42 protein-coding genes, 1 other RNA gene and 2 pseudogenes (1 of these 45 running past the window's edge) are annotated in these 57,671 nt (G+C 52.3%); 19 read left to right on the top strand and 26 right to left on the bottom strand.

The features are described 5' to 3' along the window. The 3 genes from KOR42_RS18495 to hisF all read right to left on the bottom strand — a co-directional run. A protein-coding gene (locus KOR42_RS18495) for a calcineurin-like phosphoesterase C-terminal domain-containing protein (protein ID WP_231741003.1) crosses the window boundary here: on the bottom strand, positions 1–999 show its 5' portion. The gene continues 600 nt to the left of window position 1, outside the view; the window shows 999 of its 1,599 coding nt (coding positions 1–999); its start codon is at positions 997–999; its stop codon lies off the left edge, out of view. Positions 1,000–1,152: 153 nt separating this feature from the next. Then, a complete protein-coding gene (locus tag KOR42_RS18490; RefSeq protein WP_146511326.1) occupies positions 1,153–1,401 on the bottom strand; it encodes a hypothetical protein in 249 nt (82 codons plus the stop codon). 72 nt (positions 1,402–1,473) lie between these two features. After that, positions 1,474–2,334 (bottom strand): imidazole glycerol phosphate synthase subunit HisF, encoded by an 861-nt coding sequence (gene hisF / locus KOR42_RS18485; RefSeq protein ID WP_146511325.1) that lies wholly within the window; start codon positions 2,332–2,334, stop codon positions 1,474–1,476. A 151-nt stretch (positions 2,335–2,485) separates the two neighbouring features. On the opposite strand from hisF, the gene KOR42_RS18480 reads away from it, so the two are divergent. Continuing rightward, positions 2,486–4,072 carry a hypothetical protein gene (locus tag KOR42_RS18480; protein WP_146511324.1) on the top strand — a complete coding sequence of 529 codons (1,587 nt, stop codon included), beginning with the start codon at positions 2,486–2,488 and terminating at the stop codon, positions 4,070–4,072. Positions 4,073–4,468: 396 nt separating this feature from the next. Here KOR42_RS18480 and rpsT read toward each other — a convergent pair whose 3' ends face one another. Then, positions 4,469–4,732 carry a 30S ribosomal protein S20 gene (gene rpsT, locus KOR42_RS18475; protein WP_146511323.1) on the bottom strand — a complete coding sequence of 88 codons (264 nt, stop codon included), beginning with the start codon at positions 4,730–4,732 and terminating at the stop codon, positions 4,469–4,471. 247 nt (positions 4,733–4,979) lie between these two features. Here rpsT and KOR42_RS18470 point away from each other — a divergent pair, with 247 nt between their 5' ends. The 4 genes from KOR42_RS18470 (at position 4,980) to ubiE (ending at position 9,709) form a co-directional block, all read left to right on the top strand. Next, complete coding sequence (locus KOR42_RS18470) at positions 4,980–5,903, top strand: alpha/beta fold hydrolase (protein ID WP_146511322.1); 924 nt, start codon at positions 4,980–4,982, stop codon at positions 5,901–5,903. Further along, positions 5,887–6,672, top strand: coding sequence for a PIG-L family deacetylase (locus KOR42_RS18465; protein WP_146511321.1), 786 nt, complete (start codon positions 5,887–5,889; stop codon positions 6,670–6,672). The genes KOR42_RS18470 and KOR42_RS18465 overlap by 17 nt, the downstream gene beginning before the upstream one ends. 138 nt (positions 6,673–6,810) lie before the next feature. Then, positions 6,811–8,808 carry a redoxin domain-containing protein gene (locus KOR42_RS18460; RefSeq protein WP_231741002.1) on the top strand — a complete coding sequence of 666 codons (1,998 nt, stop codon included), beginning with the start codon at positions 6,811–6,813 and terminating at the stop codon, positions 8,806–8,808. A 154-nt stretch (positions 8,809–8,962) separates the two neighbouring features. Beyond that, positions 8,963–9,709 (top strand): bifunctional demethylmenaquinone methyltransferase/2-methoxy-6-polyprenyl-1,4-benzoquinol methylase UbiE, encoded by a 747-nt coding sequence (gene ubiE, locus KOR42_RS18455; RefSeq protein ID WP_146511320.1) that lies wholly within the window; start codon positions 8,963–8,965, stop codon positions 9,707–9,709. Positions 9,710–9,927: 218 nt separating this feature from the next. On the opposite strand, the gene KOR42_RS18450 is transcribed toward ubiE, so the two are convergent. From KOR42_RS18450 to KOR42_RS26820, 8 genes are all read right to left on the bottom strand, one after another. Beyond that, positions 9,928–11,415, bottom strand: a complete 1,488-nt coding sequence (locus tag KOR42_RS18450) for a terminase large subunit domain-containing protein (RefSeq protein ID WP_231741001.1) — start codon at positions 11,413–11,415, stop codon at positions 9,928–9,930. Beyond that, positions 11,345–11,941 carry a hypothetical protein gene (locus KOR42_RS18445; RefSeq protein WP_146511319.1) on the bottom strand — a complete coding sequence of 199 codons (597 nt, stop codon included), beginning with the start codon at positions 11,939–11,941 and terminating at the stop codon, positions 11,345–11,347. Before KOR42_RS18445 ends, KOR42_RS18450 begins: the two co-directional genes overlap by 71 nt. A 492-nt stretch (positions 11,942–12,433) precedes the next feature. Next, positions 12,434–13,069, bottom strand: a complete 636-nt coding sequence (locus KOR42_RS18435; RefSeq protein WP_146511317.1) for an ATP-binding cassette domain-containing protein — start codon at positions 13,067–13,069, stop codon at positions 12,434–12,436. A 178-nt stretch (positions 13,070–13,247) separates the two neighbouring features. Beyond that, the gene (locus KOR42_RS18430) at positions 13,248–13,823 is read right to left on the bottom strand and encodes a ParB N-terminal domain-containing protein (RefSeq protein WP_146511316.1); all 576 of its coding nucleotides are present in this window, start codon (positions 13,821–13,823) and stop codon (positions 13,248–13,250) included. Between the two features lie 181 nt (positions 13,824–14,004). Beyond that, the gene (locus tag KOR42_RS18425; RefSeq protein WP_146511315.1) at positions 14,005–14,310 is read right to left on the bottom strand and encodes a hypothetical protein; all 306 of its coding nucleotides are present in this window, start codon (positions 14,308–14,310) and stop codon (positions 14,005–14,007) included. A 128-nt stretch (positions 14,311–14,438) separates the two neighbouring features. Beyond that, positions 14,439–16,259: a GTPase gene (locus KOR42_RS18420; protein WP_197441333.1), complete on the bottom strand. Its 1,821-nt coding sequence runs from the start codon at positions 16,257–16,259 to the stop codon at positions 14,439–14,441. A gap of 42 nt (positions 16,260–16,301) precedes the next feature. Next, a complete protein-coding gene (locus tag KOR42_RS18415; RefSeq protein WP_146511332.1) occupies positions 16,302–17,729 on the bottom strand; it encodes a phytoene desaturase family protein in 1,428 nt (475 codons plus the stop codon). 457 nt (positions 17,730–18,186) lie between these two features. Continuing rightward, positions 18,187–18,351 (bottom strand): hypothetical protein, encoded by a 165-nt coding sequence (locus KOR42_RS26820; RefSeq protein ID WP_197441332.1) that lies wholly within the window; start codon positions 18,349–18,351, stop codon positions 18,187–18,189. Between the two features lie 492 nt (positions 18,352–18,843). On the opposite strand from KOR42_RS26820, the gene KOR42_RS18410 reads away from it, so the two are divergent. After that, a complete protein-coding gene (locus KOR42_RS18410) occupies positions 18,844–19,440 on the top strand; it encodes an RNA polymerase sigma factor (RefSeq protein ID WP_197441331.1) in 597 nt (198 codons plus the stop codon). After that, on the top strand, positions 19,415–21,184 hold the full coding sequence (locus tag KOR42_RS18405) for a serine/threonine protein kinase (RefSeq protein ID WP_146511312.1): 1,770 nt from the start codon (positions 19,415–19,417) through the stop codon (positions 21,182–21,184). The genes KOR42_RS18410 and KOR42_RS18405 overlap by 26 nt, the downstream gene beginning before the upstream one ends. A gap of 126 nt (positions 21,185–21,310) precedes the next feature. On the opposite strand, the gene KOR42_RS18400 is transcribed toward KOR42_RS18405, so the two are convergent. After that, the gene (locus tag KOR42_RS18400; protein WP_146511311.1) at positions 21,311–22,732 is read right to left on the bottom strand and encodes a sulfatase; all 1,422 of its coding nucleotides are present in this window, start codon (positions 22,730–22,732) and stop codon (positions 21,311–21,313) included. A 188-nt stretch (positions 22,733–22,920) separates the two neighbouring features. Here KOR42_RS18400 and KOR42_RS18395 point away from each other — a divergent pair, with 188 nt between their 5' ends. Next, positions 22,921–23,985, top strand: coding sequence for an Ldh family oxidoreductase (locus KOR42_RS18395; protein WP_197441330.1), 1,065 nt, complete (start codon positions 22,921–22,923; stop codon positions 23,983–23,985). A gap of 120 nt (positions 23,986–24,105) precedes the next feature. Here KOR42_RS18395 and fbp read toward each other — a convergent pair whose 3' ends face one another. Beyond that, positions 24,106–25,107 (bottom strand): class 1 fructose-bisphosphatase, encoded by a 1,002-nt coding sequence (gene fbp, locus KOR42_RS18390; protein ID WP_390620894.1) that lies wholly within the window; start codon positions 25,105–25,107, stop codon positions 24,106–24,108. A 469-nt stretch (positions 25,108–25,576) separates the two neighbouring features. On the opposite strand from fbp, the gene KOR42_RS18385 reads away from it, so the two are divergent. After that, complete coding sequence (locus KOR42_RS18385) at positions 25,577–26,374, top strand: tetratricopeptide repeat protein (protein WP_146511308.1); 798 nt, start codon at positions 25,577–25,579, stop codon at positions 26,372–26,374. A 79-nt stretch (positions 26,375–26,453) separates the two neighbouring features. Here the strand turns inward: KOR42_RS18385 and KOR42_RS18380 are convergent, their stop codons facing one another. Then, on the bottom strand, positions 26,454–27,431 hold the full coding sequence (locus KOR42_RS18380) for a hypothetical protein (protein WP_146511307.1): 978 nt from the start codon (positions 27,429–27,431) through the stop codon (positions 26,454–26,456). A 478-nt stretch (positions 27,432–27,909) separates the two neighbouring features. Here KOR42_RS18380 and KOR42_RS18375 point away from each other — a divergent pair, with 478 nt between their 5' ends. From KOR42_RS18375 to KOR42_RS18350, 6 genes are all read left to right on the top strand, one after another. After that, positions 27,910–29,136 (top strand): RimK family alpha-L-glutamate ligase, encoded by a 1,227-nt coding sequence (locus KOR42_RS18375; RefSeq protein ID WP_146511306.1) that lies wholly within the window; start codon positions 27,910–27,912, stop codon positions 29,134–29,136. A 252-nt stretch (positions 29,137–29,388) separates the two neighbouring features. After that, positions 29,389–30,615: a 3-dehydroquinate synthase gene (locus KOR42_RS18370; RefSeq protein ID WP_146511305.1), complete on the top strand. Its 1,227-nt coding sequence runs from the start codon at positions 29,389–29,391 to the stop codon at positions 30,613–30,615. 159 nt (positions 30,616–30,774) lie between these two features. Next, positions 30,775–31,680, top strand: coding sequence for a radical SAM protein (locus KOR42_RS18365; protein ID WP_146511304.1), 906 nt, complete (start codon positions 30,775–30,777; stop codon positions 31,678–31,680). Positions 31,681–31,834: 154 nt separating this feature from the next. Further along, entirely contained in the window at positions 31,835–32,623 is a 789-nt protein-coding gene (locus KOR42_RS18360) for a metallophosphoesterase family protein (RefSeq protein WP_146511303.1), read from the top strand. 328 nt (positions 32,624–32,951) lie between these two features. Further along, positions 32,952–34,061, top strand: a complete 1,110-nt coding sequence (locus tag KOR42_RS18355; RefSeq protein WP_146511302.1) for a Gfo/Idh/MocA family protein — start codon at positions 32,952–32,954, stop codon at positions 34,059–34,061. Positions 34,062–34,068: 7 nt separating this feature from the next. After that, a complete protein-coding gene (locus KOR42_RS18350) occupies positions 34,069–35,580 on the top strand; it encodes a hypothetical protein (protein WP_146511301.1) in 1,512 nt (503 codons plus the stop codon). Here the strand turns inward: KOR42_RS18350 and KOR42_RS18345 are convergent. Then, entirely contained in the window at positions 35,566–37,827 is a 2,262-nt protein-coding gene (locus KOR42_RS18345; RefSeq protein ID WP_146511300.1) for a transglutaminase family protein, read from the bottom strand. The genes KOR42_RS18350 and KOR42_RS18345 overlap by 15 nt on opposite strands. A gap of 480 nt (positions 37,828–38,307) precedes the next feature. On the opposite strand from KOR42_RS18345, the gene KOR42_RS18340 reads away from it, so the two are divergent. Beyond that, complete coding sequence (locus KOR42_RS18340) at positions 38,308–39,192, top strand: LysM peptidoglycan-binding domain-containing protein (RefSeq protein ID WP_197441329.1); 885 nt, start codon at positions 38,308–38,310, stop codon at positions 39,190–39,192. Positions 39,193–39,288: 96 nt separating this feature from the next. On the opposite strand, the gene ffs is transcribed toward KOR42_RS18340, so the two are convergent. Beyond that, positions 39,289–39,384: signal recognition particle sRNA small type (ffs, locus tag KOR42_RS18335), an RNA gene on the bottom strand. Positions 39,385–39,682: 298 nt separating this feature from the next. On the opposite strand from ffs, the gene KOR42_RS18330 reads away from it, so the two are divergent. Both KOR42_RS18330 and nadD read left to right on the top strand, forming a co-directional pair. Beyond that, on the top strand, positions 39,683–40,156 hold the full coding sequence (locus KOR42_RS18330) for a CBS domain-containing protein (RefSeq protein WP_146511298.1): 474 nt from the start codon (positions 39,683–39,685) through the stop codon (positions 40,154–40,156). A gap of 305 nt (positions 40,157–40,461) precedes the next feature. Further along, positions 40,462–41,061, top strand: a complete 600-nt coding sequence (nadD, locus tag KOR42_RS18325) for a nicotinate-nucleotide adenylyltransferase (RefSeq protein WP_146511297.1) — start codon at positions 40,462–40,464, stop codon at positions 41,059–41,061. 128 nt (positions 41,062–41,189) lie between these two features. Here nadD and KOR42_RS18320 read toward each other — a convergent pair whose 3' ends face one another. The 9 genes and pseudogenes from KOR42_RS18320 to KOR42_RS18280 form a co-directional block, all read right to left on the bottom strand. Then, positions 41,190–42,623, bottom strand: coding sequence for a 3-keto-disaccharide hydrolase (locus KOR42_RS18320; protein ID WP_231740999.1), 1,434 nt, complete (start codon positions 42,621–42,623; stop codon positions 41,190–41,192). Between the two features lie 221 nt (positions 42,624–42,844). Beyond that, complete coding sequence (locus tag KOR42_RS18315; protein ID WP_146511295.1) at positions 42,845–43,309, bottom strand: ArsR/SmtB family transcription factor; 465 nt, start codon at positions 43,307–43,309, stop codon at positions 42,845–42,847. A 670-nt stretch (positions 43,310–43,979) separates the two neighbouring features. Beyond that, entirely contained in the window at positions 43,980–44,972 is a 993-nt protein-coding gene (locus KOR42_RS18310; protein ID WP_146511294.1) for a hypothetical protein, read from the bottom strand. Between the two features lie 133 nt (positions 44,973–45,105). Next, positions 45,106–47,430, bottom strand: coding sequence for a tetratricopeptide repeat protein (locus KOR42_RS18305; RefSeq protein WP_197441327.1), 2,325 nt, complete (start codon positions 47,428–47,430; stop codon positions 45,106–45,108). Between the two features lie 451 nt (positions 47,431–47,881). Further along, the gene (gene miaA / locus KOR42_RS18300) at positions 47,882–48,820 is read right to left on the bottom strand and encodes a tRNA (adenosine(37)-N6)-dimethylallyltransferase MiaA (protein ID WP_146511292.1); all 939 of its coding nucleotides are present in this window, start codon (positions 48,818–48,820) and stop codon (positions 47,882–47,884) included. 151 nt (positions 48,821–48,971) lie between these two features. Further along, entirely contained in the window at positions 48,972–50,690 is a 1,719-nt protein-coding gene (locus tag KOR42_RS18295) for an arylsulfatase (protein ID WP_231740998.1), read from the bottom strand. Between the two features lie 343 nt (positions 50,691–51,033). Next, a complete protein-coding gene (locus KOR42_RS18290; RefSeq protein ID WP_146511291.1) occupies positions 51,034–51,369 on the bottom strand; it encodes a hypothetical protein in 336 nt (111 codons plus the stop codon). A gap of 198 nt (positions 51,370–51,567) precedes the next feature. After that, positions 51,568–52,644 (bottom strand): annotated as a pseudogene (locus KOR42_RS18285) (DUF1559 domain-containing protein). A gap of 275 nt (positions 52,645–52,919) precedes the next feature. After that, complete coding sequence (locus tag KOR42_RS18280) at positions 52,920–53,975, bottom strand: reverse transcriptase family protein (protein ID WP_197441326.1); 1,056 nt, start codon at positions 53,973–53,975, stop codon at positions 52,920–52,922. A 402-nt stretch (positions 53,976–54,377) separates the two neighbouring features. On the opposite strand from KOR42_RS18280, the pseudogene KOR42_RS18275 reads away from it, so the two are divergent. Next, positions 54,378–57,245: pseudogene (locus KOR42_RS18275) on the top strand (serine hydrolase). Positions 57,246–57,671: the final 426 nt, after the last annotated feature.

Below are 57,671 nucleotides of genomic sequence, written 5' to 3'. Positions count from 1 at the left end.
GTGATGGGTGTGTCCGGAGATTGAGATGCAAAGTGGCCGCTGTTCAATGAGTCGATAGAGATCATGCCGATCGTGGACTCCGATGATCGGGATGTGCATCATGAGCACCACCATCTGATCTTCAGGAATCTGAGCGAGATCAGTCTCGATGAATTTCAGCTGTTCCGGTCCGAGTCCGCCGCGATAGGTGGAGCGTCCATCACCTTGTGGGACAATCCATTCGATGTCGTCAACGACAATAAAGTGCACAGGACCATAATCGAACGAGTAATACGATGGGCCGTAAAAGTGCTCGAATGTTTCGTTCGCGAGTTTCCGGTTGGGGGCATCCATGTTGATGTCATGGTTTCCGACGACGTTGTACCACGGAATCCCAAGCAGCGCGACGGTTTTGTTCATCGCGGGCATCACACCAAGATCATTAAAGACGATGTCTCCGAGTGTCACTCCGAACGCTGCATCTGTTCCGATCAGTTCTTCGATGACATCGTGGGCGATGTAATCGACTTCTTTCTGATTTCGCGGTTGAGGGTCGCCGAACAGAATCGCGCGGAAGTTTTCCGGCTCTTCCTGCGGCGTCATCGCAAAGTCGACCGATTCCGGCAATGGGCCGGTCGGCTCCACTCCCGGGTACTTGGATTTGGGCGATCCAATCGGTTTGTGGTGGTAATAGAACTGAGGCAAGTTCAGTTCGTTGAGCGGAGTGCGCCAGTTTCTGGGCTTAATGACGAAGAGAGTCGTGTCGCTGGAAACTGGCAGCTCATAGCGACCGTCGGCATTTGTTGCGACTATATCAGTCCCATTCGAAACCCGAATACCTTCCAGCCCCGGTTCACCGGGATCCGCAACGCCGTTTCCATTCTTGTCGTGGAAGACGAGTCCATTCGCAGTCGAAGGTGTACCTTCCGCAGAGTCTGAAGTTGCTCCCGGCAGACTCATCAGCATGAGACTGAGGAACAGAACTCCAGATACAATCATAATTAGAAGCAGTCGGGCCATCGTCGGGCTTTCTCCAGATCAGAAATCTACAGTATTAAACAACACTTGCTTCAGAAGTTTTTCAGCAGAGTCATCAGGTGTCGACCCTCACGAGCACTTCTTCACGGTGAATTCGCAGAATGGACGCCGCGACGATCCATTCAGAGATCGAACTCAGCGATTCCAGCCTTCCACGTATTCGTCGCTGAAGAGCAATTGCAGGCGTTCCGCACGTTGTCCTTCTGAGTCTGCGACGACTTCGAGGCCCTTGGCGAGAAGCTGCATTTGCTCATCGTTGGCAATTTCCGAGAAGCCTTCCGCTCGGGAAATTCGATCGAATGCTGCGGCGAGATCGAGGAGCCCACAGCGCATTTCCAAAAACTGACGTTCGAGAATCTGCTTGGCGGTCATTGGTTGGGACATGATGAGCCTCTTGGAATGGTTCGGTCTTGAAACCGAAATACTGTGAAATTCTCGCGAAGCGAGTCTTCGGTGTCATTCGCTCTTCGCTGGAAGCGGAATGCGGCGAACGGGAACGTTGCGTTCCTGGAGATATTGTTTGGTTTCGTCGATCGAAAATTCTCCATAATGGAAGATGCTGGCAGCCAGAGCTGCGCTCGCACCACCTGAAGTGACCGCTTCGTAAAGATGCGAGGGATGCCCCGCTCCTCCACTGGCGATCACCGGAATCCCGACGGCGTCCGAAACAGCTTTGGTGATCTCAATATCGAATCCATCTTTCGTGCCATCTGCATCCATGCTTGTCAGGACGATTTCCCCGGCACCGAGTTGTTCGACTTCACGCGCCCATTTGACTGCATCGAGACCGGTCGGTTTTCGGCCTCCGTTGATATGAACATCCCAGTAAACTTCTTCGGAACCATCTCTTCCCGGTCGAGGAATCACAGCGAGATCTTCGCGGACTCCAGGAATGGCTTCTGCCCCGGCAACAGGGACTCGCTTGGGATCGATATTGACGACGATGCACTGGCTTCCAAATCGGAGAGCAGCCTCTCTCACGAATTCGGGATCTTTGACAGCGGCACTATTGATCGACACTTTGTCACAGCCCGCACTGAGAAGTCTTCGAATGTCTTCGAGTGTTCGAATTCCTCCGCCGACCGTCAGCGGCATGAAAATCACTTCACTCGTGCGCTGCACGACGTCGAGAATGATATCGCGTTCTTCATGACTGGCCGTGATATCGAGGAAAACGAGTTCATCTGCGCCTTCCGATTCGTAGCGGGAGGCCACATCCACCGGATCACCGGCGTCGCGGAGATTCAGGAAGTTGACTCCTTTCACGACACGACCCGCGTGGACGTCGAGGCAGGGAATGATTCGTTTCGCTAGCATTTTCTTCAGTTCGTTGATGTCGGCAGTTTGACGAAACACAAAGTGTAGCGATTCTCTTCGGGAGAGCAAAATTGACGGATCGAGTATCAACTCTCATACTGCCACTTCCAATCGTTCCATCATTTCATTTCAGCTCAGAAAGTTATGTGTCATGTTCGACCCCGCCATGTTCGAGCGAAAAGCTGATGTCCGCGGAGTTTACCCGAATCAGATCAACGAAGAACTGGCATGGCTCGCCGGAAAGTACCTCACTCAGAGCTTGAAGAAGGAAATCGGAGGCGAAGCTCCAAAGGTCATGGTGGGCCGCGACGGACGAACGTCGTCCCCAGCGATTTACAGCTCGCTGATTCAGGGAATTGCGAGCGAAGGAGGCCAACCGATCGCTTGCGGTCTGTCAACGACCGACATGATTCAGTGGGGAGTGGGCGAGGGAATCTGTGGTGCTATCGCCGGTGTGATGATTACCGCTTCGCATAATCCGGCCGAGTACAACGGCATCAAGTCGGTCATGAAGAGCCCCGAAACGGGAGGAATCGACATTCTGAGACCTCTTGATCACATGGCTCCTCGTTACGAAGAAGACACCGACAACGGAGCAACTCCCGCGGCAACCTGTTCACCATTTCCGTCAAACGGGAAAATGAATCTTCAGTCTCGCTTCGTCGACGCCGCGTTGAGCCGATCGGAGCGACTCAAAGATGCCAAGGGAAAAGTCGTTCTCGATCCCGGTAACGGGGTTGGAGGGCTCTTCCGTCCATTGTTAAGCCGTGCCCTCAAAGCCATCGGTGCCGAAGCCGAACTTCTGGCAGTTGCCGAACAGATTGACGGAACTTTTCCAACTCGACCCTCGAATCCGGGGTTGCCGGGAGCTGTGAAGCTTCTTCAGGAAACGGTTGTTACAGAAGGGGCCGAGTTCGGAGCGGCCTTCGACGGCGACGCGGATCGCGTGTTTCTCGTTGATGAATGGGGACAGTTTGTTCCCGGATCCGTGCTGCTCGCCGCTCTCGCGAAAGCCATGGTCGAAAAGAATGGCGGCGATGGATCGGTCGTTTACTCTGCCGTTTCGTCGTGGCTCGTTCCGGAAACCGTCCGTGCTGCGGGAGGAAAGGCGATTCTCTGTCGTGTGGGGCAGGACGCCGCGAAGGTCGCACTCACGAAAACAGACGCTGTCTTCGGTGGTGAATCTTCCGCTCATTACAACTTCCCCGATACCTACTGTCTCGATTCCGGTCTGTTTGCATTGGTCACCTTCTGGGACATGCTTCTTGAAACTGGCCTCAAGTGCTCGCAGCTGCTTGGTCAGCTGAAACCCTGGCCAGCCAGCGGCGAAGTCAATCTTCGCGTGGAGTGCAGCGACTGGAAAGCAATGAGTTCAGAAGTGATCTCGACGATCAAAAAGGAATACGGAACCGACGAGAAGAACAGCTATGTCCTCGACATTGACGGCGTCAGTGTTTTCCATCCGAAGAAGCCAGAATTCGCGACGGTTGACGATGTCTTCACGATCGACAAGTCGGGAGATCCGACGGGCACGATTTATCGCGAAGTCCAGAACTACACACCCGACTGGTGGTTCAATATCCGTGCTTCCAACAACGAACCGTTGCTGCGAGTGAATTTTGAGTCGCGAGATGCTGCGGAAGTGACCGGTCAGACCTATTCCCTGATCTCTCGAATTCGGGAGATTTGTGGCGATCGTGCACGCGTCGATGTCCAGGACTGGGGAAATCTCAAGTAACGAATTCTTAAGCGGATGATGCGGCGTTCTCCTCACTGGAGTTCATTCAGTGAGGAGATTCGCTCTTTTTACGTATCGGGCTTCGCGAAAGTGGCCTCGGCTGTAAAATAGGCGTAATCAAAGAGTCGACGTGTGATCAGAGAAATCACTGGCGGATCAACGAAAAAAGGAACCCGCACAACGATGGGGTTCCTTGATTCAAATCATGTCAGCTTTATCCTTCGGAAATCGCCGAGGCTTCGACCAGTCGACTTCTGAAGAAGGAAACGCTCCAACGAATTGCCTTCAGCTTCGGTGTCGAAATTGACTTCGAAGCTCAGCGCTTGCGATTTGTCCGCTCGCATTTGAAGCGAGACTTGCCGCGAGTTCAGCGTAGAGCGTTATTACAAAAGCCGCTTAGCTTGCGGACTTTTTCTTAAGTGTGACGAGTCGGGACTTCGTTCGCGATGCGGTATTCTTATGGATCAAACCTTTGGCGGCAGCCTGATCGAGACGCTTGACCGCGATGCGAACGGCTTCATCAGCAGCTGCACCGCCTTCTGCGGCAGCCGACCGAGCTTTCTTGATGACTGTTCTGAGAGCAGAACGAAGATTTCGGTTGTGCAACCGACGTTTTTCGCTTTGACGAAGGGCTTTTTGAGCGTTAGGTGAGTTTGGCATTTGCTTTCAGGGTTCCAATAATTGGACGGCTGCCGGAGACACTCACAAAATACGGTGTGGATGGCAGCATGTTGAATCGCGTAGTCTAACGGTCGATTTCGATGGTTTCTAGAGAAATCGAAGTGCGAACAATGAATTTTTCGTGTCCGTTCTGACATCGGGGACGCGATTGGCTAGAATTCGGCAAGAAACGAAACAACACCCGAAAATGGGGTGCAGATTCATCGGTGACGCATAAGCGGGAATCATGACGGAAACGAGTCATACGAAAACATCCCCCGAGTCGACGGATTCAGAACCCTGTCCAACTCCCCTGGACTGGCAGGATGTCGTTCGTGCGTTCCTCGAAGAACGCCGTGAAGGTGAAATTCCTCTTGGTCAATCCAAGCTGACCGCAACGCAGATTGGTCAAGGGCCGCCTCTCGTTTTGCTTCCCGCTTCGGGATGCTCAGCAAAAATCTACGCGTTGCTGGCCTGGTTGTTGAGAGAAGAACGTCAGTTGTGGATTCTGAGCGAGCCCGAATTCGAACGAACTCCCTCGGCGAAAAAACTCATTCCGGAAACTGCAACTTCGTATTGTGAGGCAATCCGCGAATTGTTCGGCGGACCCGTTGACGTTTACGCCCCAACACTTTCGTCGCAAATCGCTCTACAGATGATGATTGACGGTTCCGATTTCCTGAAGAATGTCGTCCTTCAAAGTGCCTGGGCGCATCGCCGTCTCAACTGGACCGAAACCGCACTCGCTCAGGCCGGATTGCTGCTTCCATTTTCAATTCGTCGGCTTCCTCTCTGGCTGTCGTCTCAAGTTGCGAATCATCGACCGTGGTTTCCGCCCTATGACGAAACTCGGTTCGGGTTCCTTCTCAGCGAAACCTATCGAGTCTCCGTCAGGCAAAACTGTCGAAAATTGCTCGCCGCCGATCGCACGAATCTGAGTGCTGAAGTCTCTCAGGTGAACAATCGAGTCTTGCTGCTGAGGACTGAAGGTGACGGAGCGAGTATCGATCGGGAAGAAGATCGATTAGAAAAGAACCTTCCAAACTGTGAAGTGGAGTGGATGCATACTTCCGGACATTTTCCGTTTCTGACCCATCCGCACCGTCTTGTCAAAATTTTGCGGGCATTTCTTGAACGCGCTTCTGAGGAGTCGCATGAACAACGTCGTTAGCTCGCAAAGGCTGGATGTCATCGCTGTCGGTGCGCATCCAGATGATGTGGAAATTGCCATCGGAGGGACTCTCGCGCGTCTTGTGACGCAGGGATATCGTGTCGGCATCGTTGATTTGACCGATGGAGAACCGACTCCCAACAGCCCGGGGCCGGAAGTCCGTTTGGCGGAAGCAGAACGAGCTGCGGAAATTCTGGGTGTCCATGTTCGGATCAATCTCGAACTTCCGAATCGCAAACTCTTCGACAATTACGAGTCGCGCGTTGCACTTGGAAAAGTCTTTCGCCAGTACCGGCCTTCGATTGTGTTCGGAATCGCCGAAAAAACGCCGATGGCCTCTCCCGACCATTGGCAGGCGATGCAAATCACTGATGCTGGCGTGTTTTACTCCCGGCTCACCAAGTGGGATCCGGAATTTGACAATTTGCCGGTTCATACAGTTAAACAGCAAATCTGGTATCCGCTCGGCTTCGGTTCGATGAAGTCGACGGAACAGCCCGGAGCTTTTGTCAGTGACATTTCCGGGTGTCTGGAACAAAAGATTGAAGCTGTCAAAGCCTATCAGACGCAATTTCCTCCCGGAAAAGAGCGAGTTTTTCATCTGGTGGAGAGTCAGGCAAGGCTTCTCGGTCAGACGCACGGTGTCGAAGCGGGCGAGCTGTTGGTGTCACCAAAACCGATCATGGTGAACGATGTTGTCGAGATGTTCGGCGAACCGGGACGGGATACCGGCGAAGAGTTTCAGCAGCAGGCAGCCCCAAAACCTTAAGTTTTTTGAAACTTTCGAGCTGCAAGTCAGGTTCAGTTCAAAAAACGTCTCCACAGACGATGCGGTTTTCGCTTACGATAAATCCATCAAAATCGTTTGTTCCAATCGTATCGATTCTTGTTTGAATTGAGAAATCTTATGCCGAGTCGTCCCTTGCGATCGCCGTTTGAACTGCAGAAACAATCCTCGACCGCAATTCTGCGAGGGATGATGGTCATCGCCGTGATCTTCTCTCTGCTGTCATGTGCGACCGCTGAGGAGTCGTCGCTGGGAAAACGAATCGACAACTTTTCTTTGAAGGACCATCGTGGGAAAAACTATTCCCTTGACGACTTCAACGATTCGAAGCTGGTCCTCGTCGCGTTTCTCGGGACAGAATGTCCTCTCGCCAAACTGTACGTTCATCGACTCAATCAGCTGAAAGAAGAATTTCGCGAGTCGGATCTTTCGATTATCGCTGTGAATTCCAACGTACAGGACTCGCTGAGCGATCTCTCAAACTCGATTCGCGATCAGGGAATCACGTTTCCTGTTCTCAAAGATGCGACGAATGAAGTCGCCGATGAGTTTGGCGCGACCCGGACTCCGGAAGTCTTTGTGCTCGATCAAAACCGCATCGTGCGGTATTTCGGGCGCGTGGATGATCAATATGTGGTCGGCATCACTCGCAGTGCTCCCAGCCGCGAAGATGCCAAAATCGCCATTCAGGAATTGCTCGCCGGTGAAGCTGTGTCGGTGCCGGAAACTCAGGCTCTGGGATGTATCATTGGGCGACGCAAGACACCGAACGAGAACTCGCCGGTGACTTACTCGAATCAGATTGCACGTATTTTCCAAAACCGCTGTGTCGGATGTCACCGGGAAGGCGAAGTCGCTCCATTCTCCATGGAGACGTATGATGACGTCGCTGGATGGGGAGAGATGATTGCCGAGGTCGTTCAGGAAGGAAGAATGCCCCCCTGGCATGCGAATCCCCAATACGGCCATTTCTCGAACGATGTCAGTCTCAGTGAGAAGGAAAAGCAACTGATCGCGACTTGGGTCGCGAATGGAGCACCGGAGGGAGACCCGAGCGAACTTCCGGTTCCCAAAGAATATGTTGAGGGATGGCAGTTGGCGACGAACCCGGACATGGTCATCCCGATGGCTGATCAACCGTTCGAGGTTGCTGCCGAAGTGGGTCCGGAGGGAATCAAATATCAACACTTTTGGGTCGACCCCAAAATCGACGAGGATCGCTGGGTGACCGGGATGGAGGCGCGGCCAGGCAATCCACTGGTTGTGCACCACATCATCGTTTACGTCCATCCCCAAGGAAAAAACACTCGGGAGCACTCGTTTCTGACCGCGTACGTTCCGGGACTTCGACTTCAGGCACTTCCCCCGGGTGCGGCTAAACTCATTCCTGCCGGCTCCTGGTTGCGTTTCGAAATGCACTACACGCCAATCGGAACCGAAGAAACCGACATCAGTCAGGTCGGCCTCGTTTTCGCCGAACCGGAGTCGATCAAGTATGAAGTCAAAACACTTCATGTCGGGAATACCGGCTTTGAATTGAAACCGTATCTCGCCAACCAGAAAGTCACTGCGAAGTCCGGAAAGAGTCCAGAAGAAGTGACGTTGCTCTCCATGTCGCCGCATATGCATTTGCGAGGACAGGCATTCCGGTTCGAAGCAGAATTTCCTGACGGCAGTCGTGAGATTCTCCTCGATGTTCCGAACTACGATTTCAACTGGCAGACTCAGTACCGCCTTGCCGAACCGCGTCGACTCCCTGCTGGAACGAGACTGCATTGCACCGCGCTATTCGACAACTCAGAGAACAATCTCGCGAACCCCGATCCTTCCAAGACCGTTTATTGGGGAGACCAGTCGTGGGATGAAATGATGCTGGGATATTACGACATCATGGTCTCCGTCGAGCCCGAACTGTTGACCTCAACGGGCTCTGTTGAGTCGATTGTCAAAAAGATACTTTCCCAACTTGATACGGATCAGAATTCCCGCCTCTCGCTGGACGAGGCCAAACCTCTCGATCTTCTCTCGCGGAATTTTGACCGTGTTGATCAAAACGGAGACGGCTTCGTCAGCGAAGACGAACTTTCCGCAGCGGTGACGCGGATGCACAAACAGTAAACCGAGTTTTCTGGAAGTTGGTGAACGGGGGGCCAGCAGCTTCGTAATCTTCACGTGTCCTGTCTAAACTCTGAAAAGTTTGTTGATTCCGACAATCAATACCGGTTGAAGAACGGAATTCTTCATGAAGAGTGTGACAGAGTGAGAGTGAAGCATGGTGGATGGAACGGTCATCGTCGATAAGTCAGGCGAACGTGTTCAGCGGATGTTTGGACAGATCGCTGACCGCTACGACTTGATGAATCATCTGCTCTCCGGTGGAATTGATATCTACTGGCGGTCGTACACAGTCCGGAAAGTCCCCGTTCAGGGAACTTCACCGGTCTTGGATGTTTGCACTGGCACCGGTGACCTTGCGATCGCTTTCTGGAAATCCTCCGGAAAGAAGGTGGCTGTCACAGGGACGGACTTTACCCCCAGAATGCTCGAGTTGGCTCGGGAAAAGACGAAGCAACTCAACCGGGCTGACGAAGATCATTCGGTAATCAATTTCATCGAGGCTGACACTCAGTCGCTTCCGTTTGAGGACAATCAGTTTCAGATTGTGTCGGTGGCTTTCGGATTGCGAAACGTCGCAGATACTCGCAACGGTCTCAAAGAGATGATTCGGGTCTGTGAGCCGGGCGGGCGAGTGGCGGTTCTTGAGTTCTCCAATCCCACACTTCCAGGTCTGGCGGGGATGTATCGCTGGTATTTCCGCAATGTGCTCCCTCGGCTGGGGCAACTCTTCGCATCAAATTCCGAGCAGGCTTACGACTATCTGCCTGCCTCGGTGAGCGAATTTCCAAGTGGTCAGGCACTTGCTGAGATCATGAGCGAATGCGGGTTGAATGATGTCTCGTTCACGCCGTTGACGTTCGGAATCGCAACGCTGTATCTCGGACACAAGCCGGCGGACTAAGACTCTCGACTCCAATACATCTCTCGCCGGAAGTCACAAAAAACAACGATCTCGGATTCAGAGGAACCCGAGATCGTTTGAATTGAGACAATGGTTCTTGTGCGATTGGACTCACTCGCACGAGGAAACTCAGCGTTTTATCTGATGAAACAGCGCAAGCGAGCGCACAAGAGAGAGCAGCTTACTTTAGAAGTCGGCCGAACTGACGGAAACTTTCACTACCATAGAAAGTCTCCGGTGAGAGAAGGCGGAGTGACGACGAAGTGATCTTCAACCGGGCTTTCGTCCTTGAGTGCCAGACATGCGACACCGAGTGCAAATGATCGGTCATCGTGATGCTGTCCATCGGCGATGTGATCGATTCGCACTCGCCCGCGAGACGTTTGTCTCAACAACAGCGACGAAAGTTCTGTTTCAAGATCATCACGGTGAAGACCGTCAACAGCTCCACTGTCGGCGTACCAGCCAACATTCTGGTGAAGAATCAACTGACGCAACGTGACCGCCAGCCGTTCATTGCCTCCTCCGGACCGGAAGGCAAATCTTTCGATGGGATAGCGATTCTCCAGTCTTTGAATGGTGCTGAGAAGTTGATATTCATCGACGACGAATCGCACACGATGAAACCGGCTTCCGATATCCTCGATCCAGTCTTCCCCCCATTGGATTCGCGTAGGGTTTTGCGGGGAAGGTTTGACGACGTCCATCCGATCGACGATTACTTTTTCGCCATCGAGATGACAAACGCATCCGACAGTGAGATCGTGTTTCTCGGCGTAGTCGATCGTCGCCACATACGGAATCCCCGGCTGGCCACACACCTGATAAGTCAGAAGCGTGTCGCGGCAGGCTTCCGCTTCGTCCAGAGTGACGAAATTTCCGTCAGAGTGCTGCCATCGATTGAGCCAGAGTCGTTCGAAGACGGGTTCGGGCAGAAGGGAACGCTGTTCCTGCAGCCAGTCGTCGGTGATCCAAGGCGCCTGTGGTCCATCGAGTGATGAAAAGTGCCACGAAGAACTCTGTCGGGCATGTTCGCGTACTTCCCATTGCCAACCTTTGCCGACTCCAGCATTTGTCAGAATTGAAAGCACGCACTCCGACTTTTTCGCTGCGGAAGAGAGGAGAGAATACCACATGTCCGGCTTCTCCCAGTGACAGAGCTCATCGCAAACGACGAAGTCAGGGAGCGCACCAAAGGAACTTTTCACGTCCGAAGAAATCACTTCCAGGCGACTTCCCGTCCGTTTGTTTTTGATTTGGTGTTGGACAAATGAAAGTTCCTGAAAGAGAGCCGGATTGGCATTCGTGAGTCGATGAATCGAGTCATACAAGAACTTCGCTTGATCTCGATCAGCTGCGGCAGCCAGGCCCGTGACGGGGCGGGTCGCCGCGAGAAGAATCCAGGCAATTTGAAGGGCCATGTCGGAGGTTTTCGAGTGACCACGAGGGCGCTCGATGTACGCTCGGCGAATGACAGTGGAATCAGGCTGGCCATCGCCGGACGCGAGCCGCTTCCAAGCTTCATCCAAAGCACTGAGATCGTCGATTTGCCACGGCGCAGCGACAGTCGAAAAGGGGAGAAGCTGCTCGCTGGGGATGAGGACTTGGTTTCGAAAGAATTCCGGGTCGCTGAGGTCACGTTGAAGAGTTCTGGCTTTGGCTGATGCGATCAAGGAGTGCAGTCGCTTCCGTTCGGAAGTACTCAAGAAATTCGTCATCGGTCATTTGTGTCTCAGAAGTCGAGGAGGATTCGGCAGCGAAGCTGGCCCAGTTTGGGGGTGGTCGATTCTTCAGATAGTACTGTTGCGCGGTGACGCTGCCTTCCATTGCGGATCGGTAAAGCGCAGCTGCCACATTCTGGCTGAGAAGCTCCTGAATACGTTCGAGCATCAGTCCAAATTGTGAGTCATGTTCACTCGTCCAGATTACGTCGGCGAGCGCGATCCCAATCTGGCTGCATGCCGCCGCTGGCGACCCACCTTTGGAAAGCAATGTGATGTAAGCGAACTGCTGATCTTTCGTCAGGAGATTGTTGACATTGTCAGTCCGCAGGTAGCTGGCAGTCGGAGGTGGATCAGCTGTCTCGACTTTGCGCGTTTCGCTCTTCTCGCTCGGTCGAGGAGGCTGCTTCTTTTTGGAAGTGTTCGCGGTTGTCGAAGATGTAGTAGATCGGGTTCGCGAACCGACTTTTTTCGAAGGTTTCTTTGGTGAGGAGGCTTTTTTCTTGGCCATGTCTCTTTCGGCTTCCGTACAGAGTGGAATGAGAAGTTCGAGAACGTGGACCAGGCTGCGATGTGCCGATCCGCAAAAATCCGGCCCGCTCAAAGAAGGGATTGATGTGACCCATCTCAGCGAGTGTTTCGATCCACGGATAGCCTGTCATCTGACAGCACTTTCGGACGAATGCGGCAGCAAGTCCTGCACCTCAATAGGTGGGATGAAGGACGACTCTCGACAGAGAAATCAGCTGTCGGTTCAAAGCTTGCATCGCCGTTCGCTCCCATCGTCCAGATCGCCCGAAGAAGCGATTTCGCATGGCGAGCGACTTGGGAGGGGAGTTAAAAACGCAAATTCCGATCGGCTGATCCTGAAGCCAAAGCACAAAAATCGCTCTGACTAAACCGAGTTTGCTGCTTCGATAATGGCACCGAGAGAAATACGGCCAGTCGGATTTGGAGCCGCGTGAGATCCACATGTCGCTAGCGAGTGAGAGTTGTCTTTTTTTTAACTGTGCTCGTTCTCAATTCGGATGTCTCCATCGAGCGAACAGTGGACATGAAGATCGGGACGAAGATCTTCGGTGATATCTCGGTGTGTGGTCGCAAACAGAAATCCGATATTGGATTGATCGCAAATGCGACGGATGTTGCAGGCGACAACTTTTGCGAGTTCGCGGTCGAGAGTTGCTGAAAATTCGTCCGCCACGATCCAGTCAGGTTTCTGCGAAATCGCTTGTGCGAGTTTGAAGCGATAGTGTTGGCCCGCAGAGAGTTCTGACGGAGTGCGAAGCATGAGCTGTGATTCTCCAAGCCCACATCGTGCAAGCAACGGAAGCGTTTCTTCAAGGGGCGATTCGAAAGAGTTGACGAGCAGCTCTTCGGAGTTCGCGAGTTCATCAAGATCGAGGACGGTTTCATCAGAGGCTTCGAGTTGTTGTCGAACCGCTCGCATCAAGGACGACTTTCCAGCCCCACTGTCTCCAGTAAACAGAACGATGGAACCGGGAGCGATCGGGAGTTCGAGATCACTCGCGATCACATGATGACCCGTTTCGAATCCGATTCCGAAGTGGTCCATCACCATGGCTGACCGAGCGGTCGGAGTTTTGGGAAGAAACTGATGCTGTGCAGATATTTTCATAGGTGGGCTGTTTCGCTTTCAGAGAGGAACCATCCGCAGACGTTGAAGTCATGCCGGGTTGCAGAAGCGACAGCTGCGCAACTCTGCCGGCCGGCATGAAGTCTCAGCATCCATCGGATTTCAGCATCCATCAAAGGGCAATGGATGCAGGGGAGACCAGAGAGGTCAGAAGGTCGACTTAGTCGTGAAGAAGATGGAGGCGAACCTCAGGATATAGACTCAAGAGGCTGTCGATTTGTGACTCGATCGTCTCCCATTCCCCTTTGGGAATCTCGAGGACGACGCGCATTTTTGTGGGATCAGAATCGAAGTCGTTCTCGTCATTCGTCGCGTCAACGTCACTCGGCGACAGGACGAGATCACGCAATTGCTGGTCATCGAAGCCTGTCAGAGTGGCATCGATCTCCGGAAGATCCTGAAGCTCAGAAACGAGGTCGACGAGTCTTTCCGTGTCCCAGGAACTTCCAACTTCTGCATTGTTGAGGGTGACATTCAGGGCTTTTTCTCGTCCAAGCGGCAAGTCAACGACGACGCACTCGACTCGTTCGACACCCTGATGCTTCAAGACCGCCAGTCGTTGATGACCGGAAACGACGTGTCCTGTTTGGCGGTTCCAAACAATGGGCTGCACGAGTTCGAATTCGTCCAGTGAACGTTGAAGACGATCCCACCTCTCATCACCCGGTTGAAGAGTGACGCGCGGATTGTAAGGAGCGTTCTTCAATGCCTGAATCGGCTGAGTTTCGATGATCATGGAAATCCTTGGTTTCGAAGAGAAGATCTGCCAGCGTCGAACAATTTCCAGTGCCAGAGCGTTCGCTCGGTCAAATGAAAACCTTCGTCGTCCTGGAAACTCGCGACTTTCGATGAAAGCAGCGATGGTTCATGTGCATCGCTGCACACCAGAAACCGAGACGCTTGAGACGAAGTCGGTCTCAACCGATGTCGGTGAACGATTCGTCTTCATCAGGGCCGAGCATCTCAGGCGAGACGTCGAATTCTTCGCGAAGCTCTTGCTTAATGCGAGTCAGACAGCGAGTGACATGCCCTTTCGGGTGCCCAAACACGTTCCCGATTCGGTCGAGAGGCCAACCGGCGTTTTCGCGGAGGGCAAGCATCGCCAGATACTTCCATTTTCGTTGATCCGCCCCGGCAAAGTTGTCATGGATCAGATTCCAGAATTCATCGGGTCCGGTACGCGGCAGAAGGATTTTGGTTCCATTGCGACGAGTGACTGACATCCTGTCTCCCAGAGAGAATTGCGATTTGGTATCACTCTGATGACGACAAGTTGCGCAGGTCCCACAAACTTTGCCGCCTCAGATGAGCCGCGACATTCGATCTACTAGGGACGATTGTGAAGATGTTTCTACGAGGTTTTCGAATTTGCTGCGACGAAATTTTTCTTGGCGGCCAACTCGCTGGGGGCAGCGACTTCATTGCGAAGACCATCAACGTCGAGCAACATCTGGCGAACCGCATTGGTCCGGCGTTGGGCTTGGCGAAGTTCGTCTTCAAGGCTTGGGAACAAACCTCGTTCGAGTTTCCGGTCCACCATTTCGGAGACCAGATGCTGAACGGCCGACTTCATTCCGCGGCGAAGTCGCCACGTAAATGTCGTCACAAGCAAACCCGACCAGAGAATCAGGAACAGCCCCGCTGCAAGGTAAAAGTCGGACGAAAGAAGAGGTTGTCCGTTGAAGAGTGAATCGTAAAAGAAGTTGTATCCCACACGAAGAATGACGAACACAACGTACAGGCCGAAGAGGACTTCGTACCAGATTCGGACATTGAGCGTTGAGTTCTTTTGGGCGAGTGAATCGATTGCGGAATCGACTTGTTGACTCGCGTCGAGAACAAACTGGCTTTCAACTTGAGCCGCATCGCGCTTGAGTTCGGTCATCGAATGTTGGGCGAACATTTCGGGCTGAAACTCAGCAGATTGGACATATCCGGAGACGACAATTTCCGCTTCTCGCAAATGTGCATCGTCGAGACCGAACCGGCTTACGCGCTCCAGTGCTTCCGCGCCCTCCTGCTCCTTCTTCAATTGATCCAGCCAACGCTTCCCCTGAAGTGTTCCAAGCAGCGCCATTTGAGCCGTACTTCGCGCTCGAAAGAACGTCAATGAAGCGAGGATTCCTCCGATTCCGTGATACACTCGCAGGACGGCAGAAAACGGGCTCATTCCCCAGTGTTCATTCACCGCCGCTAACAATCGACGTTCCCACAACCCATGACTGGTGAGCAACTCATCTTGAAGTCGTTGTGCCATGCGCTGGCTGAGTGTGACTCTCTGTTGGGCCAGAACATCTTCGAGTTCGGTCAGTGCACTCACTTTCGCATCGAGGATTTCGACAGAACGTGACAGCCCGGATTGAAGAAGATCGACGATGTTCGCGCGGCGGATTCGAATTCGCTGTGATGCCCCCAAGCCAGAGGTGAGTAGCTGAAGGAGCTTGCCAAATTCACCCGACGGAGCGATTTCGTTTTGTTGTTCGCGAAGTGCAGACAGTGAGTCCACAAAGAACATTTCCGGGACTTGATAGCTTTCGGAAAGCAAACTTTTCCAGTCGTCCCGAATGTCTTCATCGAGATCGGCATGGGATTGCACGAAGATCATTCGACACCCGGCCGCCGCCGCTTGCAGTTCACTGGTGACTCGAGAGGACCGATATTTTTGCTGAGTCGAAACGACCAGCAACACATCGCAGTGCGGGAGCAACCGGCGGAGTCGATCCAAATTCGTCCCTGTTCCGTTGGAATCGCTGGTGTCAGGGTCGGGACAGTCAAGAATGACGAAATCCTTGAGTGTCGGAGTCTCGAAGCGAAAGACATCAATCTCATCGAGCGGAAGCTGGAGCAAATCCAACTCAGTATCCGTGTGAGCAATGAGAACCGGCTTCCGCGTGGTAGGGCGTTCTCGTCCCGAGTGACTCACTTCGACTCCGACCAACGCATTGACGAGCGCACTTTTCCCGGTCCCTGTTCCGCCGAAAGTCGCGACAACGAGCGGAGCTTCGAAGCGAAACTGCAAGGATTCCACACGCTTCAGGACGCGTTTGAGCAATCCCTGACAGAAAATCATCGGTTCCCACGTCGTCGGAGCATTGCACCATTCTTCGGCGCGATGTCGTATTCGATCGATCGAGGCCAGAAGTTCGAGTTGGTCGATCTCAGGAGTGTGCATAGTCATTCCGCGACAGAAGCGAATGATTCCCCATGAAATGGTTTAGATCGTCGCTTCGGAAGGGGTCAGGTATTTGTCGAGTTCGTTCGAGACGATCACGCCGTAATTCACCGCTCCCAGCCAGCCGGACATAATGATGCCGACCGACCCAGCATGGAAAAGTCCGCCGATTTGCTCGGGCAAGGACTGAGAAACTTTCAGTCCTTCGAACTTGGTTCCGAAGCTTGCTCCTTCAACGTGACGGGTGTAATGCTTAAACGTTTTCGGAGTTGACGCCTCAATCCAATCAAGCTTCTGCCGAATATCGGGAACGTATTTTTCGAGACAGTCCAGTGTCGATTGGCAGAGATCTTCTTTGTCTTTTGCGTACTGCTCGTCGGAAAGATTGACCCAGTCTTCGAAGCGGGCATTGGTCGAAGAGACAACGAGCCAACGATCAGAACCGGGACGGGTTTCAGGATAATAGAAGGAGAAGGTCCGGCTGCTGATCTCCTTGGAGAGCATTGCTTCAATGTCGAATCCATCATGTTCTGAGTGGAACAGAAGATCGCCGCAGTTATCGAAGCCTTCTCCGGGTTTCAGTCCGATGTAGACCTGACAGCTTGAGTTGTTGAGCCGAACCGCGTTCGCTTCTTCCATGAACTCCTTGTCGAAGTGGTCGGGCCCGACGAGTTTCTGGATCGTCGATTTGATGTTCGCATTCGACAAGATGGCGCCGCATTCAATGCGTTTGCCGTTCACGTGAACCGCTTTCACGCTGCGATCCGGGCCGACTTCGATCTGTTCGACAAGTGCTCGAATACGAAGATCGACGCCGTTTTTGATCAACTCCGCTTTCATTTTGTTGACAAGTGCATCGGTTCCACCCTGAAAGGTGAAGACACCCTTGCTCATGAAGTTGCTGAAGACGATTCCGTAAGTAATCGCGGGATCTTCAAGCGTCGATCCGTTCGCATAAGTAATTGGCTCCATCAGGAGGCGAACGACATCACTTCGACCGGGAAAGAATTTTTCGAACAGTTCTCGTGTTGTTGTTTCCTGATCGTCGAAGAAGTTCATCTTCCGGGCTGTTGCGAAAAAATCGTCAACCGTCTCGTAGGGAACTTTGAACTGTTCGGTGATGATGCGAGTGAAGTCTTTGCGATCGAACGTCGTTTGAAGCGAGAATTGCGGGTTCTCGAAGCGGATTCCCTTCAGCTGGACGATGCTTTCCGCAATCTCAGGTGTCCAGTATTTGCGGCAACTTTTCACCATCCCATGCGGAAAACCATGCAGAGAGATATCGAAGATGTGGCCGCCTTTCCTTTTGAACCAGGTGGCCATTCCTCCGAGTTGATAGTGATGTTCGAGCAGCAGAACAGAATAACCTGCTTTCGCTAGAACGTTGGCACTTGTCATGCCAGCCAATCCGGAACCGATGACAATCACGTCATATCGGTCACGTGTCTCCTTCAAGAAATTCTTCGCCATCGCAAATTGAGAACTCACAAGGTGTTTCGAAATGTGGTGCGGAAGAATTCTCCGCTTCATCGGGACATCATTGACAATTTTGAAGTGAACATCCAGTTCGTCAGCTAGGATTGTCGGAAATAGGGACTGTCTCGGAACGTCAACCCGGTTGATGATGTCGCGGCTCAAAGTTTTTGCGTTTCGAGAGTTGCAAACGATTTGGAGTCACATTCAAGTCATTTGCCCCCAATTCAGTTGTCCGACAAAATCGGCGAAGCGGACGGCGAATTCGTATTGTTGTGATGACATCTCTTGAATTCCTGAATGCATCAATACAGACTGAAACGGAACCAATTGAGTTCACCGCACATAGCGTCTTGGCAACGCGCATCTTTATGATGCAGCACATCCCTGGCCCGCACGGTGCTCCCATCACGCATGGGGCGTTGCCATCTTCTTTTCTTTTGCGGATTCTCTTCTACGGAGACCGAACTCTCATCGTTGTCTCTTCTTCGAACGCCGCCCAAAGTTGTTGCGCACATGAACTTCGAATCGCATTGACTGTCGATTCGAATCGCTTCACATTCAGAATCGCCGATTGCTGAAGGTCTTCAGGGATCAGAATGTCATTGACGAAATTCATCGACGCGTGGGATTCGACGTGCTCTCGGAAGTCTGTTGACCGAGACAATTGTTCGTGATTTTTGCAACTGTCCCTTCGCAACGAGTTCGAAAAATTTCGCTTGTGACCGGTGACTGATTGCAACCGAAGTTTCTATCGAATCCTGAGATTGCTGCATCGCTGTATTTTTCGCGTGAATCGTCTTGAGCTTGCTGAGAGCGGAGAAGTAATTTCATCGTTGCCCCCCTCGCAGATTGATTCCCCGTTTCACCCTCCAGTTTTGTGCATCATTCGAAACGGAATGCACAAACTTGCGCGAGCACAGTCAACACGCCGTTGGCTGTAGAAGCTGCTCAGCGAGTTCGCAGGTCAGAAGAACCTGCTTCCGGTGTGATCTGCGTGCCGCTGAGACATGCCTGTCCCGCCAAGTTTCGAATTTGCCTGTAAGGTCCGGCCACTCATTACGTAGTGATCATGCACACACGTTCCAGATGCAAAAGGGAATTGTTAATCATGCCGACTACCAGGCGGTCGTTGTTGTTGCAAATTCGTGATCTCTCCAATTCAGACAAGTGGACTGAGTTCGTCAAAATCTATCGACCGCTCATCGCCGACATGTGCCGGCGTCACGGAGTTCAGAATGCGGGAATTGATGACGTCGTTCAAGATGTGATGATTCAGATCATGCATTCCATTGGGCGGTTCGAACGGGATGAGTCAAAAGGGAGGTTCCGAAGTTGGCTCAAGTGTGTCGTCGTCAACAAAATTCGAGACCGTTGGAGATCCGGAAAAGTCCGACGAGCCACATCACTGCAGGAAGCCTGCGCCGCGGTCGAGGCTCAGGAAGCTGGCGATGATCTGAGAGTCGAGCAGCGTTCGATGATGCACAGGGCGATTGCCCAAGTGAAAGAGGCATCGCTTTCAAAAACCTGGAAGTGTTTTGATCTGCATTGCCTTCAGAAAATGCCTGCGGCAGATGTCGCAATCGAACTCGGACTGTCTGAGAACGCTGTATATGCGAACTGCTCTCGCACTCTGACCCGAATTCGCACACGTTGCCAAGAATTGAAACGGAGATTGGCTGGTGAAGAATCTGTCGTGTTTGAATGACGTCGAACTCTGGAAGCTAATCGACGATGAACCTGCGGGGAACTGGATCGAAAGTCACGAGCACTTGAGCATCTGCGAAACCTGTCGGGCGCGCGTTCTGAGCATTCAGGAAGACCTTGAACTCCTCGACGAACGTGAGAGCACTGCATCGTTGACAGACTTGGAGAAGGCGATCGATGAAGCTTGGGAGCACACAAATCAACTCCTGGGAAGTACGCTCGAAACCAGTGCGCCCATGCTTGAGGCGGGTGATCGGATCGACCGTAATGAGATTTGTGACTGCCTCAATTCCGGAGGGCAGGGAGAAGTCTATCTCGCTTTTGATCGACGACTAAAGAGACAAGTCGCGATCAAGGTTTCGCGAGATTCCCTCGGAAAGGGGATGGATGCACAGCAATGGGGGAAAGACGAAGGAGAACTGCTGGCGCGTGTAAATCACCCGCGGCTCGCCCAAGTCTATGACACGGGCGTCCACAATGGGCACCCGTTCCTGGTGATGGAGTACGTCGAAGGGTGGACGCTTGTCGGAGAACTCCGACGTCGATCGGTCAATTCAATCTGGATTCGTGACACGCTCAAGCAAGTTTGTTCGGCTGTTGAAGCAATCCATTCCGGAGGGATTCTGCACCTCGATCTCAAACCTGAAAATGTCATGGTGACTCCTCAGGGAAACTGCAAGCTCATTGATTTAGGAACTGCGTGGTTCGTTTCCCGACAGTCAGGTGCCAGTCAGTCCGTAGCTGGGACTCCGGAATACGTCGCTCCGGAACAACTCGACGGAGCATTCGAGGACTTCAATGTTCAAACCGATGTGTTTGGCGTCGGGGCGATTCTTTATTTTCTGCTCACAGGTAGTCCGGTTCGATCTCTATCGGCGTCGTTGTACGGAAATCATCGACGGGCACTCGAAGAGAGCATTCGCAAACTTCAAAAAGTTGGTCAGAACAAACGCTTGACTGCGATCTGTGTGAAAGCGATCGCACCGGAGCCTCATGACCGTTATCAAAGCATTGCCGAACTACAAGCAGACCTGACCCACCGTCAGAAGCCGAGCGGTCTGGCGATGATGTTCTTCCTCGCGGGGGCTCTCAGTCTCATGGGAGGGGGGCTGACATTTTCTTCTTTTCAGACTGCGGCTCAGCATTCCCAGTCCGCGGCGAATGTTGGCAGTGCTTCGACACATTCGATTGATCAGCGACGCAGTGTCATTGAAAACCTGAAACCTGTACGCCTCGATCTGAGCTTTATTTCAGACCACCCGGAGCAAGTGAAGCTTTTCATTCATCACAGCCATTCTCAGAGTCTCAACTCGTTGCCGATGCATGCTGTCGAAACGGAGGACGCACCACTTTATCGAATTCGAACCGGGAGCGATGGGATCGAACTCGATCCTGAGTCGGGCGTGGTGACGTTTATGGTCTTCCAATCGAACGAATCTGAGGAAAGTCTTCGCGGTCGGATTCGCGCAGCCTTTCAACGTTTGAAGAGAGTGGAACTCCCTGAGTTTCAGCGGTTCACTTTGTTGGGGGCCGATGATGAGACACCAATTGTCTCGCCAACGCCTACCGAGTTCTCTGAGTCAATCTCATTCTCACTGGCACGAACTGGAACTCGCATTCGTGGTTTCTCAGTGGCTCCGTGGGTTGAGCCAGCTGTGTCACCTCGCCTGAACGTGACGCTGGCAATGGATCGTCCTTTCCAATCCCGCGACGTTCGCCTCGTCAAAACCAGTTCGCAGCTGTGAATCAGATGGTGTAGAAGCTCTGATCACACTCTGCGAACTGACTCAAAACGGTGATTGAAAACGAATCGCTCGTCGAAAGCGACTTCGTTTGTGCAGTCTGAAAATCTCGGGCGATAACGGGTTTGCTTAATTCCGGTTCGCTCGATACTGAGGATTCGGAGTTGTTGGAATTGGGGCGTTGACAGCTTCCCTCCATTGAATCATGGCGCTGTGGAGTCGCTTGAGGTCTTCGGGATGAGATTTGGACAAGTCGGTTTCTTCTCCCAAGTCTGAGTCGAGGTTGTAGAGTTCTAACCGGCCGGTTTCGAACCACTCGATCAACTTCCAGTTGCCCATGCGAATCGCTCCTGCCGGAGTGGTTCGGAATGGTCCCCCATGAGGATCGCCTTTCCCTTGAAGGTAACAGGGGAAGTGCCAGAAGATTGCGGGTCGGTCGAGAGTCGATTCGTGATCACGAAGAAGCGAGCAGAGGCTGAGGCCGTCGAGTTCCACGCCTGATAGAGTGGGCGTGTCGGTCATTTCAAGAAAAGTGGGATACAGGTCGATTCCGATGACTGGTTCGCTGCATCGCTCATTCGGTGATGTCACTCCCGGCCACTTGATGAGCAACGGTTCTCGGATGCCGCCTTCGTACAGCATTCCTTTTGCTCCTCGCAACGGAGCATTCGAAGTCGCTCCTCCAAACCCGCCATTGTCGGAGAAGAAAACAACAATCGTGTTCTCATCCAAACCACATTCGTTGACGGCATCCAAAACCCGCCCAACGCTGTCATCGACACTTTCGATCATCGCGGCATACTTGGGGTTGTTGTGTCTTTCGGTCTTCGTCTTTTGTTGATACTTGGTGACCAGTTCTTCTTTCCCCTGAATGGGAGTGTGCACCGCGTAGTGTGTCAGATAAAGGAAGAACGGTCCCTCTTTGTGGTCCTCGATAAATTGACAAGCTTCCGAAGTTAATCGATCTGTCAGGTACTCTCCCGGTTCTTCATTGACCAGTTCCGGGTAGTGGTACGGGCTGTGATAGCCTCCTCCGCTCGGGCTTCCCCATTCGCGACCTGCGACGTTGACGTCGAAACCCTGCGTTCGCGGATCGCTGCCGAGGTGCCATTTTCCCATGCTGGCTGTGGTGTAACCGTTGCTTTGCAAGGCTTCCGAAACGGTGACGAAATCATCCGCCAGCACAGTCTCGTTCTCGATCGGCTCAAGTTTGCGGACTTTATTGTTCCCTCTTCTGGGGTCACCGACCGTATAAATCCCGTGACGTGGGGTGTACTTTCCCGTCATCAGAGAAGCTCGACTCGGTGCACAATTCGGCGCATTGGCATAGGCGTCGGTGAACACCATGCTTTGTTGAGCAAGCGAATCGATATGGGGAGTCTCGTAGTATTCACTTCCCATATATCCTAAATCTGTCCACCCAAGATCATCGATGAAGAAGAAAACGATATTCGGTTTCTCGGATGCATGGATCGGAAAACTCACACTTGCCAGAAAGAAACCAAGGCAGTGAATCAAAGAGTGCAAGACGCTGCGAGGAAAGAGATTCATTGGTGAAGGTTTTCTTGCTGGCTGCGGTGAGCAGGGTGAACGAGGGAGTGAGTGAGGGAAAGCCAACTCAAGAATGGCGATTCTGAAGGATATCGGCAAGCGTTCATGCGTGACTCATTCCGCAATTCCAGCTACGCTTTCAATCGATATCAACCTTCAATGAGTTCTCAATCTAGTCTGAAATGGCCATGTCGTCAGCGATTCCAATTCCTACTGACTCTCCCGATCTGATCCGAATTCCGGTCGAGCAAATGGTTTCTGTCGTCGAGCAGATTCTCGTGAAGAAGAGCCTCTTTCAGTTCGATGCGACTGTCGCAGCACAACGTCTGGTGGAAGCGGACCTGTACGGAATTCCCTCACATGGATGCGGACGAATTCGGGAGCTTGTCTCTGCCATCGATTGCGGAGATGTCGATCCGCGTGCCCGGGTTTTGATTGTGGACGAGAATGATGTGCTTTCGGTTCTTGATGGAGGGCGTGCCCTGGGGCATCTGGCCGCAACGAAGGGCGTAGAAGCTGCGATTGCAAAAGCGAAATCCTCAGGCGTCGGAATTTCTTGTATTGGAAACAGTCAAACTCTCGGGGCTCTCTCCGTTCCACTTCGAATGGCCAGCGAAAACGGTTTGATTGCGATCGGATTCAGTAGTACGGGTGGTGCGACGGTCGCTGCCCCCGGCATGACGACTGGAGTGGTCGGAAATGCTGCCTTCGCATATGTGATCCCGAGGAAGGATTTGCCGCCTATCGTTTTTGATTCAGCTTGTGGTGTGGAGTCGTGGGGGAAACTGAATCTTCTGAAGCGATTCGGAGTCTCGATGCCGAATGATTTTGCCTTCGATTCTGAAGGTCAGCCAACATCCGATATCGATGCTGCTGCCACATTGATGCCACTCGGGGGAGAACTCGGGTTTGGCCTGTCGTTCCTTGGATCGATCCTTGCGGGCCCGCTCGTTGGGGGGCAGATGGCGATTCGAAAGAAGGGGACCGACTCCAGCGACGACTCACAACACTTTGTGATCGTTCTGGACATTGGACACTTCACAGAGGCCGACCGTTTTCACAAACGGATCGATGTCGCGGTCGAAGAAATGAAGGAGAAAGCCAAAGAGGGCGATCGAGAATTTCGGATCCCGGGCGAGCGAGGGGCTGACTGCTTTCATGAGTACTCGACGACCGGGATTCCGCTTCACCGTTCGATTCTGGAAGAAATCAAACAGCTTGCGCAATCCCTCAACGTCGACGATTCATTCTGAGCAACAAGACTACCCGGCACGAGAGGTCGGTCCTGAGGTTGCTCTGTACTCGTGCCTTCCAACGCATTCAGCACTTTCTCGCTTGAATGTCAAAGGCCGAACACGAGATGTCGTGGAATATCAGGCGGTGACGCTGTTCCCGGTTTTCAACATCTCTGTGAATGCGTCCATTTCGACACGACTTCCGACGACGAGCGGTGTTCGCTGATGAATTCCTTCGGGTTCGATATCGAGAACTCGGCGCTCTCCATCAATTGCAGTTCCTCCCGCTTGCTCTGCAAGAAACGCAACGGGGTTCGCTTCGTACAGGAGCCGCAATTTTCCATCGGGGTGTGACTCAGTCGGGGGATAAAGGAAAATTCCCCCCTTCAAGAGAGTTCGATGGAAGTCGGCAACCATCGAACCAATATATCGCGATGAATAAGGATGGTTGAGTTGCCCCTGGCGGAGATGGTCAATGTATTGTCGATAGACTTCCGGAAACTGCTCCGAATTGGCTTCATTGAGTGAATAGTATTTGCCTTGCTCCGGCATGCGAATGCTTTCGTGACTTAAGACAAACGCGCCGATTGTGGGATCGAGAGTAAATCCGTGAACTCCGTTTCCTGCGCTGTAAACCAGCATTGTCGATGAGCCGTAAAGAACGTAGCCAGCTGCCACTTGTCGGCTTCCGGGTTGTTGAATCCACTTTTCCGGATTGTTCCAGTCCTCACCGTGTGGACGATGGAGAATTGAGAAAGTGGTTCCGACACTCACGTTGACGTCGATGTTGGAGGATCCGTCCAATGGATCGAAGATGACGGCATAGTTCGCGTTGGGGGATTCGTGATGCATCAACGCGGGTTTTTCGTTCTCCTCGGAAGCAAGAATGCCGATGCTCTCTCGATGGCTGAGGCATTCTCCGAGGACTTCATTGGCATATACATCGAGCTTCTGTTGCACTTCTCCCTGAACATTCGTTTCGCCATGTTCACCGAGAAGATCGGTCAAGCCTGCTCGACGAACCTGGGCTTGGATCATTTTGGCTGCCAGCGTGATTCCCGACATCAGCCACGAGAATTGTCCAGACGCTCCCGGAAATCGATGCTGTTCCTGCAGGACATGCTGTTGCAGGGTTGTGATCCTTCGTTCCGTGCGCGAGGTGAGTGGGATCGCTTCTTCCGAATTCATCTGAAAAGTTCCTCAATCCAAATCGTGAACCGTCGTCCGGACAAAGGCGAGCCACTTTCGTCCGGGAACTGTGTTAGTTGCTTAACATTCCATACGTCAATGCAACTTTAGAATTCCCATAGTTTAGACCATTTTAGTTGTCTTTCTGCACTCGCTTTGCCCAGATTCCCTGGGAGAAGAATGCGATCGTTGGTGCGAGTCGCTGAAGACTGTCCGGCGATTCGCCGCGAGTCATTCGTGAATCAATGTGTTCCGATAGCTAATCGATCGTGCCGGAACAGAAGGGCACGATCCAGATCCTGTGCGTAACTTGTGATCAAGCCAATGGTTGACAACGGTGGCTGCCAGCCATAATACTTCTAATCTCTCAGGTTGTCCTCCGTAGATCCTTCTTCAAATTCGCCGCCCCTCGTGTGGGCGAATGACTGACTTGCGCTTAAATGCGACTGCGAAGTTGATTCTGGATGAAGTTGAACAGCTTCACAGCAAACAGAAACAACCTTCTTCCCAGTCCGTAGTCCCTGAATCGAGTGTGGCATGCGCGCCGCAGGCGCTCTTTCAACGGGGATACGAGCTTGAACAATCCAATCGCTATTTCGAAGCGATCAAAGTCTGGGACGAAGGTCTCGAACTTGCGTCAATGACTGAGCTGAATGACTGGGTCGTTCGAATTTGTATGGCAAAGGCCGGGCTCTGGACCCAACTTGGAGATTCGAACGAGGTGAAACGCGCGCTTCAACGTGCGACGAGTGCCATTTTTCGAGACGACTTCAGCGAAGTCGAAGAAGACACGTACTACGAACTTCTCTTGCGTCACGCCAATGTTCTGATTGCCGAAGGAGAGAAGGGCGGGGCAAGACGGCTGTTGATGTCTCTGATTCATCTGGAAGCAGATGTGAGAGTCGGAGCGTATCTGGCACTGATTCGGGCAGACCTCGACGCTGGCGACTTGACGGGGGCGCGGAATTGCCTCTCAGCTCTGCTGGAACATCAGTCTCTTTCAGAGCATTCCAATGATGCTCTCAGAGCTCTTGTTCTCCAGTGCGAGATTGAGTTTCTGGAGGGAGACTCTGCATCGAGTCATCAAACTGCCCGGGAAGCGGTCCGTCTTCTGGATGCGCTCTCACGAGATTCGTCGCATCGACAATCCTGGAACTCCATTCGTAAACACCTCAATCTGATCATTCGACAGACAACGGACGAAACATCTCTCAATTGAGGGTCCAGCAAGAAGAATCCGATTTCAAGAAATGGTCGCTGCGCTCAATCTCCCCGCTTCGGGAGGATGAGACCGACTGTTACGCGGCCCCGCGCGAGCGTGGGTTTCTCAGGAGATCGAATTCTTCATCCTCGATGGCACTTTGAACACTCAGACCCGCCCGCACTGACCGAATTCGCCGTTTGACACAACGCCTGAGAACGGATTGATAGCCCACTGTTGTGGCGAACAGCGTGATCAGATCGACGAAACGTCTGTCTTTCGCCAGTGTCTCGTCGTAAATCAGAATGTGTGCATTATAGCCGAGTCCGATCAAGGCTCCGTCGATCTCCCCGACGATTCCATTCTGGCCGACAATCGTATAGTCCGCTCCGATTGAAACCCATTTGCGTTTGATCCGCAGGTAACACATTCGATCTTGCTTGTCGTCGTAGTAGCTGAAGCTGAATGTCGACGGGAAGCGAAGCAAGCGATTGTTTTCCTGAAGCAACGTCATGTATTCGTAGCGTTCGAGTGAACTTGCGAACGAGAGCATCGTGCGTTTGGCTCCCAGAGAATTGTGGACTTCTCTGGAGACGACTTCCTCGATGGAGCCAGCCCAGTTGATGCGTTTGGTGCCGGTGCGAAAGAGCTTTAAAACGAGTCGACGGTTCTCGATCTCTTCCGGCTGCGTCAGCATGACCCGGTCGTTCTCGAGCTTTTGTTGAAATTCGCGTTCTTTCGCAACGCTCAGTCTTCCGGACTTCTGAAATTTCTTTCGCAACCAGTCTTCGCGTTCTTCCCGAATCTTGCGAAGAATTCGTTCTCGCTGTTCCGGGTTCGGGTGCCAGATGTCCGATCGGATTCCAACGATGTGTGTTGAGTCCCAGGAATTGGCTGAAATATCGTGTTCAGAAACTGTTCCGCAGACATCCATGTTCGCACTGAAACGCTGGTCGTCCGCTTTTTTCAGACGTTGAAGCAACTCGATATTGGTCGGGTGCAGACTCATGAACGCCCACATATCGAGATACCGATGTGTGCAGGCGCGTTTGAATTTCGATCGACTCCAGAACATCAAGAGATCCTTGGAGAGGTTTCACGAAGCAGAAAAGTTGCCGCAAACCGTTTGCCCGATGGAATTGTTGTCGGGGGAGTTTCGATGCAGAATCACATCCCGGATAAGATGCTGTATTCACAATGGGTGCTGCATACAAATTGCAAGTTTTCGACTCAACCTCGAAGTGAGGGGATGGCTGCTGACATGCATCCATTCAGCCGTTTTTGCCGACGCAATGTCTGAGAACCGGAACTTCGGTCACTGAAAGTGGAGAGTCCGACTTTTCGACCTCGGGTGAAGTTTCGCCAATCGAGTTGCCGACTCAATCAGAACGTGGACGGCCGATTACGGAAGAAGATTCGAATTCTTCAGTGATAGGTTTTACAATGAAATCAGCATTGAGTGTTCGGGTTTGCCTTTTGTGGGTCCGGTGGCTCATCGATCTGTGAGCACGACGATCTCTTCTGTTTTTTCTAGTCTCAATCGACCCAATCAAATGAAACTCGCCATTCTTTCATGCAGCCCGAAGTGCTACAGCACACGTCGACTCATCGAAGCGACTCGACAGCGTGGCCACAGTGCGCGAGTTGTGAATACTCTGAAGTTCGCGATTGATCTCGAAGAAGGGGAGCCAGAGCTCTACTACCGAAGCCAACAGCTCGACCATTTCGACGCAGTGCTTCCCCGGATCGGGGCGTCGATCACTTATTTTGGGACCGCTGTCGTCCGCCAGTTCGAGCAGATGGATATCTACTCAGCCAACACATCGAATGGGATTGCGAATTCCCGCGACAAGCTTCGAAGTCTTCAGATTCTCAGCCGACACCAAATCGGAATTCCGCAGACGACCTTTGTCCGCGATCGTGCGGATGTGCTTCCTGCGATTCAACGCATCGGGGGAGCGCCCGTGATTATTAAGCTTCTTGAGGGAACTCAGGGAGTGGGAGTCATTCTCGCAGATACAGTGAAAGTTGCCGAAGCGATCATTGAGACGATGCAGAGTACCAAACAGAATGTGCTCGTCCAGAAGTTTGTTTCCGAAAGCAAAGGGCGAGACGTTCGCGCTTTCGTCGTCGGCGTTCAAGTTGTTGCGGCGATGCGACGAGTTGCGCAAGGGCAGGAATTCCGAAGCAATGTCCACCGCGGTGGGCGAACGGAACCGGTCGAACTGGATGAACGATATCGAGACGCGGCTGTGCGAGCAGCTCAAATAATGGGGCTCCGGGTGGCGGGGGTCGATATGCTCGAAGCGAATGACGGTCCGCAGATCATGGAAGTGAATTCATCCCCCGGGCTGGAAGGGATTGAAACCTGCACTCAGTTAGACGTTGCCGGGTCCATCATCGATTACATCGCAGCACAGGTCGACTTTCCTGAGATTGACATTCGTCAGCGTCTGACCGTCAGCAGGGGATACGGCGTCTCAGAGATTCATATCCCTGAAGGATCGGAGTATATCGGGAGAACTGTTGCCGAGTCCGGATTGCGAGAGAAAGATATCAACGCACTGACACTTTACCGGGGGACGACCGTGATCCCGAATCCTCGTTCGGATCGGATTCTGGAGCCGGGAGATCGGTTGCTGTGCTTCGGAAGATTGGAGTCGATGCGGCAACTGATCCCGAAGAAAGCTCAGCGTCGCCGTCGACCAACTGTTCAGGAACTTCATACGAATGAAGGCGCGGATCAGAAACCGGATTTCTCTGACGTTCATCCCGATTAACCTGTCTGATTGAATCGATCGTCCGGGACTTGTTGAACGAGTCTCGTCAACGAATTTCGGAGACGCGCTGTCCGTCCCAACGGTAATGCACAAAAGAGGTTGACTCGCGAGTTGTACAGCAGGAAGCTTTGAGAGATTGACTTGCATCACCTCTTTCAATGCGCAAAACTGTATTGATCAATCCAGCGTCCCGAACGGACTCTCTTCGAACTACGGCAGCCAAATTTGCGCTGTCCCTGCCACAAAGTCGCTATGAACCAAGAAAATTCATCCCTCCCGGACGGTGCCGACTCTCAAAATCAATCACTCGACATCCAGTTTCACGTCCCGTGCGTCCACAGATTACGCTTCACAAGGGATTTGTTTGGGCGCGATCAGGATGTTCTGTCCGACCTTCTGGAACTCTCAGGCGACCGGGTTCCGCGGGTGCAGTTCTGGGTGGATGAGTTGCTGGCGAAAGCGCAGCCGAACCTCAGTTCAAAGATTCGACGGTTTGCCAACGCGCGTTCAAACGAATTGAACATGGTCGGCAATATTCAAACATGCCCCGGCGGAGAAGAAGTCAAAAACGACATTCACATTATCGAGCGAATGTTAAAGTGCATGAACGCTGCCGATCTTGATCGTCGCAGCTATGTTGTGGTGATCGGCGGAGGAGCAGTTCTGGATGCTGTCGGTTTCGCGGCAGCAATTGCTCACCGTGGGATTCGTCTCATCCGGATTCCGACGACGACGCTGGCTCAAGCGGATTCGGGCGTTGGCGTGAAGAACAGCGTGAATCTGTTCGCCAAGAAAAACTGGATCGGCACCTTTAACGTCCCGTGGGCTGTCATCAATGACGAGGCGATGCTGGAAACGCTCCCCGATCGTGAGTTCCGAAATGGATTCTCGGAAGCGGTGAAGGTCTCGCTGCTGAAGGATGCGGACGAGTTCGCTCGAATTGAACGGGACGCTCATCGTATTCGAGAACGTGACATGGACGCCGCGCGGCCAGTCATTCGTCGGTCGGCCCAGCTGCATATCGAGCACATCACAGCTGGCGGAGATCCTTTCGAAGCACTGGAAGCACGGCCTTTGGATTACGGCCATTGGTCCGCTCACAAACTGGAACCGATGACAAACTTTGAAGTCCGTCACGGGGAAGCTGTCGCGATCGGAGTGGCGGTCGACACGGTGTATTCGTCTCTCGCACACGGTCTGCCTAAAGCGGATGCGGTCCGCGTGTTGCATTGCCTTCGCAACCTCGGACTTCACTTGAACCATCCGATGCTTCATGAAACAGAGACGTTGCTGGACGGTCTCGAAGAATTCCGGCAGCATCTCGGGGGAAGACTGACGTTGACGATGTTGCCAGCGATCGGGAAGAAGATCGATGTGCATGAAGTTGACAAGAAGCAAATGCTTCAGGCGATTGAAACCGTTGTGGACTTCATGTCCGAACAATCAGACTCAATGACACTGGACCTCCGGAACGAATGAGAAAATGGACGTGTTTGGTGAGCTCCTTCACTGAAGATGTTCCTCTGATTGCGGATGCTTGCACGATTGCGGATTTTTGTTTTCAGCGAGTGTGTAACTTGTCACACTCAAGAAAACATCACTTCGTCCAGTCAATCAGTTTTCTCAGAGTCGACGGGAATGGAAACCGAGACACTTTCGATCGAACGTGCTCCACAAGTTGAGATTAAAGATCTCGACGAGTTGTGGTTTCAGGTGGCAGGAACTCTCTGCAATCTGGAATGCCATCACTGTTTCATCAGTTGCAGTCCAAAGAACGACTCATTCGGGTTTCTTTCGCTGGCGATGGTTCGTAAGTATCTGTTGGAGTCCGTTCCCCTCGGGGTGAAGGAATATTACTTCACAGGGGGTGAGCCCTTTCTGAATCGTGAGATGGTTCCCATCCTGGAAGAGACACTGACCTTCGGGCCAGCCACAGTGCTGACCAATGGAACTGTTCTCAAGGATGTCTGGCTCGAGCGGCTTCAACGTGCTGAGGACGAATCCGGATACACACTGGAGTTTCGCGTTTCGATTGATGGTCCGACTCCTGAAATCAATGATCCAATTCGAGGCGAGAGGACCTTTGAGCGAGCGATGAAGGGAGTCGAGGCCCTCGTTCGTCACGGATTCCTTCCGATCATTACCATGACGCGAACATGGGAGGATCACGAAGACGAAGAAGTTCTGTCGAGTTTCCGAATCGTCCTCGCGGATCATGGATATGATCGTCCCCGCTTGAAGTTGCTTCCTCGGCTCAAGATTGGAGCGGAATCTCAACGAACCTGCGGATACGAAACGTTCGAGCGTGTCGACGAGGAAATGATGAAAGACTTCGATTCGTCAATTCTCGTCTGCAGCCATAGTCGGCTGGTTTCCGATCGCGGCGTGCATGTCTGTCCTATTCTCGTTGAGAGTCCCGATTCGGTCCTCGGAACGTCGTTGAAGGAATCGTTGCAGCCCTTCGAGATCGTTCATGGGGCATGTTTTACGTGCTACCAATATGGTTCAATTTGCACGAATCCATCGTCCAGTCGTCGTGAATAGAGAGTTTTCTGATTTGGTTTGCACTCACTCGTACGAGCAAAATCAGCCGTTTACCTGATGAAACAGCGGAAGCGAGTACACAGGAAAGAGCAACTTGCTCGAGCGTCAGTGACTCTCTGCATCGCAAGAAATTTGCACGAATTGAAAGTGGAAGATGGGGAAGACTCGAGTCGCACTCTTTGGAGGAGTCTACAACAACTGGGTGGCACTCGAAGCGGCGATTCATCACGCAGAAAATCGAGGCGTCGACGGTCTGTTTTGCCTGGGCGATTTGGGAGCCTTCGGTCCGCACCCGGATAAGGTTTTTCCGCTTCTGTTCGACCATCAAGTGCAGGTAGTGCAGGGGAATTACGATCACAGCATCGGCAACGATTTGAATGACTGTCAGTGTGGATACACCGATCCTCGTGACAATTACTTTGCACAGATCAGCTATGAGTACACTTACGAGAAGACTCACCCCTCAAATCGGCGCTGGTTGAGAGAACTTCCATCCGAGATTCGTCTGGAGATTGAAGGAAAACAGATCCTTGTCTGTCACGGCAGTCCCCGCAAGACGAATGAGTTTCTCTGGGAGTCGACAACGAGTACGCACTTTTTGGAGAAGCTTACTCGAGACTTTGAGTGCGATCTCATCTGCGGAACTCACACCGGTTTGCATTGGAAGCGGGAACTCTCAAATGGCGGGAGTTTTGTGAACGTCGGCGTTCTTGGGAGGCCGGAAAACGACGGAAAACGCAACGTTTGGTACACTCTCTTGACCGTCAGCGAGGGGGAATTCGAAGTGGAATTCGTGCCGTTAGAGTACGACTATCAGCGTCTCATTGCGGAAATGAAGGCCGAAAAGCTCCCGCCGGAGTTCATCGAGACGATCGAAACCGGTTGGTGGACGACATGTTTGGAAGTCTTGCCCGGCCGAGAGCGTCGTACTGGGCGGTTCTAAGCTGTGAGCATTCGCAACGCGACTGTGACTTCTTTTCAAATTGAAGCAGATCGGTTGCGAATTCAAAACAAACACTCAAAGATGCCTCGAAACCCATCGGAGCCCGTTTTAGAGTTCTCAGGATGTCATCTGAAACGGGGGAATCGTGAGTTTCTCATGACAGCGAGTGCATCGATCAGATTGGTCGGCGCGAATTCGTAAAAGTTCACAGGACGAATTCGGTTCAAAGACTCCCGTCTGGTAGAATGTGTGGCTCGTCCGATTGTTGAAAGATGTGTCTGTTCGCAAAGACCATTTGTCTTTTGTTTGATGTTTGAAAGACCAATTGATGACCGAGAAAAAGTGTCGATGGGGCGTGCTCGGAGCTGCTGCCATCGCGATGAAGAACTGGGACTCCATTCGGAATTCCGGGAATGGACAAGTGGTTGCGATCGCGAGTCGTTCCAAAGAACGCTCGGAGGCATTCATCGATGCATGCCAGTTAAGCCGACCAGTCGCAGAACGACCGGATGCTGTTGAAGGTTATCAGGCTCTCCTCGATCGTGATGATATCGATGCGGTTTATATTCCGTTGCCGACGGGGTTGCGGAAGGAGTGGGTCATCAAGGCTGCTCAGGCTGGCAAGCACGTGATGTGTGAGAAGCCATGTGCTGTTTCGGTATCGGATCTGAACGAGATGCTCGACGCCTGCCGCGAGAATGATGTCCAGTTCATGGACGGAGTGATGTACATGCACTCCAAACGGCTCGCTGCCCTTCGAGACGTCATCGACGACGAAAACAATCTCGGCCAGCTCCGCCGAATTCAGACGCACTTTTCCTTCTGTGCCCCAGACGAATTTATTCAGAACAATATCCGCGTCAGCAGCGACCTTGAGCCGCAGGGGTGTGTTGGCGATCTCGGGTGGTACACAATTCGGATGTGTCTGTTCGTGATGAATTATCAACTGCCGAAAACAGTCTCGGGACGGCAACTCGGAGAACATGGCCGGGCAGACAGCCCGAATCCCGTTCCGATGGAGTTTGTCGGAGAGTTACAGTTCGACGGAGGAGTCTCCGCTGGATTTTACAATTCGTTCCGAACTGAGCATCAACAGCTTGTGCATGTCAGCGGAACGAAAGGAAATCTGCAGTTGCACGATTTTGTATTGCCTTACTTTGGGAATGAACTCGGATTTGAAGTCAATAAACCGGTCTTTAATGTCAATGGCTGTGAGTTTGTGATGGAACGCCATCGAACGCAGCACACAATTGCCGAGTACAGCAACAACGCGCCCGACGCTCAGGAAGTTAATCTCTTTCGCAACTTCAGCAACATTGTGTTGAGTGGAGAGATCGATCCGTTTTGGCCGGAAGCTTCATTGAAAACACAGATCGTTATGGATGCGTGTCTCGCATCGGCACGACAAGGTGGAGCGACAATCGAGTTGACGGAGTAAAAAGATTGTGGGAGTTCCGGAACTGAGCCGTCGGCGAAATCGAGTTGTTTTCATTGCGCTGGCAATGGTGAGTGTCGGCTGCAGTGATTCGCCATCTCCTCACGAGTTGATCCGTTCGGCACCTGAAACGGCCGTTGTCACAACGAGATCCTCCGTCTCCAAAGACAACGAAACCGCTTCGAATGAAGGGGCCGAGACATTGGAATCCGATGAGATCGTCGATTCTCGTCCGGAACCAGTTTTTCGCCCCGATGACGATCGTCGGTTCGTCGATCCGCAAGTTTTGCAGAACGCAGACATCGACGTCTACGAGTCAAAACGGTTGCGGCTCTACACTGATGTCGACGCCAATATTGCAAGAAACATCCCGCCGCTGATCGATCTTGTGTATGAACGGCTGGTTGAAGATTTCGGTCCGTTGCCGCCTGCCCGTGACGAAAAAGAGTTTCAGATATCGGGTTACCTCATCGCCGAGCGTGACCGGTTTCTGGCTTCGGGGCTGTTGCCTGAAGAGTTCGCAGGGTTTCAGCATGGTCAACATTTCGGACAAGAGTTCTGGATGTATGATCAGGAACTCGACTACTATCGCCGACATCTGGCGATTCACGAAGCGACTCACTGTTTCATGATGCGCGTTCCGGGAATTCATCCTCCGCTTTGGTATCTTGAAGGGATTGCGGACTTTTACGGGACCCATCGGTTCAATGAACGCGGACATGTCGAGTTCGGTGTGATGCCCGATTCGCCGGAAGAGTTTCTCGGTTTCGGAAGAATCGACATGATTCGTGAAGAAGTCGAAGCAGGTAAGAGGCTGAGCGTCGTTGAAGTCAGCGAGCTTGGAGAAGTCGAGTTCAGCAAATCGCGATCAACGCCTTATGCCTGGAGTTGGGCGCTGTGCAAGTTTCTGGATTCTCACCCGAGATATCAAAAACGGTTTCGATTGCTTCGTGATCATCTCGTCGGACCGGATTTCGTTCGAATCGCCGATCAACAATTCGCTCCCGATCTGTGGCTTTTGGAAGCAGAGTGGGAGGAGTTCTGTCGAACGATTGACTTCGGATGGGAATTCGAAACGAATGCGTTCGTGATGAGCGATGAGGCTCCGGTCGATCTTCCTGAAAGGGCGACTTTCTCCATCGCTGCGAATCAGGGATGGACATGGACCGGTTACCGCTTGCAAGCAGGAGAAACCGTTCACGTGACCGCTGAGGGCCAAGCCGTGCTGAATACGACTCCAGTCGACTGGGTGAGTGAACCGCAGGGAATTACGATTGAGTATGCGAACGGTTTTCCCGTCGGGCGACTCATGGCTGCGGTCTTGATCGATCCCGCATACGTTGATGAAACGAACCGACAGCGGATGGAAGTGATCGATATCGGGAGTTCGCGAACCATCAAATCCGAATTCGGCGGCTTGCTGATGTTTCAGGTCAACGACTTTGGAAACAACCGCTCGAATAACGTCGGAGAGTACAATCTAATTCTGGAAGCAGTTGAGGATTCCTCAGTCACTCCCTGATTCCGACTCTCTTTGCCGTTCGAGAATCGCGTCTTGGAGTTCACGGACTCGGCCAAGTTCAATCTCTGGCGGTTGCTCTTGCAGCACCTTGCGAACCTCTTCCAGTCCTTCGTCCCAGCGTTCGGTGTTGTAGCAGAGGACGGCTTTGTAAAGACGATCTTCAACAGAATTCGGATCGATGGCGAGCACCGTTCGTGTGTACCGGAGAGCTGCTTCGAGATCGGATTCGGAGTTGGCAATGCCAATGAGGTTTCTCAGCATTCGCTTGATAATGGACGTCGCATCCTGCGGATCCAAATAGCTTGCGTTCCACGGAAGACCTGTCGTTTCCCGCACAAGTCGGCGACACATCATCTCAGTGAGCACTGTCCCTTTGTCGAAAACGTCGATGTATTTCTGTTCATCCGGAAGGTCGACCCGAACCAGAAAGTGGCCCGGTAAACCGATTCCGGATGCTGTCAGACCGACGCGTTGTGCAAGTTCGAGATAAAGAATCGACAGCGTGAGCGGAAGCCCTTCGCGGTCGTCAATCACTTCGTTCAGATAGCTGTTGGACGCGCTGTAATAATTTGTCCGGCTGCCATGAAATCCATTCTTCTCGAACAGAAATTCGTGAAACGCATCCAGGATTTCGGCAGGGGGGAGATCCTCGGGGATGGAGTCCAGAAAACGCTGCGCGAGTGCATCGACCGTTTGACGGTACTCTTCGACATTGAGTTCTGGATTCTCCAGTCGGGCGATCAGTAAGGCAGCTTCGATTAACTCGGGAGGGGACGCCTCCAGTTTGGCGACGAGTTCTTGACGCGTCTGTTCTTCGTGGATTTCTCTGGCAAGTACGCGCAACTGTTGGGCCTGAGCTTCCAGGTTTTTTGCAGCTGAGTGAAATGCCTTTTGACCGACCATGTCCAGATCCGTTTGTTCCCGAACGAAGTCGATCGGAATCGGACGCGAGATCGGAATCTCATTGGCGAGCGAATTTACCCGCGCTAGAACTTCAGGACTTGGCCGTTCGTCGGGAAGTTCCGAGCCGAATCGAAACCGCTTGAACGAAGCTGTTGTATGTCGAAACTTGACCAATCCAATCTTTCCGGATTGAAGCTGTGGATGCATCTGTTCGAAGATCAGTTCGTCATTGCAAAAGCAGGAAAGTCGATCTTCTTCTATTCGAACTTTGATCTTGTTCCAGGAATTTGGAGTCCAGTGTACTGTCTTTTGGTCCTGCAAAACGTTCCAACTGTAAACGGTCGGGCCGTCGAAGCGGGTGAGCCTCAAGACTCCACTACTTGGGTAGAATCCGTAGTGGATGTCGTTCCCGTCGGAGTGAAATGCCAGTCCGGCGGCTCCGTCTTCTTCGTGAACGCGAACGTCAACGGCGACTTCGAATGGAAGTTCTGGAAGGTCTGCTCGATGAAGGCACAAAGCTCGTCCGCCGAAACCGTCTCCCTGTCCGGAAACATGAATTTCGCCAGCCCGTTGCCTCCAATTCACGCTCGTTCCTTGTGGCTCCCACTGCTCCGGGTTCAGCGCTCCGATCGTCAGCCATTGTTCCATCAGGACAGGATTGGGAGATTCCAGAAGGTCATGGACGGCGTCAATGGGGACGGCGTAACCGAGGTTGTCAGTGAGTCGTGATTTGAGCGTCAACATCCCATGAACTCGTCCGTCCATGTCGAGGAGTGGTCCGCCGCTGTTGCCCTGTTCAATTGGAATGGCCAGCTGGATGAGCTTCATTTCGTCCACTCCGTCCCGGAACCCGGAAACGACTCCGGTGACGACACTGTGCTCCAGCCCCTGAGGATTGCCCAGTGCGAAGATCACTTCCCCTTGTTCCAGCGAACCCGGTTCAGCGAGCGGCAGCGGAGTGAGATCGGTGGCATCGATCTTGATCAATGCAACATCGCGAGATTTGTCTGTCGCATGAATGGAGGTGACTTGAAACTCGCGCTCATCATAGAGGCGAACTCGAATCGGACGGGCTTCACCGACGACATGAAGATTGGTTGCAATGAGCCCGTCAGAACGGACGACAAACCCGGTTCCAATCCCGAGCGGATCTCCGTCTCGACCGAGCATCTCGACAACGACCGTTGACTCTTGTGACCGACGAACCGTTTGGAGAAAGTTTTCGTTGTCGACTTGGCTGACCTCGAGCGGTACTTCGTTGAAAGTCACGGGATCTTGAGCATTCAGCGTCGAAGTGACTCCAATCAGGATTCCCCACATGAAACGCTGAACAAGTTGATTCATGATGTTCTTTCAACAGAGTTTCAGAAGTCTTGAACAATCCATTTTAGGTCTCGTCGTCGGACTGTCTATGAGTCGCTGGAGGTTTCTCCCGCTCGACTCGAATTGTCTATTCGAGAACTCACTTTCTAAGCACCGAGCGGATGACCTTCGACGGTGTCTGGTGCAATCGTCAGGACTCCGGGAATTGAACTGTTCGTCATGGCAGCAAGAGGCTGCACGATCGGCATCAGGCAGACTGTCGCGCCAATTGATGAATCGTTGGCGAGTCGAAGGAAGTGTGGCTCAAGTTTCCGGTCTCTGTCGATGCTGCTTGTGCAGACAACCGAAGAGAAGAATGTCGTTCACCTTTTCTGAACGTGTCGTCCGCAAAGCCTGTCTGAAACGTATCCGAATCATATGCGAAGCGATGCCAAACTCGGCTTGGCGTTAGGGATCCTCGTTGTAGGGTTTGCGATCGCATTCTGTTTTCCGCGTGTCGTAGTGAAGTCTTCGCCAGAGACATCATCCGTCAAAGAAATTCCGGATGATTCCGAGATCGAGTTCCTTCCCATTCGTCACTATCAACGTGACGAAAGAACGCTGATCGCAGAGGATGCCGGAACGTCTCGTGAGGATTGGAGCGACAGTGAACCGGAAGAAAACGAACTCGTCGATCGTTCCGGCGGTGCAGATCAATTGAGTTTGCAGCGAGACACTTCCATCCCGGTGAATCCGTCTCCGGATCTCGAATCCGATCGGGAGGAACCCTTCACCGTTCTTGAGGCGGGGACCGTTGCAGAAAGTGAGCGACATCTGGAAGCGAAGCGTGTGGACGCGCGTCAGGCGAGCCTTGTTCGTCATGTGTCACCGACACCGGTTGCTTCAGGCGATTCACATTCTGGTGTGCAGCCGACTTACATCGTGCGACCGGGAGACACACTTTCCGGAATCGCTCATCGGACGCTGGGTCAGGCGAGTCTCTTTCGGAAGATCTTTGAGTCCAATCGGGATGTGCTGGAAAGCCCGGATGATCTGAGGCCCGGGTTGACGCTTCGAATCCCTCAGCTGCAAGAGTCGACCGTCCAAACATCTCTGACGGAAATGGAATCGTCCGCTTCTGACCTTCCGGTCGATTCACAACCTTCTGAAGAAACATCGCAAATTTCGGTCTCCGAAAAAGCTCCCGTTCTGCCGCTCAATTTTATCCCTCCTCCGAAGGGACGCCGACATGTGGTGCAAGCTGGCGAGACTCTTGAATCGATCGCTGTTCGATACTACGGATCGCCCAAGGGAGTCACTCGATTGCGGTCCGAAAATCCCGCTCTGACAGGCGCGGCTCGTCGTCTTCAGCCCGGCACGGTCTTGAGAATCGGCGGCACACCGTGAGATCGGTTGCTTCTCGAAAGATTCTTTTCGACTCGAGAGATTCTTCGTGAGTCGAGGGAGAAGCAAATGCATGCCAGTCACAAAAAGAAGCAGCCGAAAGGCTACCTCCCAAGCACCTGAAGCCAAAAGTTAAGGCTGCTCGGTTTCCCGCCTGACCTGGTTCCTAAGGACTCCACCGCGAGGGAGATAGCCTTTCGGCCCCTCGTCGAAGCAGATTACAGAATCTCTGAAGGCAATGCAAACCTATGAGGGAAAGGGAGATCCGCCCGCACAGGCGGTTTGGGAAGGTGTTTTCGTCAAGCCCAATCTTTACGATTTCTTCGAAATCACGAAACACAAAATAAAGACATCAATTGTCGTTGATGAGACATTCTCGTTTTTGGTAAAATGCTTAAGCCAAATTGGATGGTGATCCTTTCTCTCGGAATCCCCTGAGATTTCTGTGACGGGGACGACGACCCTCATTCCTATTTCACTGAGGACGCAAAGTATGGTGACAACTACCAGAACGGCTCGACACATCATGACCAGGAGGGTGATCACTGTGACCCCCGATCAAGATTTGTTCGAGGTCATTGGTTTGCTGGTCAAAAACAAAATCTCCGGTGCACCTGTCGTGGATCGGAATGGGCGTTATCTGGGTGTCTTTTCTGAAAAGTCATCGATCAGCTTGCTAATGGATGCGGCAGAGCGGGGCACTCCAACCAATCGAATCGAAAGTTTCGTTGATACGAATGCTGCGACGGTCACTCCTGATACCGGTTTGTGGTCGATCGCTCAGATCTTTATGACGTCTCACTACCGCCGACTGCCGGTGATCGAGTCCGGACGTGTGATCGGGTTGATTAGTCGGCGCGATGTCTTGAAGGCAGCACACGCTCTCATGGAACCCATTGAACCTCTCGATTCAGGAGTTCTGTATCTCAGCTCCGTCGGTGATCGATCCCGAGCCCCTGTTGTGTAGTTCCGACAAACCAATCATTTCGGCACTTGTTTTCCGTTGTGCCACTTTGCTTGCAACAATCAATCCCGAGTGAGAAGGCCTCGCTTTCCAAGTTTCTCCGCCACCCGAAGGCTCGCAGTTGATTCTGCGAGCCTTCTTTTCTTCACCCCGACGTTGTACCTTTTCGTCGTGATGGCAATCGACTTCTCTTGGAACGATTGCACGAATTGTTGGATTCAATTTCGCGCTGTGTTTGCTCATGTGATGGAGTTCATGTCAGCTCGAAAATGCTTCAGTTTGGAACCGAACTCCTTGGCGGCGAAAGAATGCGAATTGGTATTTACGGCGGAACCTTCGATCCGGTTCATCTTGGTCACTTGATCCTTGCGGAAACAGTTCGCGAATCGTTGTCACTTGACGAAGTCCGTTTCGTTCCGGCATTCGTGAACCCGCACAAACAGGGGAGACCTGTGACTCCCCCCAAGCTACGACTCGAGATGTTGCGGTTCGCGCTGGTTGGCAACGCCGGGCTTCGCTTGTCAGAGATCGAGATCAAACGCAAAGGTCCCAGCTATACTTACGAGACGTTGGAAGCCATTACTGCGGAACATCCGGAAGCCGAGTTGTTTCTGGTGGTCGGAGCGGACTCGCTCGACGACTTTCCGAAGTGGCGTAAGCCGGAAAGAATTCTCGAACTGGCGACGCTTGTCGCGGTCAATCGAGGTCGTGAAGACCCCGTCATTCCTCCAACAGTCGATCAAGAACGCGTTCTGCTCACGTCGATGCCTGCTATCGATATCTCTGCTTCAGAAATCCGCAAGCGCACACAGGACGGTCAGAGCATCCGCTACTTGACCCCGCGGGCGGTCGAGTTGTTCATTCAAGCCAATCAGCTCTATCTGGAACCTGAAACCGAAGCTCCCTGAGTTGTTTCGTTTCTTTGAAGGAAACGAGTGCGAGTCACAACTTCTGAAACTCAAGGTGATCAGGAAATCTGCCCGACATCGATCTTAATGCGTGAAGTCGGGCGGAGAATCCGAACGTCTCTCCCGATCTACTCATCGCTATCAGGGTGATTGGGAAGTTCCAGAATCTTCAGGTTCCGAAATGAGAGGTCCGTCGTTGGATCATGCCCTTGCAAGCTGATGTGACCTCCCTCAAGACGCAGGCCCCGACGTGGGTTGGGATCGGGTTTTCGAGTGTCGACCCAGTCCACAACCTGATACCCGTTGACCCAGCAACACACTCTGGGACCGTAGGTGATGAGGGTTGAAGTGAACCACTCGTTGTCATTGGCAACAACGTAGCGGGCATCGACTCTTCGAAAGATTGCTCCCGTTCCTGAATTGTTCGGAGTACCACGACTTTCGTTGAATCCGTTGTGAATCTGAAACTCGTATCCGTTCGACGGGGCTTCCGCCGTCCCCGCTTCTGCTCGGAAGAAGAAGCCGCTGTTTAATTCAGCAGCGTGAGTTTTCGCATCGGCCTGAAAGACAAAATCCTGGTATTCTTGTTCTGTTTCGAGAAAACCGGCTCCGTCTTGAACGTGGATCGTGCCGTCTTCAACGGTGAACTTGCTCTTTGACTCCGGAACTTCACGCCAGCTTGTGAGGTCGGTTCCGTTGAACAGCGACGTCAAATTGAGTGGTCGCACGATGAGCTTACGGAACTCGATCTTCCCGAAGTTTTTCTGGAGGGCGATTCGTCCGAGGGGAGCAACAGTTCCGTTCGCGTTGTAGCTGAGAACCTGTTGATCGTTGTGTTGGATGTCAATCTGATCACCGTCAACGTTGATTCGGAAGGTGTTCCACTCATTGTTGGTGGGGATGTCACCGCTTGTCTTTTCGCGATTCACGAGACTTCCGGTCAGAAAACCGTTCGGGTGCTCGTCGGCGATGTTCACTTCGTAGCATTCGGTTTTAATACTTCCCGGAGGGAATTCGGTTCGGAGGAACAATCCGCTGTTGGTTCCGGTTTGAGTTCGATATTCGCAGATCAACTCGTAGTCGGCATAGGGAACGGTCGTCATTAGAAATCCAACGGGCCCCTCCGAAGCGGTGATGGAGCCTTCGGAAACGCTCCAGTTTGTTTCAGGGTTTGTCGATTCCCAACCGAAAAGGGAGACACCATCAAAGAGGCTGATCCAACTTTCGGCCTGCTGTTGGGGAGTGAGTGGATTGTGATAGTTGTCTTCCGTGATCGCGACTTCTTCAATCACGCTTTCTCTTTCGTCTGACGCGGTCGATTGCGTTGATTCTTCAACTTCGACTTCTTCTGTCGATGACTCATCGGAAGCGGAGCTGGATTCCGAAGTTTCAGATTCGAGAGCAGGATCGTCAGCACCGGGTTGCGGCGGGCTGCAAGCGCTGAAGAAAAGGCACAAAAAGCACAGCCCGACAGACGGGAACTGCGAACTGATTCTTCCGATCGAGGCGAACGACAATGCCATGAATTCTGCCACTTCTGAGAGAAAAGAATTTTCTCCCATCCTAGCGTTGTTCGCTGCAAAATCCGACCGAACGACGGACACAAAAAAAGCCTCGTGATCGAGAGGATCACGAGGCTGTGAATTCAGCTTCTGAATTCGTGATTTGTCAACAACTCAACCACAATCATGGTTTCACTGCACTTGCCTGAACGGGTTTCGTTTGACGATTGCCGCGTGTGCTTGTGCGAGTCGGTGCAAATCCAACCAGAGCAGATGATGCTCTAGTCGTTGTTGCGGTCTTGACGGAAAATGAAGTCTTCGAACCGGACTTCGGAGAAGTTTCCTTCGTCGGTGAAGCTGTGGAACAATTCACCCATGATTTTGTGGAACTGTCCCTGTTGGATTGAGTAGAAGTTGTGCTTTCCGTCGCGTCGTGGTTCGATCAGTCCAGCGACTCGCAGAAGTGCGAGGTGGTGACTGACAGCCGGCTGGCTTTGTCCGAGACGCTCGCAAAGTGCTGAGACGTGCAGTTCTTTTTCACGTCCGAGGAAGAAGAGGATCTTCAAGCGTGTTTCGTCAGCGAGAAGTTTGAAGACCTGAACCAGATCTTTCTCGAGCTGTTGCGAGATCTGAGGACCTTTCGCTTCTTTTTCCGAATCAGCGTGAACGCTGGGCTCGGCCTGGATGCCGGTTCCTTCAACTGGGACGGGAGTTTCAGTTGTTGGCTCGGCAAAGTGAGTAATCATCTTGTCATCCTGTTTAGGTAAGGGATTCTTTTTTGGTGATTGGGCCTCTGAGGCTTCATTCCCGGAGTCTGTCCGTTGGGACGCTTCAGTAGGCGGTTCTTGCTCCCCTGAGGGAGGAAAATCGCTAGTCAAGCTTTTGCTTTCATCTGCGGAACGTGTTCGCGGTCTTCTAGCTCAGTTGGTTGCGACCTGTGCTCAGGTCAGCGTGAGCTTGTTCTTCCAGGAGGCATTCGTCCTTGCACCTGGAATCTCTTTAGAAACTAATCAGCAGACGTGCTGATCTCTAAATCCAGTCGAATTCTCAATTGTTTCGATAGGTCAGAAACTCCGGTTGCCAGACAAAGTGAGTGAGCGATTCCGATGAAGCAATCAGTGTTGTTGCTTTCTGTCTGTTCGGTCACTGTAAGCAATCGCTATTCCATTTGCGGATGTCTGGCTGGGTTTATTACCGAGATGTTAGCTGAGAACTCCTATGGGTCAATTACTTCCTATGCGAGTTTATGGACTTCTAACAGATTTCCAAAACCTGAGATTTTTGATTCCGGGCTGTTTGGTATGGAAATGGACAATATTGCTCAATTGCTGTGCATTTCCTGTGCATCGAATCTGATCATGGACCCTCGTTGATGCGAAATGAGTCAGTGATTGATGCGATTTTTCGCAGCAGGGGTCAGTCGTCGAAAGAATCCTGCTCGCCGATCAGATGCAGGTAAGCGACTGTGTTAAGAATTGCCAAATATGGAACAATCAGTATCTGTCCCACGACAGGGATTAGATTTGCCGCAAAAAATGCCCCAATCTTAAGCACTCCGAGGGAAAGACTGAAGTCGAGATTGCGAAGTGTCAGCCTGAGAGCTCCCCGCAACGGGGAAACTCCCCGTTGGTTTTGGTCGACCACAATTCGACCGAATGGCCAGAGAAAAAAGAGTGGAAAGATCAGCACGAAGGTCATCCAGTAAATGATCCCGGAGATCAGGAGAGTTCCGATTGGCCCGCGAAACTCAAACGACTTCTGGAGGTCCGGTGTCCGAGTGCGACACAGATCAAGGTAGAAACTGAGGTGTCCCACTGCCAGAACTGCGAAGCAGACAGACATTCCCAGCAAGCTGACGACGAAAAAGAGGAGAATCGCAATTTCGGGTGGCTGTTGCGAAATTGAAGCACACACACCGCCGATCATGAGGGAAAAAATGAGTCCCAGGACCGTGAACAGCAAATCGATCAAAGTGACCGCATAACAGGAGGGGAAATTCTTCGTGTAAATCGACCAGGTGTCGGAAAGAATTCGTGAGAGATCGACTTCGCCCGGAGTCGCTGGCGAGACTCCTTCAGCTCCGAGTTCGCATCGGACGCATTTCTGATTTTTCTGAAGTTTTGCGGATCCACATCTTGGACACTTAGAAATCTGGGAACTGTCGGATTCATCAATCTGAGAGGTTGGACTCAGTCGTTCTTCACGAACGAGCAAGGCAGGCTCGTTCGCTGAGTCGTCGACAACGGGCTCTTCCCATTCGGAAAATTCGTCACCGTCAAACTGCGGTTCGCTCTCAAAAGGAACCCATGTTCGGCCGTTGCAATGAGGGCATTGAACTGAGAGTCCAGCTTTCGTTGCGTTCGCGCGCAGGTAGGCCTGACACTCGGGACAATAGAACTCAATAGTCAAGATGACTTACTCCGCGACTCAGTTGAGTACAGATCTCGAAACTTCTCCCGCATTGATGGTTCGACCTACGATCAATGCGATCGGCTTTCACGAGCTTAGCACCGACAGTGGCCGTTCAATCGAACAAACCGCGTTACTCGGTCGACTTGTCTTCAATCTGAAGTTTACTTCGCAGGGCCTTCAAGAGTTTTTCGCTGGGATGTTCTTTTTCTTCTTCGATTTTGAGTGCTCGCTCAAAATTCTCTTTCGCTTCATCTTCCTGCCCCAGCTTCAGCTGTGCGTCTCCGAGATGGTCGAAGATCGTGCTGTCGTCCCCGTGTTTCTGCTCCGTTGCACTCTTGAGGATTTTGGCAGCTTCTTCGTACTCACCCAGTTGGTAGAGCACCCATCCCATGCTGTCGAGGTAAGCGGGGTTTTCAGGTTCTGCAGTAAGAGCGATTTGAATCATCTCGCGGGCTTTTTCGAGGTTCTTACCCTGATCGGCCCAGAGATATCCCAAGTCGTTGTTCGCCTGTGTGTTTTCAGGATCGGCTTGCAGAACGTCGAGTAGAACTTGTTCGCCCTGTTCCATGTCTCCCTGTTCGACATAGATGTTGGAGACTCGAAATTGAGTATCCTGGACCAGGTCTGTCTCTGATGCGTATTGGCTGAGCACCTGATTGAAGTATTTCAACGCCTGATCCCAATCCCGATTGTGGTAGTAAATCCACGCTTTCTGGTAGAGAAGACGCCCCATGATCGGATCTGGTGCGTTGTTCATCGCCTCGTCGACGGCTTCAAGCGCTCGTTCCGTCTGGCCATCGAACTGATAGGCATATGTCAGGAAGTAGAGAAATCTCCACCGTTCATTCTGCAGCGCGTCCGAGGGATTTGTCAGTGCTTCATTGAGTAGGTCGATCGCTTCTTCGTAGCTCTTGGAGTCGATGAGATAGCCACCAAGTTCACTGTAGAGCAGGGGAGGAGGATCGTTCCGCATCGAAATGGCAAGTCGATAGAACTCAATGGCAGCTTCTGTGTTTTCTGTTTCAGTGGCCATTTTTCCGAGGAAATAGGCTTGGATGAACTGGAGTTGCGGGTCGTCTCCATCGGCCGATTTGCGGGCAGATGCGTAAACTCCGTTCAGGCTCTCCTCGTCCGATTTCAAAGCTTCAAGCTCTTCTTCAAATCCTTTCGACAGGCGTTGAACATCTTCTGAAAGTCGATTCAGTGCTGCTGGATCTTCCGCTCTTGGGATGACTTGGAAGGCTTTGGTGAGAATGTCCAGGAGATTGTCGGAATCTCCTTCTTCTCGGTAGATCTGCAGCAATCCGACCATGGCGCGAGGATCGGTGACGTCCGGATTTGATCCAAGGTAAAGTTCTTTGGCTCGATCCAGATCCTGACTCTCCAGAACTCTGTCCGCGAGAAAAAATCGAAGGACATCGTTGAACTCGTCGTTGGCGTACATTTCGTTCAAACGATCATTCAGTTCGTCTTCACGACCGAGTTCTTTGAGAATCTTCTCGAGGAGTTCGTACGCTGCCCGTCCGCGTCCCTGAAGTTGGGCATCGAAGTACTCCTGAAGCGCTTCCAATGCCTGTTCAGGTTTGCCCGTTTCATAGAAGACAGTTGCAAGGTTGAAGCTGTGAAGCCCCGGTTTGGCTTCGCGGTGTTTGGAAGCTTCCTCAAAAGCTTTCAATGCCAGATCCGGAAGACCCGCTTTGAGAAAGGTGTCTCCAAATTCGTCAAAGTTCTTGCCGGGATCTTTGAGGACTTCCTGTTGAAGTTCTTCATCCACTTCTCCCGACAGGATGGTGTTCAGGACGATTTCATATTCCGATGCGGCATTCTCGATCTGGTTGTTGAGCCGATAGTAGAGACCGAGGTCGCGATGGAGGAGGAGATGCTGAAGGCTTCCGGCTGGATAATCGGCCTGATCAAGAGCTTCCTTGATGAGATCGATCCCCTTGTCGAGCTGGCTGCGGCTCGCGAACTGACCCGCCATTGCTGCCACGAGTTCGTATCCCGAATCGGTTCGCAATGAAGCCTGCAAAGCCAGTTGCGCTGCTTCGTCGTGTTCGCGTTGAGCGAGCAGGAGTGGAATCAACGTCTTGTAGGAATCGGAGACGTTCGGAGCGAGTTCAATTGCTTTTCGAAACGAATCGACTGCTGAGTCAAAGTCGCGGCGTTCGAGTGCGATGCGCCCGGTCATGTAGAGAGCGAGTGCTTCGCTCGAGAGTTCTTCCTCGTTCGTCTCAGGAGTTTTGGGTTCGAACGCAGAAAGTTCCTCTCCGGTGACCGGATCGATGATTCCTTCGAGAGGATTGATTCGCTGAGGAAGTTCAGGAGGAGGCGGACCCTGATCGTCTGCAGAGAGTTGCAATGACCCAATCGACATAGCCCAGGAAACGAGAAATAAAGCGGGTGCTGAACTCCATCGAACCCATTGATTGGTGAACGAAGAATAACGGGCTGCCATTGCGAATCCTTTCCCCAACATTGGGGTGTCTGTATGAGCCACCATCATGTGGTCGCAACCGGTCGGTTGAGGGTGAGTCTCTCGTTCTCGTGACTTGCATGAATGGTTCGTTTCGGCGTTTGACTGAAGTCAATCTCACCGTTCCACGCAAACCAGTTCAAGAAGTTTTTGAGGCCTCGTGAGTCGCAACTCAACCGGTCACAAGTTTTTTGTTGCACATGCTCTCTGCAAATTCATTGCCATGTTGCTGAATTGGAAGAGAGGAAGCCAATGATAGTCGATTGATTTCCGGTTGACCAACTCCAGATTCTGAGGCAGGAAGGCAACGCGACTGAAAACTCGCTGCAATGGCAGTATCCCGAGAGATCGATCTCTCCTGATTCGATTCCATTCCGGCAAACTGAATGAAGTGCCCGAAGCTGTGCCTGAAAATGGCCTCAATGCACATTGGTTATGAGGAAAGAATCCGCTGAAGTAAGTCGATGTCTGTATCTTCAGGTCGGCGTTCAAGCGGACGACATTCGACAAGATTTCGAAACCAGGTATGTTGCCGCTTTGCAAACTGACGTGTGCCCGTTTGGATTTTCTCAATGGTCTCATCGAGACTCTCGCAGCGTCCTTCGAGAAAGTCAATCATTTCCCGGTAACCGAGTGCTTGTCGAGCGGTTCGTCCAATGGGCGGATCGCGCTGAAGCAAATTCTGAACTTCAGCCATCAGTCCCGACTCGATCATGAACTCGACTCGAGTATCAATGCGATCTCTCAACCATTCGCGATCCGGAGAGAGCCAGTAAACATGCGAAGGACGTTCTTCTTCCGGAAGCGGTTGTTCATTCTGAATGAGTGACGCCGGCTGACCTGTCAGATGGTGAATTTCCAAAGCCCGGATGAGTCGGCGGTGATCGTTTGGATGAAGCCGTTCAGCCGAAACAGGATCGACATTCGAAAGTTGAGAGTGTAGCCAGTTTGGTCCTTCAGTTTCCGCCCGTTCTTTCAGCTCGTTTCGGAATTCCCAATCAGCTGGTGGACCTTCGAAGACACCTCTTAGTAACGCCCTCAAGTACAGCCCAGTACCTCCGACGAAAACCGGTGTTTTTCCGCGATTCATGACTTCGCGACTGACATTCACCGCGTTCACTAAGTATTCGGCAGTTGAGAATTCGCCATCGGGATCGATAAGATCAATCAGATGGTGTGGCACGCGGTTCTGTTGCTCCTGCGTCGGTTTGGCAGTCCCGATGTTCATTTGCCTGTAGATCGCCATCGAGTCGAGAGACAGGATTTCGCCGTCGAGTTCCTCTGCGAGACGAATGGCAAGTTCGGACTTCCCGACTGCGGTGGGGCCGGCCAGAAACCAGCAATTCTGGAGGATGTCAACGGGAAACTTCATTGGCGATGTCAGGAGAAATCAATCGCCGGGAGGCGACAAGATAAATGCAGAATGATTCGCAAAGTCCGACGACGGGAAACTCGGAGCGTTTCGGCTTCAATTTATTTGTCGTCATTGACCTGAATTGAACAGCAAAGGCTTTTTTCTTTTCTCAATTCTTTTTGGTCTTCTTTTTCTTCTTCGCTGGATTCTTTTTGTTTTGGTGAGAACCCAATTTCTTCTTTGGGTACACACCGACGCGTTCCGCCCAGGCGTTCCACGCGGAAGACAATTCCTTCACCTTCTCAGGATGAGTTGCAGCGAGGTCGTTCAGTTCGGTGCGGTCGTTTTCAATATTATAGAGTTCCCATTTATCAGGCACGACTCCCTTCAAGGGAGAAACACCTTTTCCGACAAGCTTCCATTCTTGGTCGCGAACGAAAGCGTTGTTTTCGTGTTCAATGAAAATGGGAGACTTTCGATTCAGGGGTTGGTTTTCCACTGCTGGCAACAGGGAAATCCCATCAAGTGCAGGAATCGGATTGCCGTGCAATTCTTCGGGATACTCAACATGCGCCGCATCGAGAACCGTCGGCATGATGTCAATCAACTGGGCAGGGTCACGGTACCAATCCGATCTCGAATCGACTTGCTTCGGCCACGAGATGATGAAAGGCGTAGAGGTTCCCCCTTCATGGGCATAGTGCTTGTAGAGTCGAAACGGTGTGTTGGAAGCGTTGGCCCAAGCTGTTCCGTAGCTGTTGGCTGTTTCCTGATTTCGCTTCTCGACGTCGCGAAATTCACCGCGCCCCAGAATTCCTCCTTCCGCACATCCTCCGTTGTCTGAGAGAAACATGATGAGAGTGTTGTCGGCGATCCCGGCAGTTTCCAGTGAGTCGAAGAGTCGCCCAAGGTTTTGATCAACGCGGTCGATCATCGCAGCATAGACCGACATCTTGAGGTCCATCTCATCTCTGGTCTCAGCGTCAAGCGACTCCCAGGCAGGAACGTCACTGTAGCGAGGGCTGAGGTGAGTTCCCTCCGGCAGTAATCCGAGTTCAATCTGTTTCTTCAAACGTTGTTCGCGCAGCTGATCCCATCCGATCTGGTACTTCCCGCGATAGCGTGCAATGTCATCTTCATGTGCCTGAAGCGGCCAGTGTGGGGCAGTGTAGGCCAGATACAGGAAGAACGGTTTGTCGCCGTTGGTTTCTGTCTGCTGTTCCTGAATGAACTGGATCGCGTAATCGGTGAATGCGTCTGTGGTGTAGAAGGGCTCGTCTGTGGTGCTTTCTGGTTCTTCGATGTGCTCGTTTCCGAGTGTCATTCCGCGAGGATGAATCGGGTGAAAGAAACGCGTCGCTCCAGGCAAGCTTCCATAATACTTTTCGAATCCTCGCTGCAGTGGCCAAAGGTCTTCTTGTGCCATCCCGAGGTGCCACTTTCCCGCCATGAGGGTGCTGTAACCCGCTGGCTGCAGAATTTCTGCAATTGTTGCGCACTTGCGATTTAAGAATCCACGGTAGGACGGGATTCCCAGATCGTGATTCTGTGAGTTTGGCGGATTGGTCATATGACCGATTCCCACTTGATGAGGATGAAGACCGGTCATCAAGGTCGCTCGAGTCGGACAGCATCGAGCGGAGTTATAGAACTGTGAGAACTTCACTCCCTTTGCTGCCATCTGGTCGATGTTCGGAGTCTGAATTTCCCCTCCGTAGCATCCGATGTCGGAGAAACCCATGTCGTCGACAAGAATGATGATAATGTTCGGGCGATCATCGCTGTTTGCCAGTGTCTGCGAAGAGACCGTCGAAAAGACCAGGAGTGAAAAAAGGATCGCGAAGATGAATTGAATCGGACGCATTCCAGCTGCGCAGTAAGTGGTCATGTTCGGCCTGACTGTGGAGTTGAACCCAAAACCCTCACATGGTGTGTCACCGCTCTTGAGATCGGAGAGAGAACAGTGAGCATGGAGGAGCAAACGAATCCTCAGAGATTTTCAGATCACGCTGAGTTGAATCCCTGAAAGATCAACCTGAACAGGACAGCAAGTTTTGATCTTTGGGTCAAGGAGTCCGAGTCCCCGGACGAAAAAACGTGACCAAGATCTTCAAGTGTAGTAACAATCTGTACCGCTAACCGGATCGCGATGTTGCTCAATGTCAATTTCATTGAGACTGTTTAGATCACTTAGAAGTTTGCCGTCGCTTGCCCGATCCGTTTGGTGGGGATCAGCGGTCGACATGATCGACCATGACCTGTCGACATTCTTGCATCGCAGATTTCCAGTCTCCGCCTTCAGCCATCTGAATGATCGATTCGAACATAGCCACTTCCGAATCGGAAATTCGTCCTGCCTCGAGTTCTTGTGAAAGACGTTGCTCAAATTCAGCGAGCCGTCGTTCGTCCGCTCGATTGCAGATGGCATACAAGGCCTTCGTTAAACCGTACGATTGCGGACTGACTTCGGGATATCCGCATCCTGAAGTGACGATGAGAGCAAGTGAAAGGACGAACAGGGCGTTCTTCCAAATTCGAAGGTGATGGCAGTGAGTGTTCTCGTTCATATCGGATTTCCGGTCAGTGAAAACTTTTCGAGGAGCGAAACGGACAGCATTCGTGAGGCTGTTCGAAGCTTGTGAATGTGCGAAGAAACCATTCGGCGCCTGCGTCTCGGCATCACTCGTGGCTCACTCACACGAGCAAACTCAGCAGTTTGTCTGATTAAACAGCCCACGCGAGTGCACAGGAAAGAGCGACTTGCTTTAGAACTCGCCGACGATTTCCCCTTCGGAGATGCTCGAAAGTTCCGCCCAGGTAAACAGGTCGATGTTTTCGGAAATGAAACGCACGGACCCGTCGCCGAGGGTGACATGTCCTCCTCCGAAATGCTCGGAGTACATTTGGCCCACGTGGAAGGTGGGAAAGTTGACGGGATGGATAATCGGAAATCCGGTAATGTCGAGTTCGCCTCCGGACGGTCCCCCGTGAACGAGAACAAGTGTCGCAGCTGCATCGGGACCGTTCTCGGGAGATGTAAACTGCGGATGCGTGAACGCACCGGGAACGACACCGACCCAGGTTTTGTCGCTGAGACGAGATGAGTGCTCGCCGAGAAAAATCGTGTTGGTCGTGCCGTCCGTCACATCGCGAAAACGGGTTCGAGAATTTCGGTAGAAAGGGCCGTCAGCGACTTTGGACACATCGCCATGAATTTGAACGACTTGAGTCGTCCCGTCGTAGATGTTCGTGAAGACTTCCCCCGTGCGACTGGCTCCGCATTCACCCCAGCAGGACTCCTGACCATGGCTTGCGACATAGTGGCTGCGACCGAATTCCAAACCACTTCCGTTGATCTGCAATGGTTGGCCTGCCTCATTCCTCACAAGGAACGAATCGTGTGAGCCCGAAGTGGATGGGCAGAGGAAGACCGGAAGTTTCGTCGACTCAACGGGCAGATTCGTCGGGGAATAACAGGACTGATTGAGGTCGAGCTGGCTGTAAAGCGGTCCCTGATCGAGGAACGGAAGCAGCATCGTCGCCCACGACCATCCGGGGCCAGCATCCCAGGTATTCTGGTCAACCATTGCGTGAGGCGGACCGCTTCCGTCGCGAGTTGCCTAGCTGTAATACCCGGCGGGGAAACAGCTGTGAGCGTCATGGTAGTTGTGAAGTGCCAATCCGATTTGCTTGAGATTGTTTCGGCACTGCGATCGTCGGGCAGCTTCTCGCGCCTGTTGGACTGCCGGCAAAAGAAGGGAGATCAAGATGGCAATGATTGCGATGACAACGAGTAACTCAATCAGAGTAAACGCGGGGCGAGTTCGGAGCTTTGTCAGCATTTGAATCTCTTGTTACGGTGTAGTGGTGGGTACAATTCCGAGAGAGTGTAACATTGGCTACGGTACTGTCAAGAATCAAACGCCCAGAAGCGAACGCCAAGAAGTATTCGGAGCAATGTTGTCGCGGAGAGACGCGGTCAAGCCGACGAGCGAAGCCGACAAGTCAAAGCGCAGGGAGCGGTCGTCCATTGATGAAAATGAAGAAGCGAGAAGCAGTTTGAACGCGTTGCGAAATCGCATTCGCACCCTTGCAGCAAACGATCGAAGACGTCGCGCTAGCGTTCCGATTCCGAGGCAGTTTGAGATTCCACCATCGATTCCAGCGAGGCCCATCCTTGCAGTTGCTCTTCCGTCCACGTCGCAGAACCGGTCGTTTTCATTCGGTGTCGGGCAGCACGCAGCCGACGTCGCAGCTCACGCGGAAGACAAGCTTTGGTGTTCACATTCAGCCCAGTGACAGACTGCCGTTGATGTTGCCGAAGGATAAGCTGCTTCTTCGAATTCAACTGATAACCGAAGCGACGCACGATCCATCGCGTTTTCAGAATTATTCCTCGGACTCGCTGGGGGTAGTCTTTGGGGAACGAGAATGTGATGTCATCGGCATATCGCGTGTAAACACCTTTTCGACTTTTGGCCAGTCGATCGAGTTGTTCATCCATCAGAAAGTTCACAAGGTTGCTCAACCTGGGGCTTGTGCAGGCTCCTTGAGGAAGTCCTTCTTCGTCGCAAGTGAGACGGACCAGAATCGAAGCCGCTTCTTTGCCCCAGCCGATCCGTCGAAAGTAAAGCTCGAGCCGATCTCGATGTGTGTTGGGGAAGAAGTCGACGAGATCCAGTTTAATGACAACTGCTTGTCCGACGTGAGGCAGGGCGTTATCAACAATAGACAGCCCAGCTTCAAAGCCGGTCGCACAACGGTGACTCGTTAGCAATGGAAGAAGACGCTGGAGAATTCGTTTCTGAATGTCCGCAGTTGTTGCGTCAGGGATTCTGAGAATGCGAGTTCCACCGGATCGCTTCGGGATCGGACGGTCAATGTATTTCGGAAAGTGGTTGATCAGTTGCTGTTCAGAAAGATCAAGTCGTCGAGCCAGTTCCGAGACTGTCAGCCCCCAACCCATCCAACTCCGGATGGCGTGCTGTGGGTTTCCTGACGTCATCTGAAACAGCGCAGTGAGCCATCCGGCGAAAACGAAAACACTGATCACGCTCAATACGAAGATGACGACAGCACCTGACGCCTGATTGGCAAGAAGGATTCCCCCTGCGAGCACCATGAGAGTGCACCCGCATCCGGACGTCATCTGAAATGTCGAGCGCGCGGACATATAAAGACCTGAAAAGAATGGAGCAGCCGGAACTGCTCCATTCGAAGCCTTGCGCGGCGTAGCAGGAAACGGCTTACGCCGGCAGCGGAGTCTTAACGACCTCATTGAGGCCCGGTCGACGATTCATCGACCTGTGCGAAACGCACCACCAAGGCAATGAAATGAACTATCGTTGACAAGCTCAGAAACGTCAATCGATACCGTTGGGAGATGTTCCTTCGAACGCTCTGGCGGAATTAAGAAGGAACGGGAACAGCTGTGGAGCGGCGAAACAGTTGCAAAGCGGACTTCATTTCGCGCAGTATGAATCGCCTTCCTTAAAGAATAGTCCTGCCGGTGCCATCATCGATCTCGTCGACTCTACTCTCAACGGGCTCGATCGAAACAAGGGAACCCTCGCCAATGTTTTCACGCTCTCCTTCTTCGGTATTCTTGTCTGTCGTGATGAATACCTTCCTCGTTCTGTCTATCGGTGGAGCGGATATGGTCCAGGCTGAAGATCGACCTGAGCCGCAATACGAAATTGCAATTCTCAACGGTCGTATTGTCGATGGAACAGGGGCGCCATGGTACCGGGCCGATCTGGGAATCCGTGACGGAAAGATCGTCAAGGTCGGGAACATTTCTCTGGAGTCGGCAGAGGAAGTGATTGACGCCAACGGTCTGATTGTCGCTCCCGGTTTCATCGACATGATGGGACAGACTGCGACGCCTATGTTGCGAGACCCGGACAGCGCGATCAATCTTCTGACCCAAGGGATTACGACCATCAATGCCGGAGAAGGAGGATCGGCAGCTCCGGTGAGTGAAGCTGCGGCTGCTTCGATCGGATGGCAGAACATGATGGAGTATTTCCAAATGCTCGATATGAAAGGGCTGCCCGTAAATGTCGTGCAGACGATTGGACACACTCAGGTTCGATCAATGGTGATGGGCGAAGTTGATCGTCGTCCGACGGCCGAAGAATTGAGCGCGATGCAGGAACTCGTGCGGGAAGCGATGGAAGCGGGGGCGATCGGTGTTTCCACGGCGTTGATTTATCCCCCGGCGGTTTATGCCACGACGGAAGAGATCGGAGCACTCACCGCAATCGCAGGAGAATACGGAGGCCGGTACTACACGCACATGCGGAATGAAGGGGATCGCCTTCTTGAAGCGATCGATGAAGCGCTCGAAATCGGCCGTATCGGACAGACGCCGGTTCACATCTTTCATCTGAAAGCCGCCGGTCAACAAAACTGGGGGAAAATGCAAATGGCGCTCGCGCGAATTCGTGCAGCTCGGGCAGAAGGTCAGGAAGTGACAGCGGATATCTATCCGTATATTAACAACGGGTTAGGAATCGACGCGTTAATTCATCCGAAGCACTTCGGAGAAGGCCGCGCAAAGTTTTTAAATCGTCTCAAAGAGGATGAAGAACTTCGTAAAACGGTTCGAGAAGAAATCGAAACAACCAGCGGTTGGGAAAACTGGTATCGTCATGCGGGCTCAAACTGGGACCGGGTTATTGTCGGACAAACAAACGAGCCACGCTATCGAGAGCTGACTGGAAAGTCGGTCGCTGAGATCGCAAAAGCTGTCGATGAAGATGTCTGGGATACGTTCTTCAATCTCTGTATTGCGGGTTCGTTTGCACTTCCGGAAACGATGAGTGATGCAAACAAGATTCTGGCCATGCAGCAACCCTTCGTCTCCTTCTGCACAGATGTCGGACCAGCTGGCGGCAACCGGGGGGCTTCGCATCCTCGGTCGTTCGGATCATTTCCTCGAATGCTCTCTCGTTATGTCCGTGGGTTGGGAGCGATTTCCTTAGAACGTGCCGTTGCCCAGGCGAGCGCAACCGCAGGGAACAGCGTGATGATCTACGATCGAGGACAAATCGCTGAAGGACTGGCTGCGGATATTATTGTCTTCGATGAAGACGAGATCGCCGACAAAGCCACATTCACTGACCCTCATGCCCTTTCCGTCGGGATGAAGTACGTCGTCGTCAACGGCGAACTCGTTCTGTCTGACGGAAAATATACGGGAAAACGCCCGGGGACAGTTTTACGCGGTCCGGGATACCGCGAGACGTTTTCTTCGCACGCGATCTCGTCCGGGGAGACAAACACAGCCTTCCAGGCGATTGACGATGTCCTGACATCTTTCATTCAGGAACACAAAATTCCCGGAGCGTCGTTGGCAATTTCGGATCACGGAAAAATTGTCTATGCACGCGGGTTTGGCTATGCCGATGTTGGGCAACGAGATCCAGTTCGTCCCGAGAGTCTCTTCCGAATCGCAAGCATTTCTAAACCGATTACAGCTGTTGCGATCCTACAGCTTGTTGAACAGGGTAAATTATCGCCCGATGACAAAGTCTTCGAATTTCTCGATTATGAACCTCATCTTGCAGACGGGGCGGAGTTTGATGATCGTCAGAATGATATTACGATCCGGCACCTTCTTCAGCATCGTGGCGGTTGGGATCGCGATCAGTCTTTCGATGCAATGTTTAAGTCTGTCGAATTCGCTGAGGAACTCGGAGTCGATCCCCCAGCGACGCCGGAAACCGTGATTCGTGTCATGCTTGGGGAACCACTCGATTTCGCACCCGGCAAGCGATATGCCTATTCGAACTACGGATACTGTTTACTTGGACGAATTATTGAATAGGTTTCTGGTCAGGATTATGAGAGCTATGTTCGTGAGCACGTCTTAAAACCGGTCGGCGTGACCGACATGCAGATTGGAACGACACGTCTTAATGGCCGCCTCCCCAACGAGGTTTGCTATTATCACCCGTGGCTCGGAAAATCCGTATTCGCTGACGATCTGCGTTCCACTGTTCCGAATCCGTACGGAGCATGGTATCTGGAAGCGATGGACTCACACGGAGCGTGGGTTGCATCAGCGACTGACCTCGTCAAGTTTGCCTCAGCTTTTGACTCGGCGGACGACAGCCCACTTCTCTCAGAGAGCATCATTCAAGAGATGTTCGCCCGCCCTGATGGCCTCGCTGGGTATAACGAAAAGGGTGATCCGAAAGATCGATATTACGGGCTGGGGTGGTCGATCAAAGTCAATGAGGATGGAACATTCAGTGCAAGCCACGGTGGTTCACTTCCGGGAACAAACACAATCCTGATCCGCCGCGAAGACGGACGTAACCTCGCACTCTTGTTTAATACACGAGTTAGCGCAAAAACGTCCCGAATTATCGGCGATGTTCTTCCTTCCCTCACTCAAGCAATTGATGAAGTCGAAGACTGGCCTGCAGGAGAATAGAAACAGGACAGCTTAAGTCCGTTCAAGAGATGCAATCGCTGAGGCGAGTTGGCAATCATTCGGTCGGGGTCGCTTGCGTAAGTTTGGAAGAGTCTGTTCAGTTCAAACTTGTTGGATTCGAGGCTTCGCCCAGCGTGCTTGTATCATTCTCTATGCAGAGCACGAGCATCCGCTTCGTCTCCGTAACGTCTGGAATATAGGGTTTTGTCAGTTCGAATCGGACCTTCACCGATTTTACCCAATGAACGTCATGTTCATTTTCCAGCAATGCGACCCGTCTTGCTTACCACAATCGACAGCTGTAGACATCGGTTAGAAAACGTAGCGCTCGACGGGCGAAAAACGGAGCGCTGTTGTTGATAAGGAACCCGGTGGAGGGATGTGAGCGTCTCGGCCGGGAGTGTCGGTACAGGTTATTTCGTCTTT

It is taken from the genome of Thalassoglobus neptunius, assembly GCF_007859735.1.
In the GTDB taxonomy this organism is placed as follows: Bacteria; Planctomycetota; Planctomycetia; order Planctomycetales; family Planctomycetaceae; genus Thalassoglobus; species Thalassoglobus neptunius.
The sequence above is the reverse complement of the archived record's forward strand: the minus strand, read 5'-3'. Positions and strand labels throughout refer to the sequence as shown.

Coding starts and splice junctions, on each gene's coding strand:
- KOR42_RS18490 (WP_146511326.1), bottom strand. CDS start 1,401: ATGTCCCAACCAATGACCGCCAAGCAGATTCTCGAACGTCAGTTTTTG.
- hisF (WP_146511325.1), bottom strand. CDS start 2,334: ATGCTAGCGAAACGAATCATTCCCTGCCTCGACGTCCACGCGGGTCGT.
- KOR42_RS18480 (WP_146511324.1), top strand. CDS start 2,486: ATGTTCGACCCCGCCATGTTCGAGCGAAAAGCTGATGTCCGCGGAGTT.
- rpsT (WP_146511323.1), bottom strand. CDS start 4,732: ATGCCAAACTCACCTAACGCTCAAAAAGCCCTTCGTCAAAGCGAAAAA.
- KOR42_RS18470 (WP_146511322.1), top strand. CDS start 4,980: ATGACGGAAACGAGTCATACGAAAACATCCCCCGAGTCGACGGATTCA.
- KOR42_RS18465 (WP_146511321.1), top strand. CDS start 5,887: ATGAACAACGTCGTTAGCTCGCAAAGGCTGGATGTCATCGCTGTCGGT.
- KOR42_RS18460 (WP_231741002.1), top strand. CDS start 6,811: ATGCCGAGTCGTCCCTTGCGATCGCCGTTTGAACTGCAGAAACAATCC.
- ubiE (WP_146511320.1), top strand. CDS start 8,963: ATGGTGGATGGAACGGTCATCGTCGATAAGTCAGGCGAACGTGTTCAG.
- KOR42_RS18445 (WP_146511319.1), bottom strand. CDS start 11,941: ATGGCCAAGAAAAAAGCCTCCTCACCAAAGAAACCTTCGAAAAAAGTC.
- KOR42_RS18435 (WP_146511317.1), bottom strand. CDS start 13,069: ATGAAAATATCTGCACAGCATCAGTTTCTTCCCAAAACTCCGACCGCT.
- KOR42_RS18430 (WP_146511316.1), bottom strand. CDS start 13,823: ATGATCATCGAAACTCAGCCGATTCAGGCATTGAAGAACGCTCCTTAC.
- KOR42_RS18425 (WP_146511315.1), bottom strand. CDS start 14,310: ATGTCAGTCACTCGTCGCAATGGAACCAAAATCCTTCTGCCGCGTACC.
- KOR42_RS18420 (WP_197441333.1), bottom strand. CDS start 16,259: ATGCACACTCCTGAGATCGACCAACTCGAACTTCTGGCCTCGATCGAT.
- KOR42_RS18415 (WP_146511332.1), bottom strand. CDS start 17,729: ATGGCGAAGAATTTCTTGAAGGAGACACGTGACCGATATGACGTGATT.
- KOR42_RS26820 (WP_197441332.1), bottom strand. CDS start 18,351: ATGAATTTCGTCAATGACATTCTGATCCCTGAAGACCTTCAGCAATCG.
- KOR42_RS18410 (WP_197441331.1), top strand. CDS start 18,844: ATGCCGACTACCAGGCGGTCGTTGTTGTTGCAAATTCGTGATCTCTCC.
- KOR42_RS18400 (WP_146511311.1), bottom strand. CDS start 22,732: ATGAATCTCTTTCCTCGCAGCGTCTTGCACTCTTTGATTCACTGCCTT.
- KOR42_RS18395 (WP_197441330.1), top strand. CDS start 22,921: ATGTCGTCAGCGATTCCAATTCCTACTGACTCTCCCGATCTGATCCGA.
- KOR42_RS18385 (WP_146511308.1), top strand. CDS start 25,577: ATGACTGACTTGCGCTTAAATGCGACTGCGAAGTTGATTCTGGATGAA.
- KOR42_RS18380 (WP_146511307.1), bottom strand. CDS start 27,431: ATGTTCTGGAGTCGATCGAAATTCAAACGCGCCTGCACACATCGGTAT.
- KOR42_RS18375 (WP_146511306.1), top strand. CDS start 27,910: ATGAAACTCGCCATTCTTTCATGCAGCCCGAAGTGCTACAGCACACGT.
- KOR42_RS18370 (WP_146511305.1), top strand. CDS start 29,389: ATGAACCAAGAAAATTCATCCCTCCCGGACGGTGCCGACTCTCAAAAT.
- KOR42_RS18365 (WP_146511304.1), top strand. CDS start 30,775: ATGGAAACCGAGACACTTTCGATCGAACGTGCTCCACAAGTTGAGATT.
- KOR42_RS18360 (WP_146511303.1), top strand. CDS start 31,835: ATGGGGAAGACTCGAGTCGCACTCTTTGGAGGAGTCTACAACAACTGG.
- KOR42_RS18355 (WP_146511302.1), top strand. CDS start 32,952: ATGACCGAGAAAAAGTGTCGATGGGGCGTGCTCGGAGCTGCTGCCATC.
- KOR42_RS18345 (WP_146511300.1), bottom strand. CDS start 37,827: ATGAATCAACTTGTTCAGCGTTTCATGTGGGGAATCCTGATTGGAGTC.
- KOR42_RS18330 (WP_146511298.1), top strand. CDS start 39,683: ATGGTGACAACTACCAGAACGGCTCGACACATCATGACCAGGAGGGTG.
- nadD (WP_146511297.1), top strand. CDS start 40,462: ATGCGAATTGGTATTTACGGCGGAACCTTCGATCCGGTTCATCTTGGT.
- KOR42_RS18320 (WP_231740999.1), bottom strand. CDS start 42,623: ATGGGAGAAAATTCTTTTCTCTCAGAAGTGGCAGAATTCATGGCATTG.
- KOR42_RS18315 (WP_146511295.1), bottom strand. CDS start 43,309: ATGATTACTCACTTTGCCGAGCCAACAACTGAAACTCCCGTCCCAGTT.
- KOR42_RS18305 (WP_197441327.1), bottom strand. CDS start 47,430: ATGGCAGCCCGTTATTCTTCGTTCACCAATCAATGGGTTCGATGGAGT.
- miaA (WP_146511292.1), bottom strand. CDS start 48,820: ATGAAGTTTCCCGTTGACATCCTCCAGAATTGCTGGTTTCTGGCCGGC.
- KOR42_RS18295 (WP_231740998.1), bottom strand. CDS start 50,690: ATGACCACTTACTGCGCAGCTGGAATGCGTCCGATTCAATTCATCTTC.
- KOR42_RS18290 (WP_146511291.1), bottom strand. CDS start 51,369: ATGAACGAGAACACTCACTGCCATCACCTTCGAATTTGGAAGAACGCC.
- KOR42_RS18280 (WP_197441326.1), bottom strand. CDS start 53,975: ATGTCCGCGCGCTCGACATTTCAGATGACGTCCGGATGCGGGTGCACT.